A 56,576-nucleotide genomic window follows, 5' to 3' on the forward strand; every position below is an offset into this window, starting at 1 on the left:
GCAACGATCTGGTGCTGCGGTTGCTCTCGGACCAGTTCCCGGACCTCGCCCGGCTGCCGCTGGTGCGGGTGGCGAACGGGTGGGACAACGTGACGTTCAAACTCGGGGCCGATTTGGCCGTCCGGTTGCCGCGTCGGTCCGCGGCAGGGGATTTGGTGCTGCATGAACAGCAGTGGCTCCCGTCCCTGGCCCCGGAGCTGCCCCTCGCTGTGCCGGCCCCGACGCACCGCGGCAGCCCGACGTCGTACTATCCCTGGTCCTGGTCGGTAGTGCCGTGGCTGGAGGGCAGGGCCGCCTGGCGCCTCCGGCCGGAGGAACGGCGATCGCTGGCCCCGGGGCTGGCGGCGTTCGTGGCCGCGCTGCACGTGCCCGCCCCGTCCGGCGCCCCGGTGAATCCGGTGCGCGGCGTGCCGCTGTCCTCCCGCAACGCAGCCATGGTGCAGCGTTTGGACGCGCAGGCGGTTCCCCAGGCGGAACGGGTCGCCGCTCTGTGGCGCCAGCTGACTGCCGTGCCGGCGTGGGAGGGACCGGCACTGTGGCTGCACGGCGACCTCCACCCGGGGAACCTGGTGGTGGACGGCAACCGGTTGGCGGCCGTCATCGACTTCGGCGACATCACCGCGGGCGATCCGGCCACCGACCTGGCGGCCGCCTGGCTGGTGTTTGATGCCCCGGGGCGCCGGGAGTTTATTGCGGCCGTCGAAGCGCGCACCGACGTTTCCCCGGAGACCTGGCAGCGCGCCCGCGGCTGGGCGTTGAACATCGCGACGGTGCTGCTGACCTCCTCGGATGACAACTGGTTGTTGCGCGGCGTGGGGGAGCGGGCGCTGGCCGAAGTCCTGTCCGGGAGCTAGCCGCCGCGCCGCCGCTGCAGTAGCATGGCGGGATTGCTGCCCAGGAATGCGTCCATGGGAGGAGTGGCGATGCCCGGCCCCACAGGACTGCAGCTGCATGCAACGGTGCTGGGAGCGCCGGACCCGTTGGCCTTGGCGCAGTTCTACGGCCGGCTGCTGGGCTGGGACATCCGCACCAACGAGCCAGACTGGGTGACACTGGCCAATCCGGGCGGTGGGCCGGGGCTGTCCTTCCAGCTGGAGGAGGACTACCGCCGGCCGGTCTGGCCGGAAGAACCCGGCGAACAGCAAATGCTGATGCACCTGGACATCCTCGTCGAGAACCTGGCCGCCGCCTGCTCTCACGCCGAGTCGGTAGGGGCCGAACGTGCCGAATTCCAACCGCAGGACGACGTCCGCGTGTACTTCGATCCGGCGGGGCACCCGTTCTGCCTCTTCGAACGCTAGGGCGCGGCACTCAAGGTTTTTCACCGCTGCTCCGGTTTGGGCCCCTGCTCCACCTAATAAGCGGAGCAGCTGCCCAAACCGGAGCAAAAGCCCCAACCGGAGCAGGAGCCCGAAGTGGAGCGTAGCCCCCGGCCGCCCCAGCTCGGAGCCTCGCCTTAGTCCGGCGGTGCCGTGCCGTCGAACAGCCGGGAGCGGATCAGGAAGCGTTTGCCCTCCGGCGCCTCCACCGAGAACCCGCTGCCGCGCCCGTCCACTACGTCCACGGTCAGATGCGTGTGTTTCCAGTACGCGAACTGCTCCCGCGACATCCAGAAGTCCAGGCTCCCGCGGTCGGGAAGGTCGAACCTGCCCAGCAGCACGTCCGCATCGCCGGTAAGGAATTCACCGGCCGGATAGCACATGGGGGAGGAACCGTCGCAGCAGCCGCCGGACTGATGGAACATCAGCGGTCCGTGAACCTCCCACAGTTTTTGCAGCAGCCCGACCGCCGGTCCGGTGAGCGCCACCCGGGAAAAAGCCTCCCCGGGCAGCGCCACCGCGGCCTCGAGCGCCGCCTCGTGTTTCCCGGCGGGCGGGGCGGGTGCACCCTGCCCCTGCGGTGAAGCAGACGCCATGACGTGACCTGTCTTTAGAAGAAGCCGAGCTTGTTCTCGTTGTAGCTGACCAGCAGGTTCTTCGTCTGCTGGTAATGGTCCAGCATCATCGCGTGGTTCTCGCGGCCGATGCCAGAGGACTTGTAGCCGCCGAACGCCGCTCCCGCCGGGTAGGCGTGGTAGTTGTTCACCCACACCCGGCCCGCCTGAATTTCGCGCCCTGCCCGGTAGGCCACGTTCCCGTTGCGGCTCCACACGCCGGCGCCCAGCCCGTAGAGCGTGTCGTTCGCGATCTGCAGGGCTTCCTGATAGTTCCCGAACCGGGTAACCGAGACGACCGGCCCGAAGATCTCTTCCTGGAAGATCCGCATGCTGTTGTCGCCCTCGAAGATGGTGGGCTTCACGTAGTAGCCGTCGGCGAGGTCCCCGTCCAGGATGTTCCGGCCGCCGCCGGTCAGGACCTTCGCGCCCTCCTGCCGGCCGATGTCCATGTAGGACAGAATCTTCTCCAGTTGGTCGTTGGAGGCTTGGGCGCCGACCTGGGTGGCCGTGTCCAGCGGGTTGCCCTGGATGATCGACTCGGTCCGTGCCAGTGCGTCGGCCATGAACGAGTCGTAGATCGATTCCTGCACCAGTGCCCTCGACGGACAGGTGCAGACTTCGCCCTGGTTGAACGCGAACAGGGTGAAGCCCTCCAGCGCCTTGTCGTAGAACGCGTCGTTTTCGGCGGCCACATCGGAGAAGAAGATGTTCGGGCTCTTCCCGCCCAGCTCCAGCGTGACCGGAATCAGGTTCTGCGACGCGTACTGGCTGATCAGCCGGCCGGTGGTGGTCTCGCCGGTGAACGCGATCTTGCGGATCCGCGGGCTGGACGCGAGCGGCTTGCCGGCCTCCACGCCGAAACCGTTGACCACGTTGACCACGCCCGCCGGCAGGATGTCCGCGATCAGTTCCATCAGCACCAGGATGGACGCCGGTGTCTGCTCCGCAGGCTTAAGAACGACGGCGTTGCCCGCCGCGAGCGCGGGAGCCAGCTTCCACGTGGCCATCAGGATGGGGAAGTTCCAGGGGATGATCTGCCCGACCACACCCAGCGGCTCGTGGTAATGGTAGGCGGTGGTGTCGTCGTCCAGTTGGGACAGCCGGCCCTCCTGGGCCCGGATGGCCGAGGCGAAGTAGCGGAAGTGGTCGGCGGCCAGCGGGATGTCGGCGGCCAGGGTCTCGCGCACAGCCTTGCCATTGTCCCAGGTTTCCGCCACGGCCAGCAGTTCCAGGTTCTCCTCGATCCGGTCCGCGATCCGGTTCAGCACTGCGGCCCGGTCCGCCACCGAAGTCTTGCCCCACGACGGTGCCGCCTTGTGGGCGGCGTCCAACGCCAGTTCGATGTCCTCGGCGGTCCCGCGTGCCACCTCACAGAACGTTTTGCCGGTCACGGGCGAGGGGTTCTCGAAGTATTGGTTCTTTACCGGGGCGACCCATTCGCCGCCGATCCAGTTCTCGTAGCGCTGCTTGAAGCTGACGGGTGATCCCTCGGTTCCGGGCTGGGCGTAAACAGTCATGGTCGACTCCTCTGGCTTCGGTGTCCGGACCCCCACGGCCCGGCAGACGGCACTGTCTGTGTCCCCAGAGCCTACGGAGGGCAACGTTGCAATCAGGTTGCAGCGGTCGTCCTCGCGGCGGCTCCGGCCGCGGCATTCTCCGAAGGGCCCAGGCAAGCCCCGGCTTCCAACCGCACCGGCACCATTCCAAGGTCCCGTCAGCCTCCGGCTTCCAACTGTTCCAGCACCGCGACGACCGCGGCCCGCTTCGGTGAGCGCGGCGGCAGGAGGCGCAGCGCCGCGCGCCAGGCCTCGGCGTCGTACTTTGCTTCGGGAAGCTGCAGGTACCGCAGGACTTCATCCGGCGAGGCACTGCTCAGCACTGCCTCGCGCAGGGTGGCGCTGACGTGCCGGCGGAAACCGACGACGCCCGGCGCCTCCGACCGCGGAACGACCTGCCCGCGGTACAGGCCAAGCGCCTGCCGGTGTGCCCCGCGGGCCAGGCATCGGAGGACCTGCTCAGCATCGACCGCCACTTCCTGGGGGAGGCGGTAGGGCCGGGATGTGGGCACGGCGGCAGGGCTGATGCCGGCCAGCAGCTTGCGCAACCGCACCATCTCGGCGCGCAAGGTGGCGCCCTGTGCCCGCGGGTTGAGCTGGTCCGCCAGTTCCCCGGCCGTCAGGCCGGCAGGATGCAGGGCCAGCAGGGTGAGGATCTCCGTATGCCGCTGCGACAACTCGATGCGCTGGCCGGCCAGTTCCAACAGTCCCTGGTCGCGTCCCATGATGCAGAGACCGGCCTTCGGGCCGGCTCCGGATTCGCCCTCCGGACGGGCCGGCGTCCCCCGGCGCCGCGTGATCGGGGCGGCGGGCACCGGCCGGCTCCGCGTCCCCGGGTCGTGCCGGGCGGCCGCCTGGAGGCGGAGAATGCGCAGCTCCGCCTCGGCCGCCGCTACCGCCGCCCGGATCAAGGACAGCGTGTGCGGCGCGGCCGCTTCCTCCCCGCCGGTCAGGTCCACCACGCCGAGGACGGCGCCGGTCTCAGGGTCAGTGATGGGGACGGCGGTGCAGTTCCACGAATGGACCGCCCGGCTGAAGTGCTCGGCACCGGCGATTTGGACTCCGCGGCCCAACGCGAGCGCCGTGCCGGGCGCGCTGGTGCCCACGGTCGCCTCCGACCAGTCGGTGCCGGGCAAGAACATCATGTCTTCGGCGCGGTCTTTCAGGCGGGACTCTCCGTCCACCCAGAGCAGCCGCCCGTGTTGGTCTCCCACGGCCACCAGCATCCCGGCGTCGCGGCTGGGCTCCACCAGCAGCCGGCCAAAGACCGGCATGATGGCCGACAACGGATGGTTCCGGCGGAACTCGTCCAGCGCGTCGGCGCCCATGACCAGTGGAGCCAGCGCCCGGTCGGGATCCGCCGCGTGCCGCAAGGACCTTTGCCAGGAGTCGCGGACCACTGGGCGCAGCCCCCTGATGCTCCCGGTGCCGCCGGACAGCTGGATCGGATCCAGCCGCTCGTGCGCGGCGTAGGCCTGGACCTGCACGGGCCGGGACGCTGGCTGGGCTGGGTGCGGCACTGGAGAACCCCTTTTACCGGATCGCAGCCACGCACCTGTGGCCGGGGTCACAGTCTAGCCTGCGCTTCCGCGGCCTTTCCACCGGCTTTTCATGGCACGAGGTTCCCGGCCGGTTTTCCCGTTCCCAGAGGTCCGGCCGGCCCGGTTGCGCCGGGGTCGGGTCAGGCGGCGACCAGGCGCAGGGGCAGCGAGGAGTAGCCCTTCAGCGTGTTGTGCAGGTAGGGGACCGGAGCGCCGGTGGGCTCAAGGCGTTCCACATTCCGTGCCAGCCAGGTCAGGACAACATGCATCTCCAGCCGGGTGATCGGCTGGCCGACGCAGCGGTGGATGCCGTTGCCGAAGGCGATCATGCCGGCCGCGTCGCGTTCGATCCGGAAGACGTCCGCATCGGGCCCGAACTGGGCCTCGTCGCGGTTGGCCGACCCGAGGAACAAGGCCAGCTTGCTGCCGGCGGCCAGGCTGACGCCGGAGATCTCCGTGTCTGCCGACGTGGTCCGGTAGAACGACTGGAACGGGCTCTCGAACCGCAGCACCTCGTTGATGGCCAGCGAGACCATCTGCGGATTCTTCCGCAGGATGCGCCACTGCTCCGGATGTTCCGCGAAGAGCTTGAGGGCATTTCCAATGCCGATCACCGTGGTGTCCAGGCCGGCCGACAGCAGCGCCCGCACCACCAGCGGCGCCATCTCCTCCGGCAGTTCGCCGCGGTCGACGTACTGCCACAACTGTTCGCCCATCCCGCCGGGGCTGAGGTTTTCCCGCCGCGTCCGGTCCATCACCCACTCCGGCGTCCCGGCCCCTTGCTCGAAGTAGAAGCGGTGGCGTTCGTTTTCCGGGCCGAAGTGGCTGAAGTTCATGGCTCCGTGCGTCAGCAGGTTCTCCTCGCGCCCGTCACGGGGTATGCCGACGGCGTCGCCGAACGCCCGGAGGGGGAACACCTCGGCCAGATCCTTGACGCCGTCGATGGAACCGCGCTCGAGCAGTCCGGGCAGCAGCTGGTCAGCGTAGGCCTCGAATCCGGCCCGCAGGGCGCGGGTCCCCTTGGGCGAGATGACTCCGGCCATGGCGTCCCGCATCACGGTGTGCCGCGGCGGATCCGACTCGAGGATGCCCTGCGGCCGCCAGTTGGGTTCCTTCAGCAGGTCCTTCGGCCCCACCCCCGCTCCGGAGATGAAGGTCCGGTGGTCGGTCAGGATGTCCCGGCACTCCGCGTAGCGCCCGAAGGCCGGCACCTGGTACTTCTCCAGCCAGACCGCCGGCCCGGCTGCCCGCATGCGGCCGAACAGGCCGTACGGGTCCGCCAGCACCGCATCCGAGTACGGGTCGTCGGCGATTACCGGGATGCTGTGATCGGTCAGGGTTGCCACGCGTTGGCCTCGCTTACGTCGTAGGGAAGAAGTGCTTGCGAGCAAAGCTACCCTGCCCGCGACGCGACGGATACTGTGACGCGCTCCACTTCGCCAAGACAGTTACGTAGAGTTGGCCTAGTGATCCGGGCCACAGCCCGGGCGGCCGGACGCGCCGGCCCGCTTAGCGAAAGGACACCGCGTGAAGGCGCTCTACAAGTCCGGCCCACAGGCCGGCTTCGAGCTGGTCGACCGTCCGGAACCGGAACCCGGCACCGGCGAGGTCAAGATCAAGGTCCACACCACGGGCATTTGCGGCACCGACCTGCACATCCAGGCCTGGGACGACTGGGCCGCCGGGGCGGTCCGGGCGCCGCTGATCCCCGGCCACGAGTTCTATGGCGAGGTCGTGGCCGCCGGCAGCGCCGTGCAGGACGTCCAGATCGGCGACCGGGTCTCGGGGGAGGGCCACATCGTCTGCGGGACCTGCCGGAACTGCCGCGCGGGCCGGCGGCAGATGTGCATCCGCACGGTCAGCGTCGGCGTCCAGCGGGACGGCGCCTTCGCCGAGTTCGTGGTGATCCCCGAAACCAATGTGTGGGTGCACACCGACCCGGCGGTCACGCCCGAACTGGGCGCGGTCTTCGATCCGTTCGGCAACGCCGTGCACACGGCACTGAGCTTTCCGCTGGTCGGCGAAGACGTCCTGATCACCGGCGCCGGGCCCATCGGGCTGATGGCCATAGCGGTGGTCCGCCACGCCGGCGCCCGCAAGATCGCCGTCACCGACGTGTCCGCCGAACGGTTGGAGCTGGCCAAGCAGATGGGCGCCGACCTGGTGGTGGACGTCAGCCACGCCCGGGTGGCGGACGCACAGCGGCAGCTGGAACTGGTCGAAGGTTTTGACATCGGGCTGGAGATGTCCGGCCGCGGCTCGGCACTGCGGGCCATGATCGACAACATGACCCACGGCGGCCGGATTGCGCTGCTGGGGCTGCCGACCGAAGACATCACCATCGACTGGGCCAAGGTGGTCACCCACATGCTCACGCTCAAGGGCATCTACGGGCGCGAGATGTTCGAAACCTGGTACGCGATGAGCGCCATGCTCTCCTCCAGCCCGGCCCTGCACGCGGCGATTTCCTCCGTGATCACCGACGTGCTTCCGGCCGCGGAATGGGAGCGCGGGTTCGAGACGGCCCGGCAGGGGACAAGCGGCAAAGTGGTCCTGGACTGGACCCGGATCTAGGGAGGGAAGCATGTACGGAACACTCAAGGACCAGCTGGCCTCGGAGCTGGAGGAAATCCGCGCCGCCGGACTGTTCAAGGCCGAACGGCGCATCACCACCCCGCAGTCCAGCCACATCTCCGCAGGCCCGGCGGACGGATCGACCCGCGAGGTGCTGAACTTCTGCGCGAACAACTACCTGGGGTTGGCCGACCATCCGGACATCATCGCCACCGCGAAGGCCGCCATGGACGAACGCGGGTTCGGCATGGCCAGCGTGCGCTTTATCTGCGGCACGCAGGACCTCCACCTGCAGCTGGAACGGGAAGTGTCGCGCTTCCTGGGCACCGAGGACACCATCCTGTTCTCCTCCTGTTTCGACGCCAACGGCGGGGTCTTCGAATCATTGTTCGGGCCGGAGGACGCCATCATCTCGGACGCGCTGAATCATGCCTCGATCATCGACGGCATCCGGCTGTCCAAGGCAGTGCGGTTCCGCTACGCCAATCGGGACATGGCGGAACTGCAGGAGCGGCTGCAACAGGCCGCGGCGATGAACGACGGCGCCGGCGCCCGGCGGACCGTCATCGTCACCGACGGCGTGTTCTCCATGGACGGTTACCTGGCCCCGCTGGAACGGATCTGCGAACTGGCCGAAGAGTACGGCGCGCTGGTGATGGTCGACGACTCGCACGCCGTCGGCTTCATGGGGGCCAACGGTGCCGGCACCCCGGAGCATGCCGGGGTGGCCGACAGGGTGGACATCTACACCGGGACCTTCGGCAAGGCGCTCGGCGGTGCTTCCGGCGGTTACGTGTCCGGCCGCCGCGAAATCGTGACAGTGCTGCGGCAAAAGGCCCGGCCGTACCTGTTCTCCAACTCCGTCGCGCCGGCCATCGTGGCCGCCACCTTGAAGGCGCTGGAACTGGTGGGCGGTTCGGCCGACCTTCGGTCGCGGCTGCAGGACAACACCGCGTTGTTCCGTCGGCGGATGGCCGAGGAAGGGTTCGACCTGCTGGAAGGCGGGCACCCGATCGTCCCGGTGATGTTCCACGACGCGGTCCTCGCCGGGCGGGTGGCCGAGGCCATGCTCGCCCACGGCGTGTACGTCACCGCCTTCAGCTATCCGGTCGTGCCCAAGGGCGCGGCGCGGATCCGCGTGCAGCTCTCGGCCGCCCATAGCGCCGACGACGTCGAGGCGTGCGTCGCGGCGTTCGTCGCCTCCCGGCAGGCGGTCGGGCAGGCCTGACCGGCGCGGGGGCGTGGCGCCCTGCTTGTCCCGCCTTCCCGGCTAGCGGGCCCGGTCCGAGGTTTCGGCCTCGAAGGCGCGGTAGAAGCGCAGGCCGAGCTCGCGGGCGCCGGCGGCACTGTAATGGATCTGTTCGGCATCCTGGCTGGCGCCGGAGGGGCCCTCCACGAACGCCGTCCGCAACCGCTGTGCCGCCACGGAGCGGTGCGCGGCTTCGATGCCGCGCCGCCGCCGGTCATCGGGCAGCCATTCGGGCACCATCCCGCCGATCAGGAACGGCGCCGGACCCAGCGCGTCGCGGACCAGATCGATAATCTGCAGCAACTTGCGGCGGTACCAGCCCTCCGAGGCGCCCAGCACCGCGTCGGACTCGCCCTGGTGCCACAGGACCGCCGCCAAGCGGTTGCGCGGATTCAGCGAGAGCGCCTGCCGGGCGGCGTCCAGCGCGCGGTGGAACAGGTTCGTTTGGGCGGTTTTGTTGTCCGGATCCCAGGAGTAGTCGGCGTTGCCGGTGATCGACGTGCCGCCCAGGGCCGCGGGCACCAGCAACACCTTGCGGCCGGCCGGCTGGGCCAGCCACAGCTGCCGCGCGAATTCGAGGCCCGGTCCCACCGCGGGCCTGCCGTCCACCCACACACTTGCGACATGGCAGAGCGGTTCGCTGGCCGGGATGACCCGGCCGGCGAACAGGCCGGAACCCGCCAACTGGTCGATACCGTCGAGCTCCACATCGATGGCCGGATCGAAGGGGAGGCCGCAGCCCTGCATGTTTGACTGGCCCAGCAGCAGGACGACGTCGTAACCGGCCTGGCGGGGATCGACGCGCCCGTTGGCAGCCGTTTGGGCGGCAGCTGCGATTGTCGGGGCCAGGAGCTGCAGCAGCTCCCGGTGGGTGGCCGACGTCGGGTCCGCCACCAAACGGGCAATCCGCTCGTCATCCGGTGCGGAATCCGGCCGGGTTGCTGCGGCGGCCCCGGCCGTGCCCAACGCCCCGGCCCCGATGCCGGCCGCCAGGACGGGGACCGTCTGCTGCAGCAGTCGGCGCCGGCTCGGCTGTCCCTCGGGCGTGTTGGCGGCCATGCAGCAGGTCCTCCCGGTGCCGGCCCCCGGTGTTCCCGGCGCTGGTTCCGGTCCGGCAATCCGGAACCAACGGTGTTTCCGGGCACCAGTGTAGTGCCGTCCGGGTCAGTTCAGTGCTGTGCCCGCCGCCTGTTCGACGGCGTCCACCAGCACGCCGCTGTCCACCAGCAGGCGGACCGCCTCGATCTCCGGCGAGAGATAACGGTCGGTGCCCGGACCGGCGACCGTTTTGCGGATCTCCCGGCGCACCGCGGTGACCGCCGGGGCGCTGCGGGAGGTCTCCACGCCGCCGTCGCGCATGTCCAGGGCACGGGCACTGGTGAGAAGCTCAATGGCCAGCACCCGGGTGAGCCCGTCCAGGGCGCGGCGCAGCTTCAGCCCCGCGGACCAGCCCATGGACACATGGTCTTCCTGCATGGCCGAGGACGGAATGGAATCCACCGACGCCGGGTTGGCGAGCCGCTTGAGCTCGCTGACGATGCCGGCCTGGGTGTACTGGGCGATCATGTGCCCGGAGTCAACCCCCGGATCATCGGCCAGGAAGGCGTTCAGGCCGTGGCTGCGGGCGGTGTCCAGGAACCGGTCGGTCCGTCGTTCGCTCATCGAGGCAAGGTCCGCCACGGCGATGGCCAGGAAGTCCAGGGCGTAGCCGACCGGGGCGCCGTGGAAGTTGCCGTTGGATTCCACCCGGCCGTCCGGGGTTACCACGGGATTGTCGACGGCGGAGGCCAGTTCGTAGCCGGCCACCGATTCCACGTGGGCAAGCGTGGCGCGCGCCGCGCCGTGCACCTGGGGTGCGCAGCGCAGGGAGTACGCATCCTGGACCCGGGTGAACCGGTGCTGCGCATCGCCTCCCGCGGACTTTTGCTCTTCGATCAGGACGGAACCGGCCAGCACGGTGCGCATGTTGGCCGCGGCAGCGATCTGGCCGGGGTGCGGCCGGAGCGCGTGCAGGTCCTCGGCCAGCACGGAGTCGGTGCCGAGCAAACCTTCGATGCTCATGGCCGCGGCGAGGTCGGCGGTCTTCAGCAGCCGGTGCAGGTCGGCCGACGCCATGATCAGCATGCCCAGCATGCCGTCGGTGCCGTTGATCAGCGCCAGGCCTTCCTTCTCCCGCAGCTCCACCGGCTCCAGGCCCGCGGCGGCCAAGGCCTCGGCGGCCGCCACCAGTTCGCCGTCCCTGGTGCGGACCTGGCCCTCACCCATCAGGGCGAGCGCGCAGTGGGCCAGCGGCGCCAGGTCCCCGGAGCAGCCCAGGGAGCCGTATTCACCGATCACCGGGGTGATGCCGGCGTTGAGGATTCCCGCGTAGGCCTGCGCCACCAGCGGGCGGACGCCGGTGCGGCCGGTGGCCATCGTCGCGAGCCGGTTGAGCATCAGCCCGCGCACCACCTCACGGTCCACCTCGGCCCCGGACGAGGCCGCGTGGCTGCGGATCAGGCTGCGCTGCAGCTGGGTGCGCAGCTGAACCGGGATCTGCTTGGTGGCCAGGGCACCGAATCCGGTGCTGACCCCGTAGTGCGGCACGTCGTCGTCCACCAGGGCCTCGATCACCTTGCGTGATTCGGCCATGGCCTGCAGCGATTCCTCGGTGAGTTCGACGGCGGCGCCGTGGCGGGCGACGGCGACGACGTCGGCGGGGGAGAGCGGTCCGACGGACACGGAGACGGGGACGGTCTGGAGCTGGGACATGGTGCCTTTCGGGTGCGGGTGCGGGTGAAGGTGGAAGTGGCGGGTCGGGGAGGAGCGGCGATCAGTCCGCGATCAGGGCCTCGTAGTCGGGTTCCTTCTCCAGCACGCCGTATTTGGTGGCCGCCGACCCGAGCTTCTGCAGGCCCTCCATGTTGATCTCCGGGTACCAGCGGGACATCACCACGGTCTCGGCCAGCTCGGGCGTGACCTTGGCATAATCCTGGATGATGGCGCGCACTTCGTCGTCGTTCTCCGAGGCGAACTGGAATGACTTCTCCAGTGCCCGGCGGAAGCGTTCGACGAGTTCGGGATCTTCCTGCAGGGTCTGCTCCGAGGCGAAGTAGAAGGCCGAATCGAAGTCGTCGGTGAGGTCGGTCATCGGGCTGGCCACGATCTTTCCGCCGGCGTCCAGGATCTGGGTGCGGAACGGTTCGGTGGTCCAGGCGGCGTCGACGTCGCCCCGCTCCAGCGCCGCGGGCATGTTGGGGTACGGCATTTCGACGAAGTCGACGGCGTCCGGGTCGCCGCCCGCCTGTTCCACCGAGTTCCGGATGGTGACGTCGGCGAAGTTGTTCAGCGCGTTGACGGCCACGGTCTTGCCCACCAGGTCGGCGGCGTTTTCGATGCCGCTGTCCGGCAGGGCCGCCACCTCGGTGACGTCCTCGCCGGGGACATTGGTGGAGCTGGAGCCGTTGGAAACCACCGTGATCGGCAGCCCCTTGTCCCGCGCGATCAGCAACGAGACGACATTGGAGTAGCCGAACTGGTATTCGCCGGTCATCACCGCCGGGACGATGGCCGCGCCGCCCTGGGCCAGCTGGACGGACAGCTGGATGCCTTCCTTCTCGAAGTACCCCTCCTGCATGCCCAGGTAGACCGGGGCCACGTCCGTGATCGGGATCAGGCCCAGGTTCACCTGGTCCAGGCTGGCGTCTGCCGGCGCCCCGGCGGTTTCCGTTCCGCCGCCGGTGGAGGACGGACTGCCGGAGCCGCACCCAGTCAGCAGGAGGGCGCCGGCCATTACCGCGGCCGAGGCGGTGGCCAGCAGGGGGCGGCGGGGCGCGGTGGCCGCGGACATCAATGGGCGCATCAGGTTCTCCTTGTTTCTGCCGGTACGCGGCATACCTGTTTCGATCAGTAAAACGAGTGTGGCTTGCTACCTGAAGCTACCCATCCACGCTGTCGGGGTCAAGGGTTTTTCGCTAATTCCTTGCCGCTGCATGAAATTGATGTTTTACTGGCTGCAACATTGGATGGCTACCGAGGAGCAGGCATGGCGTCAGGAACGGCCGCGGATCCCACGACCAGGGCGGCGGACCGCACCCTGGCGCTGCTTCGGATCGTCTGCGAGCACGACGGCGTCAAGCTCGCCGATGCGGCCAAGGCGGTGGGCCTGTCGGCATCGACCGCGCTGCGGCTGCTGCGCACGCTGGAAGCCAACGGGTTCGCAGCCAAACGCGACAACGCGCTCTACCGGCCGGGCTTCCGGATGGTGCAGCTGGGTGTCCAGGCGCTCAGCCACGAGTCGCTGGTGGATGCGGGCCGGGACGTCCTGCGGAGCCTGGTCGACCAGACCGGGGAGTCGGCGTACCTGAGCGTGACCGCCGGCAACGACCACGGGCTGTACATAGCCATCGAAGAGGGCACCCATACCGTGCGCCACGTGAATTGGGTGGGCCGGACCTTCCCGATGGAGGGCAGCGCGGCCGGGGCGGCCCTCAGCGGCCAGGTGGGCCGGGGCGGGTACACCGTGCAGGCGGACAGCGTGGAGGCCGACGTCACGGCCGTCGCGGCTCCCGTCTTCGCCGGCGACAAGGTCGTCGCCGCGGTGAGCATCGTCGCGCCCAGCTACCGCACCACAGCAGAGGCCGCCGAAAAATTCGGGCTGCTGCTGGCCGAACAAGCCGGCACGCTCTTCGCCGCGCCGGAGAGCCCGGCGGCCAATGGGACCGAAGAACACAACCAGACACCTACCTCCACGCCAGAAAGGGCATGACGATGACGTTCACCCAGCACGACCCTTCCCGCCGCATCCGGGCTTCCCGGGGCACCACCCTCACCGCCAAGAGTTGGCAGACCGAGGCTCCGCTCCGGATGCTGATGAATAACCTGGATCCCGAAGTGGCGGAACGCCCCGAGGACCTGGTGGTCTACGGCGGCACCGGCCGCGCGGCCCGGTCCTGGGAAGCCTACGACGCGATCGTCAAGACGCTGGCGGAACTCGAGGACGACGAGACGCTGCTGGTCCAGTCCGGCAAGCCCGTGGGCGTGCTGCGCACCAACCCCTGGGCCCCGCGCGTGCTCCTCGCCAACTCGAACCTGGTGGGCGACTGGGCCAACTGGCCGGAATTCCGCCGCCTGGAGGCCGAAGGGCTGATGATGTACGGCCAGATGACGGCCGGGTCCTGGATCTACATCGGCACCCAGGGAATCCTGCAGGGCACCTTCGAGACCTTTGCCGCCGTCGGCGCCAAGCTGCACGAGGCGGGCAAGACCGCCTCGCCCACGCTGGCCGGGACGCTGACGCTGACCGGCGGCTGCGGCGGCATGGGCGGAGCCCAGCCGCTGGCGGTCACCCTCAACGACGGCGCCTGCCTGATCGTGGACGTGGACGAGGCAAGGCTGCGCCGCCGCGTGGGCAAACGCTACCTGGACGAGGTGGAGACGGACCTGGACACCGCCGTCGCGAAGGCCATGAAGGCCAAGGAAGAAGGCCGCGGCTGGTCGGTGGGCTACGTGGGCAACGCGGCGGAGGTGTTCCCGGAGATCCTGCGCCGGCACCGGGCCGGCGAGATCACCGTGGACGTGGTCACCGACCAGACCTCGGCCCACGATCCGCTGTCGTACCTGCCGGAAGGCATTTCCGTGGCGGATTGGCAGCGCGAGGCCCAGGCCGATCCGGTCGGCTTCACCAAGAAGGCGCAGGCGTCCATGGCCCGGCACGTGCAGGCCATGGTTGAGTTCCAGGACGCCGGAGCCGAGGTGTTCGACTACGGCAACTCGATCCGCGACGAGGCACGCAAGGGCGGCTACGAGCGCGCCTTCGAGTTCCCGGGCTTCGTCCCGGCCTACATCCGGCCGCTGTTCTGCGAGGGGCTGGGCCCGTTCCGCTGGGTGGCGCTCTCCGGCGACCCGAAGGACATCGAGGTGACCGACGCCGCGCTGAAGGAACTGTTCCCGGAGAACGAGCACCTGCACCGGTGGCTGGATGCCGCGGCCGAGCGGGTGGAGTTCGAGGGGCTGCCGGCGCGCATCTGCTGGCTGGGCTACGGCGAGCGTCACCAGGCCGGGCTGCTCTTCAACCGGCTGGTGGCCGAGGGCAAGGTCTCGGCGCCGATCGTGATCGGCCGCGACCACCTGGACTCCGGCTCCGTCGCCTCGCCCTACCGGGAGACCGAGGCGATGGCCGACGGCTCGGACGCCATCGCGGACTGGCCGCTGTTGAACGCCTTGACCGCCGCGAGCTCCGGGGCCACCTGGGTGTCCATCCACCACGGCGGCGGCGTCGGCATCGGCCGCTCCATCCACGCCGGCCAGGTGTCGGTGGCGGACGGCACCGAGCTGGCGGCGCAGAAGCTGGAGCGGCTGCTGACCAACGATCCGGGAATGGGAGTGATCCGGCACGTGGACGCCGGCTACGACCGCGCCGTCGAGGTCGCGGCCGAACGGGGCGTCCGCATCCCGATGGGCAAGTAGGCGGCCGGCAGATGGAAACTGTGTCCTCCCTCCTGGAATCCATTGCCGACGTCGGCCGTGACGCGCAACGCGGCGGGTACTCGCGGCCGGTCTACTCCACCGCCGAACTGGGCCTGCGCGACTGGTTCATCGAACAGGCCCAACGCCGCGGGCTGGGCGTGGAGACGGACCGCAACGGCATCCTCTGGGCGTGGTGGGGCGAGCCGCAGCCCGGCGCGCTGGTCACCGGCAGCCATCTGGATTCGGTTCCCGGCGGCGGCGCCTTCGACGGGCCGCTGGGCGTCGCCTCCGCGCTCGCCGCCGTCGACCTCCTCAAGGAGCGCGGCGTCGAGCCGAACCGGCCGCTGGCCGTCACGGTCTTCCCGGAAGAGGAGGGCTCGCGGTTCGGTGTGGCGTGCCTGGGCTCGCGGCTGCTGGCCGGCGCCATCGATCCGGACAAGGCCCGGAACCTGCGCGACGAGCACGGCGACACGTTCGCCGACGTCGCCCGGGCCAACGGGCTGGATCCTGCGCACCTGGGGCGCGACGACGAGGCGCTGGCGCGGATCGGCGACTTCATCGAGCTGCACGTGGAGCAGGGCCGCGGGCTGGGCGGGGACGGCCCGGCCATCGCCGTCGGCAGCTCCATCATGGGCCACGGGCGGTGGCGGATCAGTGTCACCGGCCAGGGCAATCATGCCGGCACCACCCTGATGGCCGACCGCGCCGACCCGATGGTCGCCGCGGCGCAGATCGTCCTGGCCGTACAGCAGGCCGCGGCCAAGCAGCCTGACGCCCGCGCCACGGTCGGCCGCCTCCAGCCGGTGCCCGGCGGCACCAACGTGATCGCCTCGCGGGTGGACCTGTGGCTGGACGCCCGGCATCCGGACGACGCCGTGACCGCGCATCTGGTCGAGGCCATCCACGGCAAGGCCCAGAAGATCGCCGCGTTCGAGGGCTGCTCCGTCTCCCTGACGGAAGAGTCCTACAGCGGAACCGTGCACTTCGACTCCGCGTTGCAGCGCCAGCTGGAGAACGCCCTGCCCGGCGCGCCGGTGCTGGCCACCGGTGCCGGGCACGACGCCGGCGTGCTGGCCTCGCGGGTGCCGTCCGGCATGTTGTTCGTGAAAAACCCCTCCGGCATTTCCCACTCCCCGGAGGAATACGTGGAGCCCTGGGACGCGGACGCCGGCGCGGAAGCGTTGGCCGACGTGCTCGAGGCACTGCTGTGAGCAGCATCTGGTGCGAGCGCGCCTGGCTGGGCCCGGCCGGCGTGGCCGACGGGGTCCTGCTGGGTTGCGACGACACCGGGACGATCACGCAGGTGGGCACGGCGCCCCGCCCCGATCCGGCCGACGGCGTGCTGGTGCTCGACGGCGTGGTCTTTCCCGCCGCGGCCAACGCGCACTCGCACGCGTTCCACCGGGTGCTGCGGGGCCGCACGCACGCCGGCCGGGGCGACTTCTGGACCTGGCGGGAGCAGATGTACCGAGCGGCCGGGGCGCTCACGCCGGAGAACTACGAGCGCCTGGCGACGGCGGTGTTCGCGGAGATGGTGGCGGCCGGCTTCAGCAGCGTGGCGGAGTTCCACTACGTTCACCACCGCCCGGACGGCAGCCCGTACGGGCCCGGAAGCGCGGCCGGCGGGAGCCTCGGCGGGCACCGGTCCGGCCCGCCGGGCGATGATCCGGAGAGCCCCGGGTACGGCGGGCACGCGATGGAACTGGCGCTGTGCCGGGCCGCCGAGGCGGCCGGCATCCGGTTGACCCTGCTGGACACCTGCTACCTGGCAGGCGGCATCGGCGTCCCGCTGGCACCGGAGCAGCAGCGCTTCGGCGACGGCGACGTGCAGGCCTGGCTGGCCCGGCTGGACTCGCTGCGCCGCTATGTTGCGGACCGGTTCGACCCGGCGCGGATCACGGTGGGCGCCGCCCTGCACTCGGTCCGCGGGGTGCCCGAGGCCGCGCTGCCGCACATCGCCGAGCACCTGCCCGACGGCCTACCGCTGCACATCCACCTCTCCGAGCAGCCGGCCGAGAATGAGGCCTGCCTGGCCGCCTACGGGGTGACGCCGGCCGGCCTGCTGGCCCGGCACGGGCTGCTGTCGCCGCGCCTGAGCGCCGTCCACGCCACGCACCTGACCGCCGGGGACATCGCGCTGCTCGGGGAAGCCGGTGCCACCGTGGTGATGTGCCCGACCACGGAAGCCGACCTCGCCGACGGCATCGGCCCGGCCCGGGAGCTGGCGGACGCCGGCGCCCGGATCGCCCTTGGCACCGACCAGCACGCCGTCATCGATCCATGGCTGGAGATGCGGGCGCTGGAACACGGCGAACGGCTGGCCAGCGGCCAGCGCGGCAGGTTTGCGCCGGCCGAGCTGCTCGAGTCGGTGTCCGCCGGAGCCGCCGCCGCCATGGGCACCCCGATGGCCGGCATCGCCGTCGGGATGGCCTGCGACCTGGTGGCCGTGAACCCCAGCAGCGTGCGCACGGTAGGCTCGGAGCCCGGGCAACTGCCGCTGAGCGCCAGCGCAGCGGACGTTTCCGCCGTCGTCGTTGCCGGTTACTTGCTGGCCGTCAACGGCCGCCACCAGCGCCTGGGTTGGCCGGCCGAGCTGCTGGCCGACGCCCTGAAGGAGTTTGAATGAGCACTGTCGTCACCAACATCGGCGAACTGCACACGCAGGACCCGGCCCGCGGCGCGGACTCCGTGCTCCACGATGCCGCGTTGATCATCGAAGGCGAGCGCATCTCCTGGCTCGGCCCCGCGGCGCAGGCCCCCGATGCCGACGAGCAGTTCGACGCCGGCGGGCGTGCCGTGTTGCCGGGCTGGGTGGATTCGCACACGCACCTGGTCTTTGCCGGAGACCGCACCGCCGAGTTCGAGGCACGGATGGCCGGCCAGTCCTACCAGGCCGGCGGGATCGCCGTCACCGCCGGCGCAACCCGCGAAGCCAGCGACTACGATCTCACCCGCCTGCTGCTGGCCCGGGTGGCGGAGGCGGCCGCCGGCGGCACCACCTACCTGGAGACCAAGACCGGCTACGGCCTGGACGTGGAGCAGGAGGCCCGCAGCGCCCGCATCGCGTCCACCGTCGCCGATGAGGTCACCTACCTCGGGGCGCACCTGGTGCCGGCAGGCATCGACGCCGACGACTACACCGATCTGGTCTGCGGCGACATGCTCGCGGCGGTCAGACCGTACGTGCAGTGGGCGGACGTGTTCTGCGAACGCGGCGCCTTTAACGAGGAGCAGTCCCGCCGGGTGCTGGCGGCCTGCCGCGACGCCGGCCTGGGGCTGCGCGTGCACGGAAACCAGCTGGGCGAAGGCCCGGGGGTGCGGCTCGCCGTGGAATTCGGGGCGGCCAGCGTGGACCACGTCAACTACCTGAACGACGACGACGTCGCCGCGCTCGCCGGCAGCTGGGCCGGCTGGGACCTGGCCAGCGGCACGGGGGAGCGCGGCACGGTGGCCACCTGCCTGCCGGCCTGCGACCTGTCCACCCGCCAGCCGCTGGCGCCCGGCCGGCAACTGCTCGATGCCGGCGTGGAAATCGCCCTGGCGTCCAACTGCAACCCGGGGACCTCGTTCACAAGTTCCATGAACTTCTGCGTCACCACCGCCGTCCTGCAGATGGGACTCAGCGTGCACGAGGCGGTCCGGGCCGCCACCTATGGCGGGGCGCTGGCGCTCGGGCGGCATGCCGGCGTCGATGCCGAAGGCCAGCGTGCCGTCGGTTCCCTCGCCGTCGGCCATCGGGCCGACCTGCACCTGCTCAACGCCCCGTCGGCCACCCACCTCGCCTACCGCCCCGGCATGCCCCTGACCGCCGCGGTGTGGCGGGCGGGCGTGCGCTCGGCCGTGGGGGCCTAGGCCCGTGGCGCCAGCGCCCGGCTCCTGAGTCCGGGAGCGGCCTTCAGCCGATGTGCTCGTACCGGTTGGGGTCCTTGACGTCGTGGCAGTGGGCCAGGACCTCGACGGCACGCTCGGCGTCATGGTCCTTCAGCGCCTGGAGGATGCTGCGGTGATCGTGGATGACCTTGGCCTGGTGCTCCGGTCCCTGCCGGTACGTCAACGTGATCCGGTGCTGGATGGGATGGTTCCAGATGGAGGAGATCACGCCGCGCAGGTAGTCGTTGTCCGAGGGTTCGATCAGAGCCAGGTGGAAGGCCCTGCCCAACCGGAAGAGTTCGCCGCTGTCCTGCGGGTCGACGATTTCCGTCTCGTCCACGAGGCCGCTGAGCCGCACGAGCTGCTGCGGCGTGTAGGACCCGATGGCGTCGCGGACCGCGAGTGATTCCAGGGCGTAGCGCACCTTGAAGACGTTCTCGATTTCGCGCTCGTCGAGCTGGTTGACGATGTAACCCTTGCCCGGGACGAGGGTGGTCAGCCCTTCCAGCGTCAACTGGGTCAGCGCATCCCGGACAGGGGTGCGGGAGACGCCGTATTGCGCCGCCACGGACTCCTGGGCCAGGGCCGAACCCGCCTCGATGGTTCCGCTGATGATGTCGGCGCTCAGCTGCTCGTGGACCCGGACCGCCAGCGGCCTCACGTCATTCGGTATCGCAGCCATGATGGCCTCCTTTTGGGTTTCATTGAGTGCACTTTATAGTCCTGCCGCCGAGAGGACACGGACCACGGGGCAAAAAGCGGCGAAACGCGTCACTTGCCAACGTTTTAGTTGAAAGTGCTTGACGTCACACTTCACCTCTGAATACAGTGTATACACACGTGACGGAGGAGAACCTTAAAATGTATGTGCTGAACACTTGGTACGTGGCGGCGTGGTCAACGGAGGTCACCCGCAAGCCGGTGCGGCGGGTCATCTGCGAGCAGCCGATCGTCCTGTTCCGTACCCAGGACAACGAAGCCATTGCCCTTGCGGACCGCTGCGCGCACCGCGCCTTCCCGCTCTCGGAAGGCCGCACGATCGGGGATTCGGTGGAGTGCGGCTACCACGGTTTCACCTACGGCCCGGACGGCATGTGCACCAAGGTGCCGGCCCAGTCCTCGATTCCGGAGCGCGCGAAGGTGCGCAAATACCCCGTGGTGGAGCAGGACGGATGGATCTGGGTGTGGACCGGCGATCCGGACCTGGCCGACCCGGCCGACGTTCCGGACACCCACTGGATGGTGGATCCCGAGTGGGCCACCGTCACCCATTCCTACCACTTCAAGTGCCGGGCCGACCTGATCCACGACAACCTGCTGGACCTGACCCACGAGTCCTTCCTGCACAAGACCACCGTGGGCGACGACTACATCTACGAACACGGCATCACCGTGGAGGTCGAGGGCAACGTGGTCAGCGTCGACCGCCTAATGCCCTCGGTCGAAGCGCCGCCGCTCTATGCCGAAACCATGGACGCCCGCGGGCTGTTCGACCGCTTCCACTGCACCGAGTTCTTCGTGCCCAACCTGCACGTTCTGCACTCCGGCATCACCGGGGAGGGCAAGCCGCGCGAAGAGGGCTTCCTGATCAAGGTCCTGAACGGGATCACGCCCATCGATCAGCACAATTCCTGGTACTACTACGCCTTCAGCCGCAACTTCGCCGTCGACAACGAGCGGGCGACAGAGGATCTCCGCGTAGGTTTGGCCACCGTGCTGGACGAGGACGCATCCGCGCTGGAGGCGCAGGAGATCGGGATGCAGACCCGGCCCGAGGGCGAGTTCGATGTCCTGATCGCCCAGGACGGCGGGGTCGCGAAGGCCCGGCGCATCCTGGCCGCGCTGATCAAGAAGGAGCAGCAGGCCACGTCCTCGATGGGTTCGGCTGCCCGCCGGGAGCCGGTTGCTCCCAGGACGGCCTAGGTGCCGGCATGTGGATGCTGATCAGGGCAAACGCCCTCGGCGCGGAGACCTCGGCGGAATCGGGAGCCAGGATCCTGGCGGCATGCCCGGATTCCGCGGAGCGCGGCGACCCGTGGCGCTGGACGGTGGAACTGGACGAATCCGGCCCCGAACCCGCCGTCGCACTTGAAGCCGATGAAAATTACATCGCCTCCGACAGCCGGCGCTACACGGGCAACTACACCGGCACGCTGCAGCGCGCGCCCGGCCAGCAGCTGCTGGTGACCGGACTGGCCGGCGAGGCGCTGGTCGCCGCCGAGGACGGCCCGTGGGAACGCTGGTTGCGGGCCGGCGACGTGTTCATCGTCGAAGGAGAGGACGCGGAGACTATCCGGCTCTCGCTCGCCGCGGGAGAATCTGCCGTCCAGGTCATCACCCTCGCCCCGCGGAAGGCCAAGGTGCTGCGGTGGGTCCCCTGACGGCCGCGGCCTGACCACCTGCAGCATGCACCACACAACGCACTGCCCGCGGATTGGCGGGACGGCGCGCCGGCCCTCCTGCCGCGGCCACGGTTTTATACGGAGCCGCGTGCTGCGCCCTGCACCTGAAACTGAAGCACCGAGGCATTGATCGACTCCTGATCAGTGCGGATATCCATAACCGGACAACGCCGTCCGGACCATGAAAGGAAAGTCCATGCGTCATTCACGTCACCGTGCCGTCCGTGCCAATCTCCTCACCGGCACCGTGCTGCTGGCCGCGCTGTCCCTGGCCGCCTGCACGAATGCCTCCGGTTCGGCCGCGGGCTCCGGGGGCACCGCCGCCCCGGCCGCAGCCGGCGCCGCAACGGCGTCCGTGGAGGTCAACGAAGCAGCCCGGGACCTGCTGCCGGAGGAGATCCTGGCCTCCGGGAAGCTGAAGGTCGCCTCCGACCCGACCTACGCTCCCTTCGAGTACTACGACACCGACAACAAGACGATGATCGGCTTCGACGTCGACTTCTCCGACGCCGTCGGCGCGGCCTTGGGACTGGAAGTGGAGCACGTTCCGGCAACCTTTGACACGATCCTGGCGGGCCTGGCCTCCGGGAAGTACGACATGGCCATGTCGGCCTTCTCGGTGACGCCGGAACGAGAGAAGATCGTCGACTTTGTGGAGTACCTCAACACCGGCACGGGCATCGCCGTTGCTCCCGGAAATCCGCTCGGCATCTCCATGGACCCCATGACCATGTGCGGGAAGAAGATCGGCGGCCAGAAGGGATCCATCCAGTCGATGGAGTACCTGCCGGAGTTCTCCAAGGAATGCACGGCCGCCGGCAAGGAAGCGATCAAAATCCAAAACTTCCCCGGGCAGACGGACGCCAACCTGGCGCTGACGTCCGGCCGGGTTGATGGGGTGATCGCCGACAGCATGCCGCTGGCCTTCCAGGGCAAGGAAGCCAAGGGACAGTTCGAACTGGCCGAGGGCGAGGATTACGATCCCGCGCCCTTCGGTGTTGCGCTGGCCAAGGACAACGGCATGAAGGAAGCCGTGACCGCGGCGGTAAAGGGCATCATCGCCGATGGCTACTACGAGGAAATCGGCGCCAAGTGGGACTTCCCGAAGTCCGTGCTGATCTCGGCCGACGTGCTCGAGGCAAAGTAGCGAAAGAGGAAACCAGCTGATGACTGCCGTGACTGCCCCAAGCGAGCCGGTCGCCACACCGGTCGATGACTACACCATCGTCAAGGCCAAGCACCCCGGCCGGTGGCTGGCCGCAGCCCTGATCTTCCTGATCGGCGGACTGCTGCTGCACTCCGTTTTCACCAACCCGAACTTCGGTTGGGACGTGGTGGCGATGTATCTGCGCGATATCTCCATCGGGCGGGGCATTCTCGTCACGCTGGGACTCACCGCCATCAGCATGGCCATTGGCATCGTGCTCGGGGTGGTCCTGGCCGTCATGCGGCTGTCGGTCAATCCCGTGGTGCGCGGCGCTGCCTTTGCCTACGTGCACTTCTTCCGTGGCACCCCGGTGCTGGTGCAGCTGCTGTTCTGGTTCAACCTGGCCGCGCTTTACCCGGTCATTACCCTGGGCATCCCGGGGGTCCACCTTGATGCGAATCAGTTCATTACGCCGATGACGGCGGCGATCCTCGGCCTCGGCTTGAATCAGGGTGCCTACATGTCCGAGATTGTCCGGGCCGGCATCCTCTCCGTTGACCACGGCCAGACCGAGGCCGCCGGCGCGCTGGGCATCACCAAGCTTCAGACGATGCGGCGCATCGTGCTGCCGCAGGCGATGCGCGTGATCATCCCGCCCACCGGCAATGAAACCATCGGCATGCTCAAGACCACCGCCCTGGTGAGCGTGATCTCGGTGCCGGAGCTGCTGTACTCGGCGCAGATCATCTACGCACGCACGTTCGAGACCATCCCGCTGCTCATTGTCGCCAGCCTCTGGTACCTGCTGATCACCTCCGTCCTCACCATCGGCCAGTACTACCTGGAGCGGCGGTTCGCCCGCGGCAACCAGCGAAACCTGCCGCCGACGCCGTTCCAGCAGCTGAAGCGGTTCTTCGCGACCCATGACGCACTCTCCCTGAAAGGCGGCAAGAAATGACAGCAACGAACGGTGCCGAACCGATGGTCAAGGCGAACGGGGTCTGCAAGAACTACGGCTCCAACCTTGTCCTGAAGGGGATTGACCTGCACGTCCAGCAGGGCGAGGTGGTGTGTCTTATCGGCCCCTCCGGATCCGGGAAGAGCACCTTCCTGCGCTGCATCAACCACCTGGAAGTCATCGACGGCGGGAGGATGTGGGTTAACGGGAAGATCGTCGGCTACGACCTCAAGGGCAACAGGCTCTACGAGCAAAGCCACAACGATATCTGCCACAGCCGCTCCGACGTCGGCATGGTGTTCCAGCAGTTCAACCTGTTTCCGCACATGACCGTCCTGCAAAACCTCATTGAGGCGCCGCGTCTGGTCCGGAAGGAGCGGAAGGCGACAGCCGTGGCCAGGGCAACTTCGCTGCTGGAAAAAGTCGGCCTGAGCGAAAAGGCGGATGCGTATCCGCGCCAACTTTCCGGGGGCCAGCAGCAGCGGGTGGCGATCGCCCGTGCGCTGTGCATGGAACCGAAACTGATGCTGTTCGACGAGCCCACGTCCGCCCTGGATCCCGAATTGGTGGGAGAGGTCCTCAAGGTGATGAAGGACCTGGCCATGTCCGGCATGACGATGGTGGTGGTGACGCATGAAATGAATTTCGCCCGCGACGTCGCCGATCGCGTGGTCTTCATGGACGACGGCCACGTCGTGGAAGAGGGGCCAGCCCGGGACGTCATCACCAATCCGCAAAACGAACGCACCAGGGCCTTCCTGGCCTCCGTTCTCGCCGAACCGGCAGCAGCCTGATACCCCTGTGAGTGCCACCATGAATGAAGAATTTTTCGACGTCGAAGTCCGGTCGATCAGCCACGAGTCCAACTGCGTGGTCTCCCTGCAGCTGGAACATCCGCTGGGCGAGGAGCTGCCGGAGTGGGACGCGGGGGCACATGTCGACGTGCTCCTGCCCAACGGCCTCCTGCGCCAGTACTCGCTGTGCTCCCGGCGGGCGGACCGCTCCGCCTGGCGGCTTGGCATCCTGCGCGAGCCGGAGGGCCGCGGCGGCTCCGCCTACGTGCACGACATGCTCAAGCCCGGTACCAAGATCCAGATCCGGGGGCCGCGCAACAACTTCGTTCTGGCTCCCGCCGCCGGCTATGTGTTCATCGCCGGCGGCATCGGCATCACCCCGATTCTGCCGATGATCCGCGAAGCTGCCGAAGCCGGGGTGCCCTGGCGCCTGCTTTACCTGGGGCGAAGCCGTTCTTCGATGGCGTTCCTCGACGAAATCCAGGCGCTCGACGGCGACATCCATATCCACGCCGACGACGAAAGCGGCTTCTACCCGCTGGCCGGACTCCTGGACGAGTTGCCGCCGGAAACGCACGTCTACGCCTGCGGACCCGGGCCGCTGCTCAACGTCATTCAATCGATCGCGGACGGTTGGGACAACCCCGGACGTTTCCACTGTGAGCGCTTCACGGCGTCCGGGGCGGCCGTGGCGCCGGCGGAGGCGGGGGACTCGGCCTTCACGGTGGAATTGGCCGACGGCACCGAGGTTCCGGTGGGCCCCGGGGAATCGATTCTGCAGGCCCTCGAAGCGGTCGGGATCCATCCGTTGAATTCCTGCCGGGAGGGAATCTGCGGCACCTGCGAAACCCCCGTCCTGGGTGGTGAGATCGACCACCGTGACTCGCTGCTCTCCGACGACGAGCGCGAGGCCGGGGACACCATGATGATCTGCGTGTCGCGATGCAAGGGCCGGCGCCTGCTGCTGGACTTGTAGCAGGCAGTCGCCCCGGCGCGGGCGCGGGCCACGGGAGGAGCCGCGCACGGAACGGAAGCGCCCCCGGCCGATGACTCCCGCGGTTCTGTTGGCAAGATGGAGGTTATGGACAAGCAGAAGGTCGCCGCCGAAAGCACGCGGCGCACGGTCAGGTACTACCGGGCAGAGGTACTGATTGTCCTCGGACTCTCGCTCGGGCAGTCGGCGGTTTATGCCGTCGTGAACCTGCTGGAAAAAATGACCCGCGCTCCGCTCGCCTCGCAGACGACCACGCTGAACCCGGTGCTGAACGAGCGGGAGCTCTTCGATTTCGTGTACCAAATGCTCGGCATCGTCTTTGCGCTGGTGCCGGTGGCTCTGGTGCTGTTTTTGATGACCGCTCCCGGCCGGTCGGCCTTCCGCACGATCGGGTTCACGTTCTCCCGGCCGCGGCTGGACTTCGGCCTGGGCTTCCTGCTCGCGCTGGTGATCGGTGTCGGCACGCTGGGCGTTTACGCCGCCGGCCGGTCCCTGGGTATCACCACCGCCATTGTCCCGGCGGCCCTGGACGAATACTGGTGGACGGTTCCGGTGTTGGTCCTGTCCGCGCTGCGGCATGCGGTCCTCGAAGAGGTGGTCATGGTGGGCTACCTCTTCAACCGCTTCGCGAAGTTCGGCTGGGGCATCTGGTCCGCGATCTTCGTCAGCGCCGCCCTGCGCGGGACCTACCACCTCTACCAGGGCATCGGGCCGGGCATCGGGAACTTCCTCATGGGCCTGGTCTTCGGCTACGCCTATACGAAGGTGAAGCGGGTGATGCCGCTGGTGGTGGCGCACGCGCTGCTGGATATTGCCGGTTTCGTCGGCTACGCGCTGCTGGGGCCGGCCATCGGCATCGGCACCTGAAACCGGCCGGGCAGCGAAGCGGCGCCCGGTCTTGCGATCCGGGCGCCGCTGAGGCGATCGACGACGTCGACCCTCCTTGAAAGACTTACAGTTCGACGATCCCGTTGGCGGTTTCGAAGCGGACGGACAGGATGCCCGGCGTACCGTTCGGTGCCGTCCAGGCGACCTTGACGTCGTCCAGCAGGCCGTCGACCGGAGTGCCCAGCCAGTCCGCCACGCGCTCGGAAGAGCCGGCGATGGTCAGGCCGATCAGCTTCACCGTGGCGGGGCGGGCGTTGGACGGGTGCAGCGGTTCGGTGCCGTCATCCCAGCGCAGCATGTAGGGCACCTGCGGGTCGGCGATGAGGCCCTTGATCCCGATCTGCTGCCAGCTCAGTTCCTGCCCATCCGGGAACTTGCGGTTGCCGGGAACCGCGTGGCGGCCCAGCCGTTCTTCGAACGGGGTCAGGTCGTCGACCGCCACGCACCAGCCCATCCAGCCGCCGCCGGCTTCGGAGCGCGCCCGCACGGCCTGTCCGAAGGGGGCTTTGTCGGAAGCGGGGTGGTCGAGCACCTCCACCACCTCCAGGTAATGGTGGTCGGTGAGGGGGAAGATCATATTGCGGGTGCCGAAGCGGGGGTGAACCCCGCCCTTGACGGCGTCGATGCCCAGGGCTTTGGCGATCCGCTCTGAGGTGGCAGCCAGACCGTCGGGTTCAGCAGCATAAGAAACATGGTCGAAGCGCATGGCATTATCTTGGCACTTTGTGAACCCGCTCTCGACTTAGGGTGACCTAAGTCACTCAGCTTGCGGCTCGTGCAAGGCGCGCCGTTCCCGGCAGCAATTCCGCCGTGCCCGGCACGCCCCGGCAGCTTGAAGTGCGGACGGTCGGACAGACGGTCCGGAGCTGGGTGCCCAGTCATAAGGTGTCATATTGTTGCGGCCGCCGGCCTGTCTGCGGAGACTGGAGGCAGGTCATGAGTGCCAGCGCAAAACCCCGGTTTGCTGGCCGGCAACCCTCCAACCGCGGTGGGGTGCCCCGGGTGAAGACCAGGCAGCCGCCACAAGGCGGTGCGCAAGCGCGGGTCACACCCGGGACAGACATGCCGGCACGGCCGGATCCCGGATGGCCCCTTCCAGTGAAGGAGTTGCACCATGTCCAATGCCGATTGGTCCTTTGAAACCCGTCAGATCCACGCAGGGCAGGAGCCGGACGCCGCCACGGGCGCCCGCGCACTGCCGATCTACCAGACCACCTCGTTCGTGTTCCCCAGCGCGCAGAGCGCGGCCGACCGGTTCGCCCTGTCCGAATTGGCGCCCATCTACACCAGGATCGGCAATCCCACCCAGGAAGCGGTCGAGACCCGGATCGCCAACCTGGAGGGCGGCGTCGGCGCCCTGCTGCTGGCCTCGGGCCAGGCCGCGTCGACGTTCTCCATCCTCAACCTGGCCGAGGCCGGCGACCACATCGTGGCCAGCCCCAGCCTGTACGGCGGCACCTACAACCTGCTGCGCACCACGCTGCCCAAGTTCGGCATCGAGGTCACCTTCGTCGAGGATCCGGACAACCTGCAGCAGTGGCGCGATGCCGTCAAGCCGAATACCAAGGCGTTCTTCGGCGAGGTCGTCTCCAACCCGCGCCAGGACGTACTGGACCTGGAGTCGGTCAGCGCCATCGCCCACGAAAACGGCGTGCCGCTGATCGTGGACAACACCTTGTCTACCCCGTACCTGATCCGCCCGATCGAGTGGGGGGCCGACATCGTGCTCCACTCGGCCACCAAGTACCTCGGCGGCCACGGGACGGCGATCGGCGGCGTGATCGTTGACGCCGGAACGTTCGATTTCGCCGCCGACCCGGAGAAGTTCCCCGGGTTCAACACGCCGGACGACACCTACAACGGGCTGGTCTTTGCCCGCGACCTCGGCGTCAACGGCGCTTTGGGCGCCAACCTGGCCTACATCCTCAAGGCCCGGGTGCAGTTGCTGCGCGACCTGGGGTCCGCCATCTCGCCGTTCAATGCGTTCCTGATTGCCCAGGGGCTGGAGACGCTGAGCCTGCGCGTGGAGCGGCATGTGGCCAACGCGCAGAAGGTGGCCGAATTCCTGGAAGAGCACGACGACGTTGCCTCCGTCGCGTACCTCGGCCTGCCCTCCAGCCCCTGGTACGAGCGCGGCCGCAAGTACGGCCCGAAGGGGACCGGCGCCATCGTCGCGTTCGAAATCAAGGGCGGCATCGAGGCCGGCAAGCGCTTTGTGGACGGCCTTGAACTGCACTCGCACGTGGCCAACCTGGGCGATGTGCGCTCGCTGGTGATCCACCCGGCGTCGACCACCCATGCCCAGCTCTCGGCCGCGGAGCGGGTCGCGGCCGGGGTGACCGACGGGCTGGTCCGCCTGTCGGTGGGCATCGAGAACGTCAACGACATCATCGCCGACCTGGAGGCCGGTTTCCGCGCCGCCAAGGGCGCGGACGACTAGGCAAGCAGGTAGAGCGCAGCGTGACGATAGTGCAACCGCAGGAACTGGTGGAACAGGCGACCGACGGCATCCTGCGCCGGATGCCGGTTGGTGCGCTGGAGTTGGAAGCCGGCGGCTATCTGCCCGAGGTGTTCCTCGGCTTTGAAACCTGGGGCACCTTGAATGCGGACGCGTCCAACGCCGTCCTGATTCAGCACGCCCTGACCGGCAGCACGCATGTCGCCCGCGGCTGCTCGGACGAGGATGGCTGGTGGGACGATCTGGTGGGCCCCGGTGCCACTATCGACACGGAGCGCTATTTCGTAGTGGCCGCCAACATGATTGGCGGCTGCTACGGTTCCACCGGTCCCTCGTCGCCGGCGCCGGACGGGACGCCGTGGGGGTCACGCTTCCCGTTCGTCACGATCCGCGATTCGGTCCGGGCCGAGGCACGGCTGGCCGACGCGCTGGGCATCCGGCGCTGGCACACGGTGCTCGGCGGGTCGATGGGCGGCGCCCGCGCGCTTGAATGGGCGGCGACGTTCCCGGAGCGCACCGCCCGGTGCGCCGTCCTGTCGTGCGGCGCCGCGAGCACCGCCGAGCAAATTGCCTTCGCGCAGGCGCAGGTCGCGGCCATCCGGCTGGACCCGCACTTCGCCGGCGGCGACTATTACGGGGGTCCCGCGCCCGAGGCGGGTCTGGGTATCGCCCGGCGCATCGCGCACATCAACTACCGCTCGGAGCCGGAGCTGGAGTACAGGTTCGGCCGCAAGCCGCAGGCGGAGGAGCAGCCGTACGGCGGCATCACGCCGTCCGCCCGTGGCCGCTATGCCGTGGAGAGCTACCTCGATTACCAGGCGGACAAGCTCGTCGCGCGCTTCGACGCCAACAGCTACATCCTGCTCACCGAGGCCCTCATCAGCCACGACGTTGCCCGGGGCCGGGGCTCGCTGGAGCAGTCGCTGGGCGGCCTCACCGACACGCAGTTCTTCGTCGCCGCGGTGGATTCCGATCGCCTGTACTTCCCGGAACAGTCGCGGCAGCTGGCCGAGGCGTTGCCCGGGGCAGTCAAGGTCCACACCATCGAAACGCCGCTGGGCCACGACGGTTTCCTGACCGATATCCACCAGCTGCACGAGGCACTGACCAAGGCGTTCTTCGCGCCCGCCTGACCTCCCGCCTGCGTGTCGGCGGCCCGAGTACGACGCCGGTGCGCGCCGTCCGCGCGGAGTCCCACCGCTGCGCCCGAGCAGGTAGAGCGGAGCGGTCAGGCCAGGTCGAGTGATACCGGCCGCCGCAGGAAGGCCGCGTACCGCTCCACCGCGACGCCCACGGCCTGCCGCTCCGGCGCGGTGAAGACCCGCAGCGGTTTAAGCCGCAGCTCGGCGGAGCCGGGCCGCAGGACGTGCCTCCAGTTGCCGGCCATCCGTCCGTCCAGCAGCAGCACGTGGATCGGCACCTCACCGCCCAACGCCGCCGGCGCGCTGCCGCCCAGGTAGCCGCGGGTCTTGGTGTAGCCCATGACGTATTCGTCGTAACACTGGATCAGGTCAGCCCGCGGGCGTCCGTCGTCCGCCGCCGCGGCGGCACCGCCGATCGTCCCGGCGGCGGGGGAGTACCAGAGCTGTTGCCCCTCGGTTTCGAACCGTTCCAGTCCGTCACCGCCCCCCGCTTCGAGGCCGCGCTTCAGGTCCGCCTGGGGCAGTTTGGACCAGTCGGAACAGTCCTTTAAGGTCGCCGGTCCGCGGCTGGTGAAGTAGCGCCCGGTCAGTTGGGCCAGCGCCGCGTCGCGGTCGTAGTCCGCGGCCAGCGGCGGCACCCGCTCGTCGAAGGCCGCGTACGTCTGCTGCACGGCGCTGGAGGCGGCCGTCCGCGGAGGCCCGTTCACCAGCACCCGGTCCATTTCCGCATGGAACACCAGATGCCCCAGCCGCTGCCCGCGCAGCGTCGCTCCGTTCAGCCTCGCGCCGTCGTCCTTGAGGAGGGCCGCTTGGGCGAGCCGGGCGGCGAGCTCGTCCCGGGTCAGGTGCCGGCCTCCGGCGACGGCCGCGGCCAGCACCTCGTTGCTGCGCGCCACCGTTGCCTCATCCAGGCCCAGCTGCCGGTCCCGGCCCTTGTTCCCTGCCTTGAGGCGGGGGCCGGAGAGCAGCATCAGCCAGCGCAGGTCCTCGGCGGCCACAAAGTGCCAGGTGGGCCGCAGGACATGCGTGCGCAGGATGCGTCCGCCGGCGATCGCCGCATCCACCTCCGCAGCGTTGTCCCGTGCCGGTCCGCCGCAGCGCTGGGCCAGCGACCAGCGGGCATAGGCATATTCCTGGGACTGGAAGGCGAGCAGCCAGCGCAAGGCGGCGGCGGCGTCGTCCCCGGGGCTGTCCCACAGCCGCTGTGCCCGCAGCCGGTGACGGCGGACCTCCTGGGGACTCGGCTGCCGCACCGGTTGCTCCCGTTACCCGGCCGCGCCGGGAGGCATGCCCGGACCGAAGAAGGGGTCGGCGGCCGGCCGCTTGGGCAGGATCCCGTCGCCCGAGGACTGGTGGCGGACCCGGCGCAGGACCCACGGGACCAGGTGCTGGCGTGCCCACACCAGGTCCTCGGTGCGGGCGGTGCGCCAGTTCTTGGGCGGCAGCGGTTTGGGCGCCTCGGGCTGCAGCGAATGCTCAACGTTGAGGGCGTCCAGCACCATGGCCGCGATGGTGTGGTGCCCCAGCGGGGAGAAATGTAGCCTGTCCGGTGCCCACATCTGCGGTGCCTTCAGCTGGCGCAGCGCCCACATGTCGGCCACGACGGCGTTATGGCGTGCCGCCACCGTGCGCAGGTTTTCGTTGTAGATGGCGGCCTTGCCGCGGACACTGCCGATGACGGGCGTATCGCCGATGTCGGGCGCGGTAAACAGGACGATGGTGGCTCCCGACGCTGCCAGCCGGGTGACGGCGCGATCGAACTTCTCGGCCAGGGCGTCCGGGTCGCCGCCCGGCCGGATCACATCATTGCCGCCCGCGCAGATCGAGATGAGGTCCGGCTGCAGGGCCAGGGCCGGTTCGACCTGTTCATCGATGATCTGCTGCAGCAGGCGGCCGCGGATCGCGAGGTTGGCATAGGCGAAGTCATCGTGGCCGCGGGCGAGTTCCTCGGCCACGCGGTCGGCCCATCCGCGGTGTCCGCCCGGGCTCCCGGGGTCCGGGTCGCCGATGCCTTCAGTGAACGAATCGCCCAGGGCAACGAAACGGCTCCAGGGATGGCGGGCCGCGGCGACGGGCGCTTGTGTTTCGGAAAGGGACAAGTTACTCACAGGTACATTGTCCCAAGAAGCCGCGGGGCATGCACAGGCAGGCGAGACCCAATATCTGAATCACCTTTCAGAAAGTGATGGTCAGCGCCCGATTTCCCCGCTACTGTGTGCTTGACGCGGCCAACGGCGCCGCCTCGACCTCGAGGAGCTGAGATGGAATTGCTGGCGGGAATCGTGGCGCGGCGCGTGCCGACGGAGCGGCTGACGGTGAACATCCTCGAGCGCGACGGCGACCGGCCCGACGGCATCCCGGTGGTTTTGGTGCATGGGAATGTTTCCTCCGCACTGTTCTGGCAGGAGGCGATGCAGGCGCTGCCGGCCGACTACCGCGTGCTCGCGGTGGACCTGCGGGGTTTCGGCCGGACGGACCCGGCGCCGGTGGACGCCGGCCGCGGGCTGCGTGACTTTTCCGACGACCTTCAGGCCACGCTGGACACCCTGCAACTGGGCCCCTCGCACCTGGTCGGCTGGAGCATGGGCGGCGGCGTGGCGATGCAATACGCGCTGGAGCATCCGGTCCGCAGCCTGACGCTGCAGGCTCCGGTCTCGCCGTACGGGTTCGGCGGGACGGCGGGACCGGAGGGACGGAGGCTCACCGAGGATGACGCCGGCACCGGCGGCGGGGGCGCCAACCCCGACTTCGTGGCGCGGTTGCAAGCCGGGGACACCAGTGACGACGCGCCTGCCTCGCCGCTGTCGGTGTACCGCTCGACCTATGTGCACGCCGGGTTCCAATCGCCCTACGAACGCATCTGGGTCGAATCGATGCTCAGCACCAAGACCGGCCCCGACAACTATCCGGGCGATTCCGTCCCATCGCCGAACTGGCCCGGCTTCGCTCCCGGACGCAGGGGCGTGCTGAACACGATGGCGCCGGGGGTCTTCGACGCCAGCGGCATTGTTGACCTGTCGGACAAACCGGACATCCTCTGGATCCACGGCGACAGCGATGCGATCGTCTCCGATGCTTCATTCTTCGACCTGAACTGCCTCGGAAAGGCCGGCCTGGTGCCCGGATGGCCGGGGGAGGGCGCGGCCCCGCTGCAGCCGATGATCGCGCAGACCCGGGCGGTGCTGGAAAAGTATGCGGCCAACGGCGGGCGCTTCACCGAGGTGCTGCTCGAAAACTGCGGACATTCGCCGCACGTGGAGTATCCGGAGCGGTTCGTCGCCGAGCTGACGGCGCACATCGAAGCAAGCGGTGGGTCGCCGAGCTGACGGCGCACGTCGAACGGAGCGGCGGGGCCGGATAACCGCGGGCGGCAGAGGTTCCGGGCACCGGTTGGGCGCCAGGGGTTTGGGAGATCCGACACCTTAAGAAGCTTTAACTTTCAAGCAATGGGCTTTTTGTGCCATCATGGAACGCATGACTGAAACTGCTTATCAGCCCGTCGTTGCCTGGTCCAAGCCCGAACAGGCGCGGGCGGGAACGCCCCTGCTGGTGCTCTTCCACGGCTACGGCTCCCACGAGCAGGACCTGATGGGCCTGGTGCCCGGACTGCCGGAGGAATTCACCGTGGCGGCGGTGCGCGCGCCGGTGGCGATGGGACCCGGCTTCACCTGGTTTCCCCTGATGCACGAGCCGGACTTTTCGGTGGACAAGGTCACGAAGGCCGTCAGCGACGTGGTGTCCTGGCTGGACGGAGTCAAGGACCAGCACAGCAGCGTTTCGGTGCTGGGCTTTTCCATGGGCATGGCGGTAGCCACCTCGGTGCTGCGGCACCGCCCGGAGGAAATTGCCGCAGTGGTCGGCCTGTCCGGATTCGCCGTGCCGGCCGCGGGCAACGATTTCTTCCGCGACGATGCGGTCAAGGCGATCAAACCCCCGCTCTTCTGGGGCCGGGACCAGGCGGACCAGGTCATCACCCCGGACAAGATCGAGTTCACCCACGCCTGGACTAACGAGCATGTGGACCTGACCAAGGTCCTCTACCCCGGCATCGGCCACGGCATCAACGCCCAGGAACTGGCGCATGTGAAGGAGTTCCTGACCTACAAGGTGCTGCAGGGGAAGTAGTAAACGGCCCCGTGCGGGTCAGCCGCGGCTGACCCGCACCGTGTGGCCGTTGCAGCTGACCGTATCCCCGGCGTGCAGCTGCCGGCCGCGGCGCGTTTCGATGTCGCCGTTGACCTGGACCAGTCCGTTCTCGACGAACTCCTTGGCCTGGATCCCGTCGTCGGCCAGGTTGGCCAGCTTCAGCAGCTGGCCCAGCCGGATCATTTCGTCGCGGATCGGCACGTCATGCATTTCGTCGGAAGCCATGGAACCATCATGCCTGATGCCTGCCGATGCATCCGCGCGGTTCGGGTTCGGGTTCCCGTTTTCGGTAGGCTAACGTTGTAGCTTCGCTATGCGCCGATCCGTACCTGCAGCAGCCGGGCGGATCTGTGCCATGACAACCCTCGGACCGCACCCAGCGGCCCTGGAGAGATACGGAGAACCACCTCATGGCAGCAGCCAAATCAGCCCTCGATTCGATTATTTCGCTGGCCAAGCGCCGCGGCTTCGTGTTCCAGGCTGGTGAGATTTACGGTGGATCCCGCTCCGCATGGGACTACGGGCCGCTCGGCGTCGAGCTGAAGGAAAACATCAAGCGCCAGTGGTGGCAGACGATGGTCCGCGGCCGCGACGACGTGGTCGGACTGGATTCGTCGGTCATTCTGCCGCGCCGGGTCTGGGAAGCGTCCGGCCACGTGGACGTCTTTTCCGACCCGCTGGTGGAATGCCTCAACTGCCACAAGCGCTACCGCGCCGACCACCTCGAAGAAGAGTACGAGGAGAAAAAGGGCCGCGCCCCGGAAAACGGGCTGAAGGACGTCGCCTGCGTCAACTGCGGCACCAAGGGCGAGTGGACCGAACCCCAGGAATTCTCCGGCCTGCTCAAGACCTTCCTGGGCCCGGTCGCCCAGGAAGAAGGCATGCACTACCTGCGCCCGGAGACCGCGCAGGGCATCTTCGTGAACTTCAACAATGTCCTGACCACCTCGCGGAAGAAGCCGCCGTTCGGCATCGGCCAGATCGGCAAGAGCTTCCGCAATGAGATCACCCCGGGCAACTTCATTTTCCGCACCCGCGAGTTCGAGCAGATGGAAATGGAATTCTTCGTGGAGCCCGGGACGGACGAAGAGTGGCACCGCTACTGGATCGACTCCCGGCTGCAGTGGTACGTGGACCTGGGCATCAAACGCGACAACCTCCGCCTCTTCGAGCACCCGCTGGACAAGCTGAGCCATTACTCCAAGGGCACCACCGACGTCGAATACCGCTTCGGCTTCCAGGGCTCGGAATGGGGCGAGCTGGAAGGCATCGCCAACCGGACGGACTTTGACCTGTCCACCCACTCCAAGCATTCCGGCACCGACCTGAGCTACTTCAACCAGGCCACCAACGAGCGCTACACCCCGTACGTGATCGAGCCGGCCGCCGGGCTGACACGCTCCTTCATGGCCTTTTTGGTGGACGCTTATACCGAGGACGAGGCGCCGAACGCCAAGGGCGGCGTGGACAAGCGCACGGTGCTGCGGCTGGACCCGCGGTTGGCCCCGGTCAAGGCCGCCGTGCTGCCGCTGTCCCGCAACGAGGACCTCTCGCCCAAGGCCAAGGAGCTGGGGGAGGCGCTGCGCAAGACCTGGAACATCGACTTCGACGACGCCGGTGCCATCGGCCGCCGCTACCGCCGCCAGGACGAGATCGGCACGCCGTTCTGCATCACGGTGGACTTCGACACGCTCGAGGACCAGGCGGTGACCATCCGTGAACGCGACTCGATGGCGCAGGAACGGGTCTCCCTGGACAAGGTCGAAGGATATCTGGCAGCCCGCCTGATCGGAGCCTGACCCGGCCGCGGACCGTGCGTCCGCGGCCGCTGCGGCAACCGTCCGGCCGCCCGACCAGGGCAGCGCACCCCTAAAGGAGAACCATGGCCCAGCTGACCTACCGTGACTGGCGCGAGGACGATGACCTGGCCCTGCTGGAGATCTGGGGCGACCCGGAAACCGGCCAGGCCGGTCACTTCCGTGCCATGCTCCGCCCGTCCGCCGACCAGCCGTGGTCGCGGTGCATCGTGGCCGAGGACCAGGGGATAGCCGTTGCCGCCGGCGCGGTCTACGAGACCAGCCTGCATCCGGACCGGCTGTGGGTATACGTCGAGGTTGCCCGCGACCACCGCGGGGCCGGGGTTGCCCGTGACCTGCTGGCACGGCTCCGCGCCGAGGCCGAGCACGCGCCGTCGGGCGTACGGAAGCTGCGGGCGAAGGTGGAGCCGGACACCCCCGGCGCCGCCTTCGCCCGGGCCGCCGGCCTGACCCAGATCCAGAGTTCGCGCGTGGTGCTGGTCTCGCCCGGCGCGCTGCCGCTGCCGGACCTCGGGGAGACCGGTCCGCAGCTGGAGGAGGCAGCCACCGGGTCGGTGGAACTGACCCGGGCCGTGGCCGACTTCTACAACTCGGTGCACGTGTGGGACCGCGCGGACATGACCGTGGGACGCGCCCAGCAGATGCTGCTCAGCGAGAGCGCGGGGGCCGGCGGCGCGGTGGTGCTGCGCAGCGCGCCCAAGTCCGACGGCGGCACCATCCAGGCCTTCGCCGTCAGCTACACGCACGAGCGCACGGACGCCCCGGCCGACGTGCTGATGGGATACGACACCGCGCTGCCGGCCGAGGACGCCGAGGTTGCGGTGCGGGCGCTGCTGGCCATGCTGGTGGCGCAGTACCCGGTGCAGCTGGAGGTGGACGACTCCATGACCGCGGTACTGGCCGTCCTGCAGCCGCTGCTGGACTCCGGTCTCGCGCGCCAGTTGGGTCCGGAAACCTCCATCGTCAGCGACTGACGGATGGGGCACAGCCACAGCCACGGAACCTCCACGCCAGGTGCCGCCGCCCTGGCCGCGCGGCGGCGGGCCAACCTGCTCCTGGCGGCCATCCTGCTGCCGGTCACAGTCCTGACCCTGGTGGGCATGATCCTGCTCTGGCCCTCCGGGGACGGAGCAGGAGCCAACGTCCCCGATCCCTATGCCGCGGCACCCGGGGTGACCTTCGACGTCGGCACCGTGCAGCGGGTGGAGCTGGAAGACTGCCCCACCTCGCAGGCGGCGGTGGACGCCGGCATGGAGGCGCAGGAATGCCTGGTCGCCTACACCCAGCCCGACGCCGGCGGCTCGCCGTTGCCCGTGGAGATCACCCCGGAGATCGCGGCCTCGCGCGGCGTCGAGGCCGGCGACACCATTCGCTACCTGAATCTTTCCGGCGTCATGGGCGGGCAGGAGGGGGCCTACGTCTTCGTGGACTTCGTGCGCAGCGTCCCCATGGTGCTGCTGGCCGTGCTCTACGCCCTGGTCGTGGTGGCCGTGGCCCGCTGGCGCGGTTTCCGCGCGATGCTGGGGCTGGCGGGCGGTTTCCTGGTCCTGGCGCAGTTCATCCTGCCGGGCCTCATGGAAGGCAAGCCGCCGCTGCTGCTGGCCCTGATCGGCTCGGTGGTCATCATGGTCGGGGTGCTCTACTTCGCACACGGATTCTCGGCCCGCACGTCCACCGCGTTGCTGGGCACCCTGTTCGGCCTGGGCGTGACCGCCCTGCTGGCGGCCTGGGCCACCGACGCCGCGTACTTGACCGGCGTGGACGACGACTACACCTATCAGCTGATCAACCTGGGCGGCAGCCTCTCCGTCTCCGGGCTGATCATGTGCGGGCTGATCATCTCCGGCCTGGGCGTGCTCAACGATGTCACCATCACCCAGTCCTCGGCGGTGTGGGAGATGTACGAACTGGCTCCCGGCGCCTCTGCCAGGCGCCTGTTCACCGGCGCCATGCGCGTGGGACGGGACCACATCGCCTCCACCGTCTACACCATTGCCTTCGCCTACGCCGGCGCGTCCCTTCCGGTACTGATCCTGGTGTCGCTGCACGACCGGCCGTTGTTCGCCACGTTGACCAGCGGGGAACTGGCCGAGGAGATTGTGCGCACCCTGGTCGGATCCATCGGCCTGGTCCTGGCCATCCCGATCACCACGTTGATCGCGGTGCTGGTGGTCAAGGCCACCGGCATCCGCGGCCCGGCGGCGGCGGGGGAGCGGTCAGGCCCCCGGCACCTCATGGCCGGAGCCACGGCGGATGCCGACGCAGGCGTGCGGGGGCCCGGCGCGGCCGGCGCGGCCGCCGACACAGGCGTGCGGGACCCCGGGGCGGAAGCCGCGGCCGGCCACGGCAGGCCCGGCGACCCGAGCGGCTAGACTGCACACAGTGGCGCCGCGCCCGCGCAGGTGCCGAAAGAACCATCGCCGTCGTCGGGAGGAGTGCTCATGAAGGGCGTGCTGTTTGACGTGGACGGGACGCTGGTGGACTCGAACTACCTGCACGTGCTGGCCTGGTGGCAGGCCTTCCGGCAGGCGGGTCTCGACGTCCCGATGGCGGCCATCCACCGTTGCGTGGGAATGGGCGGCGGCAGGCTCATCGCGCAGCTGCTCGACGAGGACCGCGACCAGTCCCGGGACGAGGATCTCAAGGCCGCCCACGGAACGGTCTTCTCCACCTTTTGGCCGGCCCTGCGCCGCTTCGACGGTGCCCGTGAGCTGGTGCGCCGGTCCGCCGAGGAGGGTTTCGCCGTCGTGCTGGCCTCTTCCGCCGAGGGAACGGAGCTGGAAGTGCTGCGCCGCGTGATCGACGCCGACGGGTCCATCACCGCGGCCACCAGCTCCGCGGACGCGGAGAACAGCAAGCCGGCGCCGGACATCCTGCAAGCGGCCCTGGACGCGGCGGGCCTGCTGCCCGCAGACACCGTTTTCGTGGGCGACGCCGTGTGGGATGTCCAGGCGGCGGGAGAACTCGGGATCCCGTGCATCGGCCTCGAATGCGGCGGGACCCCCGCTGCGACCCTGCTCCACGCCGGCGCGGCAGAGGTGTACCGGGACCCGCAGGACCTGCTCGAACACTTCACGGACAGCGCCCTCGGCGGCCTGCTGCGCGCCTGACGGGCGGCAGGCGGCAGGCGGCCTGCTGCGCGCCTAACGGCCGCTGCGTGACTGGCGGCCTGCTGCGCGCCTGACGGCCGGCGCGCGGCCCGGCTGTCCCGCCGCCGTGGGCGAACCCCGGCGGTGCGGAGGACCGGCGGTGAAGTGGACCGGGCCGTAAGTCCACAGGCGTGGGTGCCCGGCGGACGGATTTGCCCGGTTTTGAGAGAATGGTGGGGTGACACTTACCGCTGCCCCCGAATCGGCCGCCAAGCTCGAGCTTCCGCCGCTCAAACTCGGCCCGATAACCGTCGACACCCCGGTGGTGCTGGCACCCATGGCCGGCATCACCAACAAGGCGTTCCGCCGGCTCTGCCGCCAGTACGGCGGCGGCCTGTATGTGGCGGAAATGGTCACGTCCCGCGCGCTGGTCGAACGCAACCGGGAGTCCATGCGGATCATCTCGCACGATGAGGACGAGGACGTGCGGTCTGTCCAGCTCTACGGCGTGGATCCCAAGACCGTCGGTGCCGCCGTCCGGCTGCTGGTGGAGGAAGACCGCGCCGACCACATAGACCTGAACTTCGGCTGCCCGGTGCCGAAGGTCACCCGGCGCGGCGGCGGCTCGGCGCTGCCCTGGAAAACCGAACTGTTTACCGCGATCATCCAGGCCGCGACCCGCGAGGCCGCCAAGGGCGACGTGCCGCTGACCATCAAGATGCGCAAGGGGATCGACGACGAGCACCTGACCTTCATCGAGGCCGGCAAGATCGCCCGCGACGCCGGGGTTGCCGCCGTGGCACTGCACGGCCGCACCGCCAGCCAGTTCTACTCGGGCAAGGCCGACTGGAACGCGATCGCCGAACTGCGGGAAGCCCTGCCGGACATCCCGGTGCTGGGCAACGGCGACATCTGGAGCGCCGAGGACGCGGTGCGGATGGTGCACCAAACGGGAGTGGACGGCGTCGTCGTCGGCCGTGGTTGCCAAGGCCGCCCGTGGCTGTTCGGCGACCTGCAGGCCGCCTTCGAAGGAACCGACAGGCGCTTCCGCCCCGGGTTGAAGGACGTCGCGGACAGCTTCTACCGGCATGCCGAGCTGCTGGTGGATTACTTCGAGGACGAGGGCAAGGCCCTGCGGGATATCCGCAAGCACGTGGCCTGGTACTTCAAGGGATACTCGGTGGGCGGAGAGCTGCGTGCCGCGCTGGCCCAGGTGCCCACCCTGGAGGTGCTGCGCGAACTGCTGGCCGAACTGGATGCCGACGCTCCCTACCCGGGGATGGACGCCGAGGGCCCGCGCGGCCGGGCCGGTTCGCCCAAACGCACGGCGCTGCCCGACGGCTGGCTGTCCAGCCGGGAGCTGAACGCGGACCACAAGGCCATGATCGCCGCCGCTGAATTGGATGTCTCCGGTGGCTGAGGTACGCACCGGGCGCCCGGCCCCGCCCACGCCGGGCTACACGGAGTTCGACCAGGAACGCTGGTACACGGAGGAGCCGAAGAGCACCTACCGCACGCAGTTCGAACGCGACCGGGCCCGGGTCCTGCACTCGTCGGCACTGCGGCGGCTGGGCGCCAAGACCCAGGTGGTGTCCCCGGACACGGACGACTTCGTGCGGACGCGGCTGACGCACAGCCTGGAAGTGGCGCAGGTCGGCCGCGAACTGGGACGTACCTTGGGCTGCGACCCCGACGTGGTGGACGCCGCCTGCCTGTCCCACGACCTGGGTCATCCCCCGTTCGGCCACAACGGGGAGACCGCGCTGAACGCCGCGGCTCACGCCATCGGCGGTTTCGAGGGCAACGCCCAGACTCTGCGGCTGCTGACCCGGCTGGAGCCCAAGATCCTGCGCCCGGACGGATCGCCGGCCGGGCTGAACCTGACCCGGGCCAGCCTGGACGCGGCCTGCAAATACCCGTGGTCCGCCGACGACGCGCCGGTGATCCACGGCAAGCGCACCAGCAAGTTCGGCGCCTACGAAGACGACCTTCCCGTCTTCAACTGGCTGCGCGAAGGCGCCGCGGAGCGCCGGTCCTGCCTGGAAGCCCAGGTGATGGACCTCGCCGACGACATCTCCTACTCCGTGCACGACGTCGAAGACGCCATCGTGGCCGGACGCATCCAGCTCAAGTGGCTGGACAGCGCCGACACCCGCAGCAGGGTCATCGGCTACACCCAGCAGTGGTACCTGCCCTCCAGTGACGCCCAGGAAGTGGACGAGGCGCTCATCCGGCTGGAGCGCTCCGGCGTCTGGGTGCGCGAGGCCGACGGCAGCCGCAAGGCAATGGCCGCGCTGAAAGACATGACCAGCCAGTTGATCGGCCGCTTCTGCTCGAGCGCGATGGAAGCCACCCGCTCCATCTACGGCCCGCAGCAGCTGACCCGCTACGGGGCGGAGCTGGTGGTGCCGCAGGAGACCGCCACCGAGATCGCCGTGATGAAGGGCCTGGCCACCACATTCGTGATGACCGCGGACCTGCGCCAGCCGGTCTACGAACACCAGCAGGAAATCCTGCACGACCTGGTCAGCGAGCTCCATGCCACGGGGGAGAAGCATCTGGAGGAGCCCTTCGCCTCGGATTGGCGGGATGCGGACGACGACGGCGGCCGCCTTCGCGTGGTCATTGACCAGATCGCCTCGCTCACCGATGTCTCCGCCCTGGCGCTGCACGAACGCCTGATGGGGTCCCACCGCACCCTCCTGTGAGATAACGGGCCGCCGCAGCTTCCCTCCACAGGCGGCTGCGCGCGGCGCCTCCTGCACAAGCCGCCGGCGGTTCCGCCGTCGATTTGGCACGGCTGCATACCATGGGACTATGGCCGGACTCATTAAGCGTGAAGACATCGATGAAGTCCGCCAGCGTACCGACATCAAGGAAGTCATCGACGGCTACGTCACGCTGAAGTCGGCCGGCATCGGTTCATTCAAGGGCCTGTGCCCCTTCCACGACGAGCGGTCGCCGTCGTTCCACGTCCGTCCGCAGGTGGGCACCTACCATTGCTTCGGCTGCGGCGAGGGCGGCGACGTCATCTCCTTCGTGCAGAAGATGGATCACACCACGTTCAGCGAGACCGTGGAGAAACTCGCCCACCGGATTAATTACACGCTCCGGTACGAAGACGGCGGCACCGGCCCCCGCCGGGAGGACGTGGGCAAGCGGCAGCGGCTGCTGGACGCACACAAGGTTGCCGCGGAGTTCTTCCGGGAGCAGCTCCAGAGCCCGGGTGCCGCGACGGCTCGGGAGTTTCTCTCCGGACGTGGCTTCGACCAGGCCGCCGCGGAGCAGTTCGCCGTGGGCTATGCCCCGCAGGGCTGGGACGGCCTGCTCAAGCACCTGACCGGCCGCGGCTTCACCCAGGACGAGTTGCGCATGACCGGCATGTTCTCCGGCGGATCGGACGGCTCCGACGGCAGGAACAGCCGGATCTATGACCGTTTCCGCGGTCGGCTCATCTGGCCCATCCGCGACCTGACCGGCGCGACCATAGGATTTGGTGCCCGCAAGCTCTTCGAGGACGATCAGGGGCCCAAATACCTCAATACGCCGGAGACGGCGCTCTACAAGAAGTCGCAGGTCCTGTACGGCATCGACCTGGCCAAACGGGACATCGCCCGCAACCGCCAACTGGTGGTCGTGGAGGGCTACACGGACGTAATGGCCTGCCACCTTTCGGGCATCCGCACGGCCGTGGCGACGTGCGGCACATCCTTCGGCACCGACCACATCAAGATTGCCCGGCGCCTGCTCTCCGACGACGGGACCGGCGGCGAGGTCATCTTCACCTTCGACGGCGACGAGGCGGGCCAAAAGGCAGCGCTGCGGGCCTTCGAGGAAGACCAGCGCTTCGTTGCCCAGACCTACGTAGCCGTCGAGCCGAGCGGCGCGGATCCGTGCGACCTGCGTTTGAGCCACGGAGAGGGTGCGGTGCGCGAGTTGATCAGCTCCCGCCGTCCGCTGTTCGAGTTCGCGATCAAGGCCACCTTGAAGAAGTTCAACCTGGACACGGTTGAAGGAAGGGTCCAGGCCCTGCGTGCCGCGGCACCGGTGGTTGCCGAGATTAGGGACCCCGCCATGCGACCCGGCTACTCGCGTGAACTCGCCGGCTGGCTGGGCATGGACATCGAAGACGTCACCCGCGCGGTGGCCGGGGCCGCTAAACGGGGACAGGAATCCGGGACCCGGGCGGCGGGCCGCGAACGGGGCCAGCAGGACCGCGGACAGGAATCGAACCGCGGCAACCAGCAGCCGCCCGGACCCTACCGGCGCGGCGGCGGTCAGCAGGGCCGGGACGCATGGAATCCGGGAAAAACTTCCCCGCGGCAACAGGACGGCCAGCCTGCCTACGGGCACGCCGCGCAGCGCGGCTACGGCAGGGGCGCCGAGGCCGGCGGAGAAATGGACTACGCCCGGGAATCCGGCCAGTACGCGGCACCTCCCGCCTTTCCGCGGCCGGACCTGCGTGATCCCGTAGTCCGCCTGGAACACCAGGCACTAGAAGTGGCCATCCAGCAGCCCGGCCTCCTCGATGCCAACCAGTGGGAACAGTTCATGCAGGCCCGCTTCCTGGCGCCCGTGCATGTGGCCATCCACGGCGCCGTCCGGGCGGCCGGTGTTTCCGGTGCCACACCCTCGCAGTGGGTGGAGACCATCCGCCAGGAGGTCCCGGAGGAGCTGCGCACCTTCGTCTCGGAACTTGCGGTGACCCCGCTGCCTGCCCAAAACGACGACGCCCTGCGGCTGTATTGCCGGGGGATTCTGAACCGGCTTCAGGACCTGCAGATCACCCACCTGAAGGCCGACAAGCTGGGCCAGTTGCAACGGATGGATCCAACGTCCGATCCAGAGAGCTTCCAGCAGATCAACCGTGAACTGATGGAACTGGAGATGCAGCGGCGGGCCCTCCGCGCGGAGTAGGCCGGGCCGTCAATTGGCTTGTTCCGGCCTGCATTGAGTATGCTGTTGGAGGTCAAACCGCCGGTGGCGGATGACAGCTTTCCCCCGTAGCTCAATTGGCAGAGCATTCGACTGTTAATCGAAGGGTTACTGGTTCGAGTCCAGTCGGGGGAGCGGACAAACCAGGATCCCCGCCTCCTGCAGGAGGCGGGGATCCTGTGCGTTCCGGGGCCCGCGGCGCGAGGCCGATTTCGTCTCCGCGCCGCCGTCCTGCTAGAGTTTTACTCGCTTCAATCCCCCGTAGCTCAATTGGCAGAGCATTCGACTGTTAATCGAAGGGTTACTGGTTCGAGTCCAGTCGGGGGAGCTGCAAGACAAAATCCCGCACCCGCGCCGGCTGCGGGATTTTTCTTTGGCTAGGCCGGGGCGACCCGGTTGCCGGCCGCGACCTGCGCATACCAGCGGCCGCTGTCCTTGACGGTGCGCTCCAGCGTGGCGTAGTCCACCCGGGTCAGGCCGAAGCGTTTGCTGTAGCCCCAGGCCCACTCGAAGTTGTCCATCAGGGACCAGCCGAAGTAGCCACGCAGGTCCACGCCGTCCTGGATGGCACGGTGGCATTGCAGGATGTGCGCGCGCAGGAACTCCAGCCGCTGCCGGTCATGCACGGCGCCGTCGGCCGAGACCTCGTCGTCGAAGGCCGCCCCATTCTCGGTGACGAAGAGCGCCGTCCCGGCCGGCCCGCTGTACTCGTGCTGCAAACGGACGAGCAGCAGGTGCAGTCCTTCCGGCTGGATTTCCCAACCCATCGCCGTCGTGGGCAGCCCGCGGGGAACAGAGCTGACATGGTCGGCCGCGGGGTAGGGCGGCGCCACCGGCCGCTCGACCGGGGCGGCATGCGTGTTTTCCGCGTCCGGGCGGGGGTGCCCGGTCACCGCTTCACCGTGGTAGTAGTTGACCCCCAGCACCTGGATCCTGGTTCCGATCAGATCCAGGTCGCCGTCCCGGATACTGGCTTCCAGTCCGTACGGCCCCACGTCCACCAGAAAATCCGCCGGGTAGGAACCGCGGAAGACCGGGTCCAGGAACGCACGGTTGAACTGGCCGTCGATTCGGCGGGCGGCGTCCACATCGACGGGATCCTCCGGATTCAGGGGATCCGCCACCGTGAAGTTAAGGGTGAGGCCCAGCTCGGCGGCCGGATCGCGGCGGCGCAGTTCGTCGGTGGCCAGCCCGTGCCCCAGCAGCAGGTGGTGCATGGCCGCCAGGGCTTGCGGCCTCGACTGGATACCCGGGGCATGGACACCCGAACCATAGCCGAGGAATGCCGAGCACCATGGCTCGTTGAGCGTGGTCCAGACGCGTACCCGGTCACCGAGCGCCTCATGGACCGCCAGGGCATATTCCGCAAAGCGGTAGGCGGTGTCCCGGTTCGCCCAGCCGCCGTTCTCCTGCAGCGCCTGCGGCAGATCCCAGTGGTACAGCGTGAGCCAGGGCTTAATGCCCGCCGCGCACAGTTCGTCCACCAGGCGGGAATAGAAATCCAGGCCGGCCGGGTTCACGCCCGCGTCGTCCGGTTTGACCCGCGGCCAGGACGTGGAAAACCGGTAAGCGCCCAGGTTCAGGGATGACATCAGGGCGACGTCCTCGCGGTAGCGGTGGTAGTGGTCGCAGGCCCGTTCGCCGGTCTCGCCGCCCACGGTCGCTCCCGGCAGCCGGCAGAAGACATCCCAGATGGAATCGGTGCGGCCGTCGTCGCCGGACGCACCTTCGATCTGGTAGGCGGCCGTCGCGGCGCCCCACAGGAACTGCTGTGGAAATTGCACGACCTTGCTCATCACTGATCCCTTGCGGAAACGGGCATGGACACCGGCTGCCTGCCAGCCTAGTTCGCAGGGCGGGTGAACGTAAGCGTTTACTCTTATTTTTTGTTCCACAGCCCTCCAGTGAAACTACTCCCTACGGCTGAGGGGCCAGACTGGGGCAGAATGATAATTTGAAGGTATGGACACTCGCGCACTACCGACAAGATGGAGGCAGAGCCCATGACCGGTCCGGAAAGCCACGGAAGCACCGCAACCGGTGCGAGGACGTCCGGGAGCACCGCAACCGGTGCGGGGACTCCCGGAAGCACCGTCACCGGTGCGGGGACTCCCGGAAGCACCGTCACCGGGTTGCGGCCGCCCGGGAGCGCTGCAGCCCGTGTCGGGCAGCCGGGGAGCACCGCTGCCCGTGTCGGACAGCCCGGAAGCACCGCTGCCGGCGCCAGGTTGTCGACGGCGGGGCTGGCACGGCTCGCCGGCCAGCTGACCCCCCGCCAGCTTCAGGACGAGTTCTCGCTGGCCCTGCTCGAGCTCAAGGGCAAGGGCGTCAAGGCAGGCATTGCCGCCGCGATCCTGGCGGTCGCGTTGGTGTTCCTGGTCTTGATGGCCATCTCCCTTTTGGTCGCCGCAATCATGGGACTGGCCCTCATCATGCCGGCCTGGCTGGCGGCGCTGCTTGTTGCAGCCGTGTTCCTGATCCTCGGCGGAATCCTGGCCCTCATTGGAATCTCGAGGGGCAAGAAGGCCATGCCGCTCCTGCCCGCCGAGGCCATCCGCGGCGTCAAGTACGACGTCGGCGTGTTGCGTGAGGGCAGCAGCTTCAATCCGGCGACACTGGACGAAAAGCCCCAAAAGGAGACCAAGGCGGAAAAGGCGGAGCGCAAGGAACCGCAGGAGCCGGCTCCGACGATGGACGAACTGCGTGCCCGTACCGCGGAGCGCCGCGACCATTTGGCGGCAGTCAGGGACGATCTCGGCCGCCGCGTCGACCCCAAGCCCCGTGCGGAGCAGGCCAAGCGCCGGGCGAAGCATGCGGCAGATGCTGCCACGGAACGCCTGGTAGCAGGCGCCGAAGCCGTCAGCGAGGCCGGCCCGGAGCTGAGGGAGCGTTGGAAGCCACTGGCGACGCTGGCGGTCTCGCTGACCGCCATGGGCGTCATGCTCCGGCGGCTGCTGAAAAAATAACCATTACCACCGTCGCACGGCGGCACGGGAGCCGGCTGCAGCGCAGCCGGCTGCCCAGCGTGGAACGACGACTGAGGGGAGGGACGGCGTTGAGGATCATCGGTGCCGGGACGCGGCGCGACTTCGAGTACCGCGAGCTGCACACGTTCTGGACCATCCCGAACCTCATCACCGTCCTGCGTTTCCTTGCGGTGCCGCTGTTCGTCTGGCTGATCGCCCGACACTCGTATGGGGCAGCCACCATCACGCTGATCGTGCTGGGATCCACGGACTGGGTCGACGGCTACCTTGCCCGCCGCCTCGACCAAATCTCCTCGGTCGGCAAGTGGCTGGACCCGGTGGCCGACCGGCTGGCCCTCATCATCGTGGCCACGACGTTTGTCGCGGCCGGCATTGCCCCGTGGTGGCTGCTGTTGTCCATCATCATCCCCGACGCGATCCTGCTCGTGTTCTCATTGCTCCTGTTCCATGGCAGCCCCGACCTTCCCGTCACGGTCATCGGCAAGGTCCGGACGGCCCTGCTGCTGGCGGGAACTCCGCTGCTGCTGCTCCATCGGGTGGAGGGGTTCGGGCACGACTGGCTGCTGACCCTGGCCTACGCCATCCTGGCCGCGGGCTGTGCGGGGCACGTCCTCGCCTGGCTGGGCTACATGCGGGCGGCCTGGGGCAAGTACAAGCGCCTGCGCGAGGCCGGGCAGAACGATCCACACCGTGGTTGACCCGCGCTCCGGGCGGAAACGGACATCTCCTGACGGGACCCCATGGTCTGGTTAGCAATCTTCTGCGCCCTGCTCGGTGCCTTCTTCCTCGCCCTCGGCACCCAGCGCCAAGCCAGTGCCGTCCAAGCCAATACGGGCGGCCTGGCGATGAGCGTCGCCGGTTTGCTGCGGATGCTCCGCAATCCCCGCTGGGTCCTGGGACTGCTGCTGTTGGCCGTCGGGATGGGATTGAACGTGTTTGCCTTGGTGAGCGCGCCGCTGACCGTCGTCCAGCCCATCGGCGCCATCGCCTTGGTGATCACCACGATCATCAATTCCAAGGATCAGGGGATCCGGCTGAACCGCGTGACGGTGGTGGCGATCTCAACCTGTGTGGCAGGCAGTGCCGTTTTCGTACTGCTGGCGGTCAACGTAACCGGCGCGACCCATCGGGTGCGGGCCGACGAGGAACTCTCAGCGGTCCTGCTGCTGGCCGTCGTCGTTGCCGTCTTCCTCTCGCTGGAACTGATGTTCCGGCGCAGGCTGAATGCCTTCGCCTACATCCTGGGGGCCGGCATGTTGTTCGGTTTCGTTGCCGTGCTGGTGAGGATCATCGGCCTGCGGCTGCTGGAGCCGGGCGGCGGTTTCATCGGGAACGTACCGATCTACACACTCATCGCCGTCGCCGCGGCCGGCGGCCTGGGGGCTTGGTTTGTCCAGAGCGCCTATGCCAGCGGCCCGCCCGACCTGGTCATCGCGGGGCTGACGGTGATCGACCCGCTGGTCGGCATCGCCATCGGCATTTTCATCCTCGGAGAGCTCAGGCCCGACGTCGAACCGGTGTTTGCGATTGGCATGGTGGGGGCAGGTTTGGTTGCTATTGTTGGGGTCATTGCCCTCTCGAGGCACCATCCGGACGTGTTGCAAAAACAGGAAGAAGCCCGGCGCCGGGCCCAAGCCTCGGGCAAAAAACCTTAGGGCCGGCGCGATGACCAATACCGTGACCACGAAACAAGGAGTCCTGCCGCAGGTGAGCGACGACATCGGACCGAAACCCCTCAAGATCCTGATTGCAGCCGATACCTACCCGCCGGATGTCAACGGGGCGGCCGTCTTCGGGTTCCGGCTGGCCACAGCGATGACCAAGCGCGGACACAGCGTCGACATCATCGCCGGGCGGTATGACAAGGGCCCGACCTTCGTGGAACACCGTGCGGAGGCGACGGTGCACCGGCTCCGCTCACACTCGGTGCCGACGCACGAGACGTGGCGCATCTGCTTTCCCTGGGAGATCAAACGCGACATCAAGCGGATCTTCGATGAGGTCCAACCGGACGTCGTGCACATCCAGTGCCACTACATGATCGGACAGGCCACCATCGCCGAGGCAGTGCGACGGGGCATCCGCACCATCGCGACCAACCACTTCATGCCGGAAAACCTGGAGCCGTTCCTGCCGTTCCCGCAGTGGTTCCTGGACATCGTGGCGAAGAACTCCTGGCGCGACATGGGCAAGATCATGGGCAAGGCAGCCGTGGTGACGACGCCGACGCCGCTTGCCGCCAAGGCGATGCGGGACCACGCTTTCCTGCACAAGGTGATGCCGCTGTCCAACGGCATCGATGCCGCCGCCTACGAGCTGGCACCCGGGGAAACGATCGAGAGGCCGGAGCATCCCACGGTGCTGTTTGTGGGCCGGCTGGCGGTGGAAAAGAACGTGGACACGCTGATCGAGGCGCTGGCCATGACGGACCCGGCGCTGAACGTCCATCTGGAGATCATCGGCGACGGCGACGAGCGCAAGAACCTCGAGGCGAGGGTCGCCGCGATGGGGCTCGGCCGCAGGATCGCGTTCCTGGGCCATGTGGACGACGCCGAACTGCGCCGGGCGTACCTGCGCGCGGCTGTGTTCTGCCAGCCCGGAACCGCCGAACTGCAGTCCCTGGTGTCCCTGGAAGCAATGTCCGCCAGCAAGCCGGTGGTGCTGGCCAATGCGATGGCCCTGCCGCACCTGGTGGACGACGGGGTCAACGGCTACCTGTTTGCCCCCCGCGATCCCGCCGATCTTGCCGCAAAGCTCAACGCCGTCCTCGGCCAGAGTCCCGAGCGGCTGGAGGCCATGGGCGAAGCCAGCCACGCGAAGGCGATGCGGCACGGTATCGACAAGACCATGGACACTTTCGAGCAGCTCTACCGCGGAGCCTCGGCAGACGACTTCCTCGACTAGGCCAACGTGCGCCCGCCGGTCGGGAGGACTTAGTATGTCTAAGGTGCCGGTAACGGTCCCCGCGCTGCGGGGCACTGCCGGCAACGAGGGGCGGTAGCTCAGCCGGTCAGAGCAGAGGACTCATAATCCTTTGGTCGTGGGTTCAAGCCCCACCCGCCCTACGTTTAGAGAAGGCCCCGGATCAGGATGGTCCGGGGCCTTCGTCATGCCGCCGGCCGGACTCCCGCGGGAGTCCATGGCTGCGGCTGCCCCGGCACCCCGGCTGAAGCTGCGGCCGCGCCTTCGGCCGTTGCCCGATGACCGGTTGTGCGCTAAGTTACTGCTCAGTAACTTGTTCTTTCCCCGGCGCCTCCTGCCCGGGGCCGCGACCTGTTCACAGAAAAGGAAGCCACTATGGGCCAGCGCGTCATCGATCCGAACGACCTTCCCTACGCCGATGGAGACTTCTACTCGTTCGAGGAGATGCTCTCGGAACCCGAACGTTCGCGGCTGCACGACATCCGCGACTGGCTGGCCAAGGAAGTCCGGCCGATCGCCGTCGACTGCTGGAACCGGGCGGAGTTCCCCCTGGAGATCATTCCGAAACTGGCGGACCTGGACGTGGTCAGCCCGGTCAGGCGGCAGGGATATTCCAACTTGTTCGCCGGCCTCGTCCACGCGGAGTTCACCCGCGCCGACACCTCCATCGCCACGTTCCTGGGGGTCCACGACGGCCTGTTCGCCGGATCGATCGAAGTCCTCGCGTCGAAGGAGCAGCAGGAGGTCTGGCTGCCGGACATCTATGCCCTCAAGAAGATCGGCGCTTTCGGGCTGACGGAACCGCTCGGCGGCTCCGACGTCGCCGGCGGCACGCGCACCACGGCCCGGCGCGACGGGGACAGCTGGGTGCTGAACGGGGCCAAACGCTGGATTGGCAACGCGACCTTCTCGGACTGGGTCGTCATCTTCGCGCGCGACCTGGCCGACAACCAGGTCAAGGGCTTCCTCGTGGACACGGCCACCCCCGGCTACGTTGCGACGAAGATCGAGAACAAGATCAGCCTGCGTACCGTGCAGAACGCGGACATCACCCTGAAAAACGTGGTGGTCCCCGATGATTTCCGGCTCAAGCGCGCCAACAGCTTCCGCGACACCAACAAGGTGCTGAAGGTGACGCGGCTTGCCGTCGCCTGGCAGGCGGTGGGGCAGCAGATGGCTGCCTTCGATGTGGCCCGGCGCTACGCCGTGGAGCGGCACCAGTTCGGGAAGCCGCTGGCATCGTTCCAGCTGGTGCAGGACCAGCTGGTGCAGATTCTCGGCAACACCGTCGCCTCGATGGGCATGATGGTCCGCCTGGCGCAGCTGGAAGACGCCGGACAGGCCAAGGACGAGCAGTCCGCTTTGGCCAAGGCGTTCACCACCGCACGGATGCGTGAAAGTGTGGCCCTGGGCCGCAACATCCTGGGTGGCAACGGCATCGTGGCCGACTACGAAATGGCCAAGATCTTCGCCGACGCCGAGGCCATCTACTCCTACGAGGGAACCCACGAGATCAACTCCCTGGTGGCAGGCCGGGCGATCACCGGCGTGGCGGCGTTCGTCTAGCCATCCGGCACCGGCAGCAATACCGAAGGCCGCAGGTCCATGACGAACTGCAGGGGATTGACATAGGCGTCGCCGCGACGGACGCCCCAGTGCAGGCATGCGCAATGGCTGCTCGCGGCAACCGTTCCCACCGGATCGCCCGACGCAACGGTATCTCCGGCCCGCAGTTCGGATGCGACGGCCAGCAGGCTGCTGCGCAGGCCGTTGCCGTGATCGATGGTGACCACCGGTCGGTCGACGACCCGGCGGGAGAAGCTGACCCGGCCGTCGGCGGGGGAGAGGACCGTTGCCCCGGCCGGAACCGCCAAATCGACGCCGCGGTGTCCGCCCAGCCACGGCTTCGGCGGCGGGGCAAAGCCGCGCACGATGGCAGGTTGCGGGCTGGCGGGCCAGCTCCACGGCGGCGAATAACCGGACCGGCCCGCCGGCTCGGGTGACCCGGCCGCGGCCAGCAGCACGGCAGAGGCCGCGGCGGCGGCGAAGCGGAACATGGTCGGCGTCATGCAACCGATCCTCGCCGCTGCCCCCGGACCATGCCGCGGCGGCGCCGGACGGTGTGCGCAACCCCTTGTCTCCGGCCGGCTGTGGAGGGCGGGAACGCGCAGGAACAGGGTGCCGCCTGTAGTACACTGGACGAAGCAGTTTTCCGTCCATGACGCATGTCCGGACGGAGGCTGACTACGCGTGTCTGAAATCCATCGGCTTGATCTTAGCGATGGAAGTGTGCCCAGGCGGTCCGGGAAACCGGTCCGGGCACATGCGCCGCCGAGCCGGCGGCGCCGACAGACGCCAGGAGCTTAGCCCGCCGGGCGACAAGCTAACAACCGTCTACAGGCAGCAGCCCAGGCCCAGCCCGGTGCTGCCGGAAGGAGTGACGACATGCCAGTCGTTACCATGCGCCAGCTGCTCGACAGCGGCGTACATTTCGGTCACCAGACCCGCCGTTGGAACCCGAAGATGAAGCGCTTCATCTTCACCGAGCGCAACGGCATTTACATCATCGACCTGCAGCAGTCGCTGTCCTACATCGACCGCGCCTACGAGTTCGTCAAGGCCACGGTCGCCCACGGCGGCACCGTCCTGTTCGTCGGCACCAAGAAGCAGGCCCAGGAAGCAATCGCCGAGCAGGCCACCCGTGTCGGCCAGCCGTATGTCAACCAGCGCTGGCTCGGCGGCATGATGACCAACTTCCAGACCGTCTCCAAGCGCATCTCGCGCCTGAAGGAACTCGAAGAAATCAACTTCGACGACGTCGCTGCCTCCGGCCGCACCAAGAAGGAACTGCTGCTGCTGCAGCGCGAGAAGACCAAGCTGGAAACCACGCTGGGCGGCATCCGCAACCTCACCAAGACCCCTTCGGTCATGTGGGTTGTCGACACCAAGAAGGAACACCTCGCCATCGACGAGGCCCAGAAGCTCGGCATCCCCGTGGTGGCCATCCTGGACACCAACTGCGATCCGGACGAAGTCGACTTCCCCATCCCGGGCAACGACGACGCCATCCGCTCCGTCAACCTGCTGACCCGCGTGATCGCCGACGCCGTTGCCGAGGGCCTCATCGCCCGCAACAACCGCGCCGCAGGCAACACCGAAGCGCCGGCCGAGCCGATGGCCGAGTGGGAGCGCGAACTGCTCGAGGGCTCGACCGAAGCTCCCGCCGCGGAAGCTCCCGCCGCCGAAGCTCCGGCCGCCGAAGCTGCCGCTGAGGCTCCCGCCGCCGAGGCCCCGGCCGCCGAAGCCCCGGCTGCCGAAGCACCCGCCGCGGACACCGAGAAGTAAATCCGACTCACCGGGGGCGCCTTGCGCGCCGCCGGACTTCCGCTGGCGGCCAGGCCTGGCTCAGGCCGGCCGCCAGCGGCACCGAACACTACTTAATACGGGAGGACTGGAGTCCAAATGGCGAACTACACCGCTGCTGATATCAAGGCCCTGCGCGAGCGCACCGGCGCCGGCATGATGGATGTCAAGAAGGCCCTGGACGAGGCCAATGGAGATGCCGAGAAGGCCATTGAGCTGATCCGCATCAAGGGACTGAAGGGCGCCACCAAGCGCGAAGGCCGCTCCACCGCCGAAGGCCTGGTGGCCGCCAAGGTCATCGACGGAACCGTCGGCGTCATGATCGAGGTCAACTGCGAGACCGACTTCGTCGCCAAGTCCGCCAAGTTCATCGAACTCGCTGACAAGGTTCTGGCCACGGCGGTTGAGTCCGGCGCCGCCGAGCTCGACGCCCTGCTGGCCGCCGACGTCGACGGCAAGCCGCTGGGCGACTTCGTCGTCGAGGAAGGCGCCGTGCTGGGCGAGAAGGTTGTCGTCCGCCGGGTTGCCCGCGTCGAAGGCAAGACCGTCGATGCCTACCTGCACAAGACTTCCAAGGACCTGCCGGCACAGGTCGGTGTCCTCTTCGCCGTCGACGGCGAAGGCGAGGCGGCCTTCGAGGCAGCCCACGACATCGCCGTGCACAGCGCGGCCTACGCCCCGGCCTACCTGACCCGCGAAGAGGTCCCGGCCGAGACCGTGGAGAACGAGCGCCGCATCGCCGACGAGACCGCCCGCGCCGAGGGCAAGCCCGAGGCAGCACTCGCGAAGATCGTCGAGGGCCGGCTGAACGGTTTCTTCAAGGAGATCGTGCTGCTGGACCAGCCGTTTGCCAAGGACCCGAAGCAGTCCGTCGGCAAGGTGCTGGAAGCGGCCGGTGTCAACGCCACCGCCATTGCCCGCTTCCGCGTCGGAGCGTAACCTCGGTCGCAACGTTTAGGCGAACTGGCTGATTCAGATGACGAGGGGGTGGTCACCATCGGGTGACCACTCCTTTTTCATGTCCGGATCGGCCGCGCGGCTTCAGCCGCCGGGCAGCCGCGGCCAGTCACACACTCTTTCCCCAGAACCACGCACGCCGGGAGGCACCATGGAATCCCAGAACACCCAGACCACCGCTGATACCGGGGCCAAACGCCGCCGCGTCCTGCTGAAGCTTTCGGGCGAAGTCTTCGGCGGGGGGAAGCTGGGCGTGGACCCGGACACCGTCCGGGGCGTCGCCAAGCAGATCGCCGCCACCGTCGGCCAGGTCGAAGTGGCCATCGTCGTGGGCGGCGGCAACTTCTTCCGCGGCGCCGAACTGTCGACGTCGGGCATGGACCGCTCCCGTGCCGATTACATGGGCATGCTCGGCACCGTCATGAACTGCCTGGCCCTCCAGGACTTCCTCGAGCAGGCGGGGGTGGACACCCGCGTGCAAAGCGCGATCACCATGGGGCAGATAGCCGAGGCCTACATCCCGCGGCGGGCCATCCGGCACATGGAGAAGGGCCGCGTGGTCATCTTCGGCGCCGGCGCCGGCCTGCCCTATTTCTCCACCGACACCGTGGCTGCCCAGCGCGCACTCGAGGTGCACGCCGACGTCGTGCTCATGGCGAAGAACGGCGTGGACGGCGTCTACACGGCCGACCCGAAGAAAGACCCTGCCGCCGAGAAGCTCGACACGCTGACCTATGACGAAGCCATGCGCCGGAATATCCGGGTGATGGACCAGACCGCCTTCAGCCTGTGCCGCGACAACAAGCTGTCCATGGTGGTCTTCGGGATGGAGGGCGAAGGCAACGTGACCCGTGCCATTCTGGGCGAACAGATCGGCACCTACGTCACCGCCTGACTGGCGCCGGGCCGTCCGCCGGATAGCCTAGGATGGAAAGCAAGGCCAGGACCGCGGGCATCGCGGAGTGAATGAAGGACGTGAAGGAGAGACCGTGATAGACGAGACGCTGCGCGAAGCTGCCGAGAAGATGGACAAGGCAGTCGAAGTGGCCAAGGAAGACTTCGCCACCATCCGCACCGGCCGCGCCAATCCGGCACTGTTCTCCAAGGTCACGGTCGACTACTACGGCACGCCGACCCCGCTGCAGCAGTTGGCGTCCTTCCAGAACCCCGAACCGCGCACCCTGCTGATCACGCCGTACGACAAGGCGGCGCTGAACGACATCGAGAAGGCGCTGCGCGATTCGGATGTGGGCGCCAACCCGGCCAACGACGGCGTGGTGATCCGCGTTGTCCTGCCGGAACTGACCCAGGAACGCCGCAAGGAGTACGTCAAGGTCGTGCGGGGCAAGGCCGAAGACGCGAAGGTCTCCATTCGCAACATCCGCCGCAAGGCGATGGACACCATCGGCAAGCTGGTCAAGGACGGCGAGGTCGGCGAGGACGAAGGCAACAGGGCCGAAAAGGAACTGGACGCCCGGACCAAGTCGCACACCGACAACGTGGACGAGCTCCTCAAGCGCAAGGAAGCCGAGCTGCTCGAGGTCTGATGAGTACGGACCAGCCTCAACCCATGGCTGGCGATACGCCGGCTCCGGCGGCTGGTCCGGGACAGCGGCCGGCAGAACCCGGACGGCGGGCGCTGCGTGCCGCCGCCAAGCCTTCCCGTGCCGGGCGCAATCTGCCGGCAGCCATCGTCGTCGGACTCTCGCTGCTCATCGTTGTCCTGGTGGGCCTTTTCCTCCTGCCCGATGCCTTCGTGGTGCTGGTGGCCGGCTTCTCGGCCGTGGGCGTGTGGGAGGTTTCCCGCGCCCTGACGGTCAAGAACATCAAGGTGCCACTGCCGCCGCTGTTCGCGGGTGCCCTCGCGATGCCCGTGGCCGCCTATTACGGCGGGCCGGAGGGGCTGGCCTTCGCCCTGGTCGCCTCCTGCGTCGCCCTGATGGTCTGGAAGTGCCTGGACAGTACCGACGGCGCGGTCAGCAGCGTGCTCAGCGGTACCTTCATCCTCTGCTGGGTACCCTTTTTCATCAGCTTCTCGCTGCTGTTGCTGCTGGAGGAGTCCGGCGCCCTGAAGGTGGCCACCATGCTGCTGCTGGTGGTCTCCAACGACACCTTCGGGTACCTCATCGGGGTGTTCTTCGGGAAGCACCCGATGGCGCCGAAGATCAGCCCCAAGAAGTCGTGGGAAGGGTTTGCCGGTTCGGTCGGCGGAGCCGTCCTGGTCGGCGTCCTGTGCTCGGTGCTGGTGCTGGACCTGCAGTGGTGGTTCGGGCTCGTCCTGGCCGTGGCCACCGTGGCCGCCTCCACCGTGGGCGACCTGGCCGAATCGATGGTCAAGAGGGAACTTGGCATCAAGGACATGAGCAACTTCCTGCCGGGCCACGGCGGGGTGATGGACCGGCTG

At 68.3% G+C, this 56,576-nt stretch carries 51 protein-coding genes, 3 tRNA genes and 1 riboswitch (2 of these 55 cut by a window edge); of the genes, 40 read left to right on the forward strand and 14 right to left on the reverse strand.

The features are described from left to right. Nucleotides 1–854 carry the 3' portion of an aminoglycoside phosphotransferase family protein gene (locus AC5RUP_RS12835; protein WP_494158618.1) on the forward strand. The gene continues 34 nt to the left of window position 1, outside the view, so the window shows 854 of its 888 coding nt (coding positions 35–888); the start codon falls outside the window, past its left edge; the stop codon is at nt 852–854. A gap of 69 nt (nt 855–923) precedes the next feature. Continuing rightward, entirely contained in the window at nt 924–1,301 is a 378-nt protein-coding gene (locus AC5RUP_RS12840) for a VOC family protein (protein ID WP_494154287.1), read from the forward strand. Between the two features lie 155 nt (nt 1,302–1,456). On the opposite strand, the gene AC5RUP_RS12845 is transcribed toward AC5RUP_RS12840, so the two are convergent. The 4 genes from AC5RUP_RS12845 to AC5RUP_RS12860 form a co-directional block, all read right to left on the reverse strand. After that, nucleotides 1,457–1,915: a DUF779 domain-containing protein gene (locus AC5RUP_RS12845; protein WP_494154288.1), complete on the reverse strand. Its 459-nt coding sequence runs from the start codon at nt 1,913–1,915 to the stop codon at nt 1,457–1,459. Between the two features lie 14 nt (nt 1,916–1,929). Then, nucleotides 1,930–3,453 (reverse strand): acetaldehyde dehydrogenase ExaC, encoded by a 1,524-nt coding sequence (exaC, locus tag AC5RUP_RS12850; RefSeq protein WP_494154289.1) that lies wholly within the window; start codon nt 3,451–3,453, stop codon nt 1,930–1,932. A 197-nt stretch (nt 3,454–3,650) separates the two neighbouring features. Continuing rightward, nucleotides 3,651–4,979: a GAF domain-containing protein gene (locus AC5RUP_RS12855; protein ID WP_494158619.1), complete on the reverse strand. Its 1,329-nt coding sequence runs from the start codon at nt 4,977–4,979 to the stop codon at nt 3,651–3,653. Nucleotides 4,980–5,173: 194 nt separating this feature from the next. Next, entirely contained in the window at nt 5,174–6,379 is a 1,206-nt protein-coding gene (locus tag AC5RUP_RS12860) for a cytochrome P450 (RefSeq protein ID WP_494154697.1), read from the reverse strand. A gap of 181 nt (nt 6,380–6,560) precedes the next feature. Between AC5RUP_RS12860 and tdh the strand changes: the two genes are divergently transcribed. Together tdh and AC5RUP_RS12870 are read left to right on the forward strand one after the other, a co-directional pair. Further along, entirely contained in the window at nt 6,561–7,607 is a 1,047-nt protein-coding gene (gene tdh / locus AC5RUP_RS12865) for an L-threonine 3-dehydrogenase (RefSeq protein WP_494154696.1), read from the forward strand. 10 nt (nt 7,608–7,617) lie between these two features. Further along, nucleotides 7,618–8,835, forward strand: a complete 1,218-nt coding sequence (locus tag AC5RUP_RS12870) for a glycine C-acetyltransferase (RefSeq protein ID WP_494158620.1) — start codon at nt 7,618–7,620, stop codon at nt 8,833–8,835. A 42-nt stretch (nt 8,836–8,877) separates the two neighbouring features. Here AC5RUP_RS12870 and AC5RUP_RS12875 read toward each other — a convergent pair whose 3' ends face one another. The 3 genes from AC5RUP_RS12875 to AC5RUP_RS12885 form a co-directional block, all read right to left on the reverse strand. Then, a complete protein-coding gene (locus tag AC5RUP_RS12875; RefSeq protein WP_494158621.1) occupies nt 8,878–9,915 on the reverse strand; it encodes a sialate O-acetylesterase in 1,038 nt (345 codons plus the stop codon). A gap of 105 nt (nt 9,916–10,020) precedes the next feature. Continuing rightward, nucleotides 10,021–11,607 carry a histidine ammonia-lyase gene (gene hutH, locus AC5RUP_RS12880; protein ID WP_494154521.1) on the reverse strand — a complete coding sequence of 529 codons (1,587 nt, stop codon included), beginning with the start codon at nt 11,605–11,607 and terminating at the stop codon, nt 10,021–10,023. Nucleotides 11,608–11,668: 61 nt separating this feature from the next. Next, nucleotides 11,669–12,697 carry an ABC transporter substrate-binding protein gene (locus AC5RUP_RS12885; protein WP_494154522.1) on the reverse strand — a complete coding sequence of 343 codons (1,029 nt, stop codon included), beginning with the start codon at nt 12,695–12,697 and terminating at the stop codon, nt 11,669–11,671. A 183-nt stretch (nt 12,698–12,880) separates the two neighbouring features. Here AC5RUP_RS12885 and AC5RUP_RS12890 point away from each other — a divergent pair, with 183 nt between their 5' ends. The 5 genes from AC5RUP_RS12890 to hutI are packed head-to-tail and all read left to right on the forward strand — an operon-like array spanning nt 12,881 to nt 19,155. After that, a complete protein-coding gene (locus AC5RUP_RS12890; protein WP_494068069.1) occupies nt 12,881–13,603 on the forward strand; it encodes an IclR family transcriptional regulator in 723 nt (240 codons plus the stop codon). A gap of 2 nt (nt 13,604–13,605) precedes the next feature. Beyond that, nucleotides 13,606–15,303, forward strand: coding sequence for a urocanate hydratase (gene hutU, locus AC5RUP_RS12895; RefSeq protein ID WP_494154523.1), 1,698 nt, complete (start codon nt 13,606–13,608; stop codon nt 15,301–15,303). Between the two features lie 11 nt (nt 15,304–15,314). After that, nucleotides 15,315–16,514, forward strand: a complete 1,200-nt coding sequence (locus AC5RUP_RS12900; protein ID WP_494158622.1) for an allantoate amidohydrolase — start codon at nt 15,315–15,317, stop codon at nt 16,512–16,514. Beyond that, nucleotides 16,511–17,929 carry a formimidoylglutamate deiminase gene (locus AC5RUP_RS12905; protein WP_494158623.1) on the forward strand — a complete coding sequence of 473 codons (1,419 nt, stop codon included), beginning with the start codon at nt 16,511–16,513 and terminating at the stop codon, nt 17,927–17,929. Before AC5RUP_RS12900 ends, AC5RUP_RS12905 begins: the two co-directional genes overlap by 4 nt. Beyond that, nucleotides 17,926–19,155, forward strand: coding sequence for an imidazolonepropionase (gene hutI, locus AC5RUP_RS12910; protein WP_494158624.1), 1,230 nt, complete (start codon nt 17,926–17,928; stop codon nt 19,153–19,155). Before AC5RUP_RS12905 ends, hutI begins: the two co-directional genes overlap by 4 nt. Before the next feature lie 43 nt (nt 19,156–19,198). On the opposite strand, the gene AC5RUP_RS12915 is transcribed toward hutI, so the two are convergent. Further along, nucleotides 19,199–19,855: a GntR family transcriptional regulator gene (locus tag AC5RUP_RS12915; RefSeq protein ID WP_494068065.1), complete on the reverse strand. Its 657-nt coding sequence runs from the start codon at nt 19,853–19,855 to the stop codon at nt 19,199–19,201. A 158-nt stretch (nt 19,856–20,013) separates the two neighbouring features. Here AC5RUP_RS12915 and AC5RUP_RS12920 point away from each other — a divergent pair, with 158 nt between their 5' ends. The 7 genes from AC5RUP_RS12920 to AC5RUP_RS12950 all read left to right on the forward strand — a co-directional run bounded on the left by AC5RUP_RS12920 (nt 20,014) and on the right by AC5RUP_RS12950 (nt 26,335). After that, nucleotides 20,014–21,096, forward strand: a complete 1,083-nt coding sequence (locus AC5RUP_RS12920) for an aromatic ring-hydroxylating dioxygenase subunit alpha (RefSeq protein WP_494154067.1) — start codon at nt 20,014–20,016, stop codon at nt 21,094–21,096. A 14-nt stretch (nt 21,097–21,110) separates the two neighbouring features. After that, nucleotides 21,111–21,554 carry a hypothetical protein gene (locus AC5RUP_RS12925; protein WP_494154068.1) on the forward strand — a complete coding sequence of 148 codons (444 nt, stop codon included), beginning with the start codon at nt 21,111–21,113 and terminating at the stop codon, nt 21,552–21,554. Between the two features lie 217 nt (nt 21,555–21,771). Continuing rightward, nucleotides 21,772–22,722: an ABC transporter substrate-binding protein gene (locus AC5RUP_RS12930; protein WP_494154069.1), complete on the forward strand. Its 951-nt coding sequence runs from the start codon at nt 21,772–21,774 to the stop codon at nt 22,720–22,722. A gap of 19 nt (nt 22,723–22,741) precedes the next feature. Further along, nucleotides 22,742–23,680, forward strand: a complete 939-nt coding sequence (locus AC5RUP_RS12935) for an amino acid ABC transporter permease (protein ID WP_494154070.1) — start codon at nt 22,742–22,744, stop codon at nt 23,678–23,680. Next, complete coding sequence (locus AC5RUP_RS12940) at nt 23,677–24,474, forward strand: amino acid ABC transporter ATP-binding protein (protein WP_494154071.1); 798 nt, start codon at nt 23,677–23,679, stop codon at nt 24,472–24,474. The genes AC5RUP_RS12935 and AC5RUP_RS12940 overlap by 4 nt, the downstream gene beginning before the upstream one ends. A gap of 19 nt (nt 24,475–24,493) precedes the next feature. After that, entirely contained in the window at nt 24,494–25,450 is a 957-nt protein-coding gene (locus AC5RUP_RS12945; RefSeq protein WP_494154072.1) for a PDR/VanB family oxidoreductase, read from the forward strand. Between the two features lie 105 nt (nt 25,451–25,555). Then, nucleotides 25,556–26,335: a CPBP family intramembrane glutamic endopeptidase gene (locus AC5RUP_RS12950; protein ID WP_494154073.1), complete on the forward strand. Its 780-nt coding sequence runs from the start codon at nt 25,556–25,558 to the stop codon at nt 26,333–26,335. An 85-nt stretch (nt 26,336–26,420) separates the two neighbouring features. Here AC5RUP_RS12950 and AC5RUP_RS12955 read toward each other — a convergent pair whose 3' ends face one another. Continuing rightward, nucleotides 26,421–27,062 (reverse strand): VOC family protein, encoded by a 642-nt coding sequence (locus tag AC5RUP_RS12955; protein WP_494092028.1) that lies wholly within the window; start codon nt 27,060–27,062, stop codon nt 26,421–26,423. 226 nt (nt 27,063–27,288) lie between these two features. Beyond that, nucleotides 27,289–27,403: riboswitch (SAM riboswitch) on the forward strand. 67 nt (nt 27,404–27,470) lie between these two features. Between AC5RUP_RS12955 and AC5RUP_RS12960 the strand changes: the two genes are divergently transcribed. After that, nucleotides 27,471–28,796 (forward strand): bifunctional o-acetylhomoserine/o-acetylserine sulfhydrylase, encoded by a 1,326-nt coding sequence (locus tag AC5RUP_RS12960; protein WP_493977670.1) that lies wholly within the window; start codon nt 27,471–27,473, stop codon nt 28,794–28,796. Nucleotides 28,797–28,876: 80 nt separating this feature from the next. After that, the gene (gene metX, locus AC5RUP_RS12965; RefSeq protein ID WP_494158638.1) at nt 28,877–29,947 is read left to right on the forward strand and encodes a homoserine O-acetyltransferase MetX; all 1,071 of its coding nucleotides are present in this window, start codon (nt 28,877–28,879) and stop codon (nt 29,945–29,947) included. A gap of 95 nt (nt 29,948–30,042) precedes the next feature. Here the strand turns inward: metX and AC5RUP_RS12970 are convergent, their stop codons facing one another. Next, nucleotides 30,043–31,209, reverse strand: coding sequence for a winged helix DNA-binding domain-containing protein (locus AC5RUP_RS12970; RefSeq protein WP_494158625.1), 1,167 nt, complete (start codon nt 31,207–31,209; stop codon nt 30,043–30,045). 12 nt (nt 31,210–31,221) lie between these two features. Beyond that, nucleotides 31,222–32,064, reverse strand: coding sequence for an SGNH/GDSL hydrolase family protein (locus AC5RUP_RS12975; protein ID WP_494154302.1), 843 nt, complete (start codon nt 32,062–32,064; stop codon nt 31,222–31,224). Between the two features lie 153 nt (nt 32,065–32,217). Between AC5RUP_RS12975 and AC5RUP_RS12980 the strand changes: the two genes are divergently transcribed. Both AC5RUP_RS12980 and AC5RUP_RS12985 read left to right on the forward strand, forming a co-directional pair. After that, nucleotides 32,218–33,282: an alpha/beta fold hydrolase gene (locus tag AC5RUP_RS12980; RefSeq protein ID WP_494154301.1), complete on the forward strand. Its 1,065-nt coding sequence runs from the start codon at nt 32,218–32,220 to the stop codon at nt 33,280–33,282. 148 nt (nt 33,283–33,430) lie between these two features. Further along, a complete protein-coding gene (locus AC5RUP_RS12985) occupies nt 33,431–34,081 on the forward strand; it encodes an alpha/beta hydrolase (protein ID WP_494154300.1) in 651 nt (216 codons plus the stop codon). Between the two features lie 18 nt (nt 34,082–34,099). Here the strand turns inward: AC5RUP_RS12985 and AC5RUP_RS12990 are convergent, their stop codons facing one another. Then, entirely contained in the window at nt 34,100–34,327 is a 228-nt protein-coding gene (locus AC5RUP_RS12990) for an RNA-binding S4 domain-containing protein (RefSeq protein ID WP_494068052.1), read from the reverse strand. A 185-nt stretch (nt 34,328–34,512) separates the two neighbouring features. Between AC5RUP_RS12990 and AC5RUP_RS12995 the strand changes: the two genes are divergently transcribed. From AC5RUP_RS12995 to AC5RUP_RS13035, 9 genes are all read left to right on the forward strand, one after another. Then, nucleotides 34,513–35,901: a glycine--tRNA ligase gene (locus AC5RUP_RS12995; protein ID WP_494154299.1), complete on the forward strand. Its 1,389-nt coding sequence runs from the start codon at nt 34,513–34,515 to the stop codon at nt 35,899–35,901. 83 nt (nt 35,902–35,984) lie between these two features. Next, nucleotides 35,985–36,893 carry a GNAT family N-acetyltransferase gene (locus AC5RUP_RS13000; RefSeq protein WP_494133280.1) on the forward strand — a complete coding sequence of 303 codons (909 nt, stop codon included), beginning with the start codon at nt 35,985–35,987 and terminating at the stop codon, nt 36,891–36,893. A 3-nt stretch (nt 36,894–36,896) separates the two neighbouring features. Continuing rightward, nucleotides 36,897–38,291: a YibE/F family protein gene (locus tag AC5RUP_RS13005; protein ID WP_494158626.1), complete on the forward strand. Its 1,395-nt coding sequence runs from the start codon at nt 36,897–36,899 to the stop codon at nt 38,289–38,291. Between the two features lie 69 nt (nt 38,292–38,360). Further along, nucleotides 38,361–39,029, forward strand: coding sequence for an HAD family hydrolase (locus tag AC5RUP_RS13010; RefSeq protein WP_494155366.1), 669 nt, complete (start codon nt 38,361–38,363; stop codon nt 39,027–39,029). Between the two features lie 217 nt (nt 39,030–39,246). Continuing rightward, nucleotides 39,247–40,428, forward strand: coding sequence for a tRNA dihydrouridine synthase DusB (gene dusB / locus AC5RUP_RS13015; protein WP_494153860.1), 1,182 nt, complete (start codon nt 39,247–39,249; stop codon nt 40,426–40,428). Then, nucleotides 40,412–41,716, forward strand: coding sequence for a deoxyguanosinetriphosphate triphosphohydrolase (locus tag AC5RUP_RS13020; RefSeq protein WP_494153859.1), 1,305 nt, complete (start codon nt 40,412–40,414; stop codon nt 41,714–41,716). The genes dusB and AC5RUP_RS13020 overlap by 17 nt, the downstream gene beginning before the upstream one ends. 109 nt (nt 41,717–41,825) lie before the next feature. Next, on the forward strand, nt 41,826–43,925 hold the full coding sequence (dnaG, locus tag AC5RUP_RS13025) for a DNA primase (protein ID WP_494153858.1): 2,100 nt from the start codon (nt 41,826–41,828) through the stop codon (nt 43,923–43,925). Nucleotides 43,926–44,005: 80 nt separating this feature from the next. After that, a tRNA-Asn gene (locus tag AC5RUP_RS13030) sits at nt 44,006–44,078 on the forward strand. A gap of 120 nt (nt 44,079–44,198) precedes the next feature. Next, a tRNA-Asn gene (locus AC5RUP_RS13035) sits at nt 44,199–44,271 on the forward strand. A 49-nt stretch (nt 44,272–44,320) separates the two neighbouring features. Here AC5RUP_RS13035 and AC5RUP_RS13040 read toward each other — a convergent pair. Beyond that, nucleotides 44,321–45,739: a GH1 family beta-glucosidase gene (locus AC5RUP_RS13040; protein WP_494153857.1), complete on the reverse strand. Its 1,419-nt coding sequence runs from the start codon at nt 45,737–45,739 to the stop codon at nt 44,321–44,323. Nucleotides 45,740–45,946: 207 nt separating this feature from the next. On the opposite strand from AC5RUP_RS13040, the gene AC5RUP_RS13045 reads away from it, so the two are divergent. The 6 genes from AC5RUP_RS13045 (at nt 45,947) to AC5RUP_RS13070 (ending at nt 51,418) form a co-directional block, all read left to right on the forward strand. Then, on the forward strand, nt 45,947–46,909 hold the full coding sequence (locus tag AC5RUP_RS13045) for a phage holin family protein (RefSeq protein WP_494153856.1): 963 nt from the start codon (nt 45,947–45,949) through the stop codon (nt 46,907–46,909). Between the two features lie 89 nt (nt 46,910–46,998). Continuing rightward, nucleotides 46,999–47,628 (forward strand): CDP-alcohol phosphatidyltransferase family protein, encoded by a 630-nt coding sequence (locus AC5RUP_RS13050; protein WP_494153855.1) that lies wholly within the window; start codon nt 46,999–47,001, stop codon nt 47,626–47,628. Nucleotides 47,629–47,670: 42 nt separating this feature from the next. Continuing rightward, nucleotides 47,671–48,585, forward strand: coding sequence for a DMT family transporter (locus AC5RUP_RS13055; RefSeq protein ID WP_494068041.1), 915 nt, complete (start codon nt 47,671–47,673; stop codon nt 48,583–48,585). A gap of 52 nt (nt 48,586–48,637) precedes the next feature. Then, entirely contained in the window at nt 48,638–49,834 is a 1,197-nt protein-coding gene (locus AC5RUP_RS13060; protein ID WP_494133272.1) for a glycosyltransferase, read from the forward strand. Between the two features lie 87 nt (nt 49,835–49,921). Beyond that, nucleotides 49,922–49,995 (forward strand) — tRNA-Ile (locus AC5RUP_RS13065). A 232-nt stretch (nt 49,996–50,227) separates the two neighbouring features. Beyond that, nucleotides 50,228–51,418: an acyl-CoA dehydrogenase family protein gene (locus AC5RUP_RS13070; protein WP_494153854.1), complete on the forward strand. Its 1,191-nt coding sequence runs from the start codon at nt 50,228–50,230 to the stop codon at nt 51,416–51,418. Here AC5RUP_RS13070 and AC5RUP_RS13075 read toward each other — a convergent pair. Next, nucleotides 51,415–51,921 (reverse strand): murein hydrolase activator EnvC family protein, encoded by a 507-nt coding sequence (locus AC5RUP_RS13075; RefSeq protein ID WP_494158627.1) that lies wholly within the window; start codon nt 51,919–51,921, stop codon nt 51,415–51,417. The two genes, AC5RUP_RS13070 and AC5RUP_RS13075, sit on opposite strands and share 4 nt — an antisense overlap. 376 nt (nt 51,922–52,297) lie before the next feature. Between AC5RUP_RS13075 and rpsB the strand changes: the two genes are divergently transcribed. The 5 genes from rpsB to AC5RUP_RS13100 form a co-directional block, all read left to right on the forward strand. Next, on the forward strand, nt 52,298–53,197 hold the full coding sequence (gene rpsB / locus AC5RUP_RS13080) for a 30S ribosomal protein S2 (protein ID WP_494158628.1): 900 nt from the start codon (nt 52,298–52,300) through the stop codon (nt 53,195–53,197). A 117-nt stretch (nt 53,198–53,314) separates the two neighbouring features. Then, nucleotides 53,315–54,154, forward strand: a complete 840-nt coding sequence (gene tsf, locus AC5RUP_RS13085; protein ID WP_494154479.1) for a translation elongation factor Ts — start codon at nt 53,315–53,317, stop codon at nt 54,152–54,154. 169 nt (nt 54,155–54,323) lie between these two features. Beyond that, a complete protein-coding gene (pyrH, locus tag AC5RUP_RS13090) occupies nt 54,324–55,067 on the forward strand; it encodes a UMP kinase (RefSeq protein WP_493988119.1) in 744 nt (247 codons plus the stop codon). Between the two features lie 94 nt (nt 55,068–55,161). Continuing rightward, nucleotides 55,162–55,719 carry a ribosome recycling factor gene (gene frr / locus AC5RUP_RS13095; protein WP_494154478.1) on the forward strand — a complete coding sequence of 186 codons (558 nt, stop codon included), beginning with the start codon at nt 55,162–55,164 and terminating at the stop codon, nt 55,717–55,719. 23 nt (nt 55,720–55,742) lie between these two features. Further along, a protein-coding gene (locus AC5RUP_RS13100; RefSeq protein ID WP_494154477.1) for a phosphatidate cytidylyltransferase crosses the window boundary here: on the forward strand, nt 55,743–56,576 show its 5' portion. It continues 69 nt past the right edge of the window; 834 of the gene's 903 nt are visible here — the first part of the coding sequence; it begins with the start codon at nt 55,743–55,745; its stop codon lies off the right edge, out of view.

This window comes from Arthrobacter sp. Y3223151 (genome assembly GCF_059091125.1).

What these genes read in the sequence shown, in the direction of transcription:
- metX (WP_494158638.1), top strand. Translation starts at nt 28,877, where the DNA reads ATGCCGGTTGGTGCGCTGGAGTTGGAAGCCGGCGGCTATCTGCCCGAG.
- AC5RUP_RS13020 (WP_494153859.1), top strand. Translation starts at nt 40,412, where the DNA reads ATGTCTCCGGTGGCTGAGGTACGCACCGGGCGCCCGGCCCCGCCCACG.
- pyrH (WP_493988119.1), top strand. Translation starts at nt 54,324, where the DNA reads ATGGAATCCCAGAACACCCAGACCACCGCTGATACCGGGGCCAAACGC.
- AC5RUP_RS12990 (WP_494068052.1), bottom strand. Translation starts at nt 34,327, where the DNA reads ATGGCTTCCGACGAAATGCATGACGTGCCGATCCGCGACGAAATGATC.
- AC5RUP_RS13005 (WP_494158626.1), top strand. Translation starts at nt 36,897, where the DNA reads ATGGGGCACAGCCACAGCCACGGAACCTCCACGCCAGGTGCCGCCGCC.
- AC5RUP_RS12840 (WP_494154287.1), top strand. Translation starts at nt 924, where the DNA reads ATGCCCGGCCCCACAGGACTGCAGCTGCATGCAACGGTGCTGGGAGCG.
- AC5RUP_RS12940 (WP_494154071.1), top strand. Translation starts at nt 23,677, where the DNA reads ATGACAGCAACGAACGGTGCCGAACCGATGGTCAAGGCGAACGGGGTC.
- AC5RUP_RS13075 (WP_494158627.1), bottom strand. Translation starts at nt 51,921, where the DNA reads ATGACGCCGACCATGTTCCGCTTCGCCGCCGCCGCGGCCTCTGCCGTG.
- AC5RUP_RS12985 (WP_494154300.1), top strand. Translation starts at nt 33,431, where the DNA reads ATGACTGAAACTGCTTATCAGCCCGTCGTTGCCTGGTCCAAGCCCGAA.
- hutI (WP_494158624.1), top strand. Translation starts at nt 17,926, where the DNA reads ATGAGCACTGTCGTCACCAACATCGGCGAACTGCACACGCAGGACCCG.
- AC5RUP_RS12925 (WP_494154068.1), top strand. Translation starts at nt 21,111, where the DNA reads ATGCTGATCAGGGCAAACGCCCTCGGCGCGGAGACCTCGGCGGAATCG.
- AC5RUP_RS13040 (WP_494153857.1), bottom strand. Translation starts at nt 45,739, where the DNA reads ATGAGCAAGGTCGTGCAATTTCCACAGCAGTTCCTGTGGGGCGCCGCG.
- AC5RUP_RS12875 (WP_494158621.1), bottom strand. Translation starts at nt 9,915, where the DNA reads ATGGCCGCCAACACGCCCGAGGGACAGCCGAGCCGGCGCCGACTGCTG.
- exaC (WP_494154289.1), bottom strand. Translation starts at nt 3,453, where the DNA reads ATGACTGTTTACGCCCAGCCCGGAACCGAGGGATCACCCGTCAGCTTC.
- hutU (WP_494154523.1), top strand. Translation starts at nt 13,606, where the DNA reads ATGACGTTCACCCAGCACGACCCTTCCCGCCGCATCCGGGCTTCCCGG.
- AC5RUP_RS12950 (WP_494154073.1), top strand. Translation starts at nt 25,556, where the DNA reads ATGGACAAGCAGAAGGTCGCCGCCGAAAGCACGCGGCGCACGGTCAGG.
- dnaG (WP_494153858.1), top strand. Translation starts at nt 41,826, where the DNA reads ATGGCCGGACTCATTAAGCGTGAAGACATCGATGAAGTCCGCCAGCGT.
- AC5RUP_RS12935 (WP_494154070.1), top strand. Translation starts at nt 22,742, where the DNA reads ATGACTGCCGTGACTGCCCCAAGCGAGCCGGTCGCCACACCGGTCGAT.
- AC5RUP_RS12870 (WP_494158620.1), top strand. Translation starts at nt 7,618, where the DNA reads ATGTACGGAACACTCAAGGACCAGCTGGCCTCGGAGCTGGAGGAAATC.
- AC5RUP_RS12945 (WP_494154072.1), top strand. Translation starts at nt 24,494, where the DNA reads ATGAATGAAGAATTTTTCGACGTCGAAGTCCGGTCGATCAGCCACGAG.
- AC5RUP_RS12915 (WP_494068065.1), bottom strand. Translation starts at nt 19,855, where the DNA reads ATGGCTGCGATACCGAATGACGTGAGGCCGCTGGCGGTCCGGGTCCAC.
- rpsB (WP_494158628.1), top strand. Translation starts at nt 52,298, where the DNA reads ATGCCAGTCGTTACCATGCGCCAGCTGCTCGACAGCGGCGTACATTTC.
- AC5RUP_RS13000 (WP_494133280.1), top strand. Translation starts at nt 35,985, where the DNA reads ATGGCCCAGCTGACCTACCGTGACTGGCGCGAGGACGATGACCTGGCC.
- AC5RUP_RS12845 (WP_494154288.1), bottom strand. Translation starts at nt 1,915, where the DNA reads ATGGCGTCTGCTTCACCGCAGGGGCAGGGTGCACCCGCCCCGCCCGCC.
- AC5RUP_RS12995 (WP_494154299.1), top strand. Translation starts at nt 34,513, where the DNA reads ATGGCAGCAGCCAAATCAGCCCTCGATTCGATTATTTCGCTGGCCAAG.
- AC5RUP_RS13070 (WP_494153854.1), top strand. Translation starts at nt 50,228, where the DNA reads ATGGGCCAGCGCGTCATCGATCCGAACGACCTTCCCTACGCCGATGGA.
- AC5RUP_RS12930 (WP_494154069.1), top strand. Translation starts at nt 21,772, where the DNA reads ATGCGTCATTCACGTCACCGTGCCGTCCGTGCCAATCTCCTCACCGGC.
- AC5RUP_RS12890 (WP_494068069.1), top strand. Translation starts at nt 12,881, where the DNA reads ATGGCGTCAGGAACGGCCGCGGATCCCACGACCAGGGCGGCGGACCGC.
- AC5RUP_RS13045 (WP_494153856.1), top strand. Translation starts at nt 45,947, where the DNA reads ATGACCGGTCCGGAAAGCCACGGAAGCACCGCAACCGGTGCGAGGACG.
- AC5RUP_RS12960 (WP_493977670.1), top strand. Translation starts at nt 27,471, where the DNA reads ATGTCCAATGCCGATTGGTCCTTTGAAACCCGTCAGATCCACGCAGGG.
- hutH (WP_494154521.1), bottom strand. Translation starts at nt 11,607, where the DNA reads ATGTCCCAGCTCCAGACCGTCCCCGTCTCCGTGTCCGTCGGACCGCTC.
- AC5RUP_RS12885 (WP_494154522.1), bottom strand. Translation starts at nt 12,697, where the DNA reads ATGCGCCCATTGATGTCCGCGGCCACCGCGCCCCGCCGCCCCCTGCTG.
- AC5RUP_RS12900 (WP_494158622.1), top strand. Translation starts at nt 15,315, where the DNA reads ATGGAAACTGTGTCCTCCCTCCTGGAATCCATTGCCGACGTCGGCCGT.
- AC5RUP_RS12980 (WP_494154301.1), top strand. Translation starts at nt 32,218, where the DNA reads ATGGAATTGCTGGCGGGAATCGTGGCGCGGCGCGTGCCGACGGAGCGG.
- AC5RUP_RS12955 (WP_494092028.1), bottom strand. Translation starts at nt 27,062, where the DNA reads ATGCGCTTCGACCATGTTTCTTATGCTGCTGAACCCGACGGTCTGGCT.
- AC5RUP_RS13055 (WP_494068041.1), top strand. Translation starts at nt 47,671, where the DNA reads ATGGTCTGGTTAGCAATCTTCTGCGCCCTGCTCGGTGCCTTCTTCCTC.
- tsf (WP_494154479.1), top strand. Translation starts at nt 53,315, where the DNA reads ATGGCGAACTACACCGCTGCTGATATCAAGGCCCTGCGCGAGCGCACC.
- AC5RUP_RS13010 (WP_494155366.1), top strand. Translation starts at nt 38,361, where the DNA reads ATGAAGGGCGTGCTGTTTGACGTGGACGGGACGCTGGTGGACTCGAAC.